General features: G+C 60.0%; 30 protein-coding genes and 1 pseudogene. 6 read left to right on the top strand and 25 right to left on the bottom strand.

The annotated features are described in order from the left end of the window. The 4 genes and pseudogenes from K9B32_RS27565 to K9B32_RS27550 all read right to left on the bottom strand — a co-directional run. Positions 1-270 (bottom strand): annotated as a pseudogene (locus tag K9B32_RS27565) (IS110 family transposase); the annotation flags it as partial. A 118-nt stretch (positions 271-388) separates the two neighbouring features. Further along, on the bottom strand, positions 389-1,318 hold the full coding sequence (locus tag K9B32_RS27560; RefSeq protein WP_224568288.1) for a helix-turn-helix domain-containing protein: 930 nt from the start codon (positions 1,316-1,318) through the stop codon (positions 389-391). Positions 1,319-1,514: 196 nt separating this feature from the next. Beyond that, the gene (locus tag K9B32_RS27555) at positions 1,515-1,769 is read right to left on the bottom strand and encodes an Atu4866 domain-containing protein (protein ID WP_224568286.1); all 255 of its coding nucleotides are present in this window, start codon (positions 1,767-1,769) and stop codon (positions 1,515-1,517) included. Further along, on the bottom strand, positions 1,766-2,332 hold the full coding sequence (locus K9B32_RS27550; RefSeq protein WP_224568284.1) for a hypothetical protein: 567 nt from the start codon (positions 2,330-2,332) through the stop codon (positions 1,766-1,768). The genes K9B32_RS27555 and K9B32_RS27550 overlap by 4 nt, the downstream gene beginning before the upstream one ends. 143 nt (positions 2,333-2,475) lie before the next feature. Here K9B32_RS27550 and K9B32_RS27545 point away from each other — a divergent pair, with 143 nt between their 5' ends. Then, positions 2,476-3,411, top strand: a complete 936-nt coding sequence (locus K9B32_RS27545) for a LysR family transcriptional regulator (protein ID WP_224568282.1) — start codon at positions 2,476-2,478, stop codon at positions 3,409-3,411. A gap of 281 nt (positions 3,412-3,692) precedes the next feature. Here K9B32_RS27545 and solA read toward each other — a convergent pair whose 3' ends face one another. The 6 genes from solA to K9B32_RS27515 all read right to left on the bottom strand — a co-directional run bounded on the left by solA (position 3,693) and on the right by K9B32_RS27515 (position 9,541). Next, complete coding sequence (solA, locus tag K9B32_RS27540; protein ID WP_224568279.1) at positions 3,693-4,853, bottom strand: N-methyl-L-tryptophan oxidase; 1,161 nt, start codon at positions 4,851-4,853, stop codon at positions 3,693-3,695. Positions 4,854-4,862: 9 nt separating this feature from the next. Beyond that, positions 4,863-6,356 (bottom strand): histidine ammonia-lyase, encoded by a 1,494-nt coding sequence (gene hutH, locus K9B32_RS27535; RefSeq protein WP_224568277.1) that lies wholly within the window; start codon positions 6,354-6,356, stop codon positions 4,863-4,865. Next, positions 6,353-7,129, bottom strand: coding sequence for an ABC transporter ATP-binding protein (locus K9B32_RS27530; RefSeq protein WP_224568275.1), 777 nt, complete (start codon positions 7,127-7,129; stop codon positions 6,353-6,355). Before K9B32_RS27530 ends, hutH begins: the two co-directional genes overlap by 4 nt. Positions 7,130-7,158: 29 nt before the next feature. Continuing rightward, positions 7,159-7,863 (bottom strand): ABC transporter permease, encoded by a 705-nt coding sequence (locus K9B32_RS27525; RefSeq protein ID WP_007795665.1) that lies wholly within the window; start codon positions 7,861-7,863, stop codon positions 7,159-7,161. A 9-nt stretch (positions 7,864-7,872) separates the two neighbouring features. Continuing rightward, positions 7,873-8,598: an ABC transporter permease gene (locus K9B32_RS27520; RefSeq protein ID WP_224568273.1), complete on the bottom strand. Its 726-nt coding sequence runs from the start codon at positions 8,596-8,598 to the stop codon at positions 7,873-7,875. A 100-nt stretch (positions 8,599-8,698) separates the two neighbouring features. Further along, positions 8,699-9,541: a transporter substrate-binding domain-containing protein gene (locus K9B32_RS27515; protein ID WP_007795659.1), complete on the bottom strand. Its 843-nt coding sequence runs from the start codon at positions 9,539-9,541 to the stop codon at positions 8,699-8,701. A gap of 190 nt (positions 9,542-9,731) precedes the next feature. Between K9B32_RS27515 and hutC the strand changes: the two genes are divergently transcribed. Then, complete coding sequence (gene hutC / locus K9B32_RS27510) at positions 9,732-10,478, top strand: histidine utilization repressor (RefSeq protein ID WP_224568272.1); 747 nt, start codon at positions 9,732-9,734, stop codon at positions 10,476-10,478. Between the two features lie 39 nt (positions 10,479-10,517). Here the strand turns inward: hutC and K9B32_RS27505 are convergent, their stop codons facing one another. The 5 genes from K9B32_RS27505 to K9B32_RS27485 all read right to left on the bottom strand — a co-directional run bounded on the left by K9B32_RS27505 (position 10,518) and on the right by K9B32_RS27485 (position 17,023). Further along, complete coding sequence (locus K9B32_RS27505; RefSeq protein ID WP_224568271.1) at positions 10,518-11,330, bottom strand: phosphate/phosphite/phosphonate ABC transporter substrate-binding protein; 813 nt, start codon at positions 11,328-11,330, stop codon at positions 10,518-10,520. 67 nt (positions 11,331-11,397) lie between these two features. Continuing rightward, the gene (nadC, locus tag K9B32_RS27500; RefSeq protein WP_224568270.1) at positions 11,398-12,249 is read right to left on the bottom strand and encodes a carboxylating nicotinate-nucleotide diphosphorylase; all 852 of its coding nucleotides are present in this window, start codon (positions 12,247-12,249) and stop codon (positions 11,398-11,400) included. 1 nt (position 12,250) lies between these two features. Further along, the gene (locus K9B32_RS27495; RefSeq protein WP_224568269.1) at positions 12,251-13,789 is read right to left on the bottom strand and encodes an L-aspartate oxidase; all 1,539 of its coding nucleotides are present in this window, start codon (positions 13,787-13,789) and stop codon (positions 12,251-12,253) included. Beyond that, a complete protein-coding gene (nadA, locus tag K9B32_RS27490) occupies positions 13,786-14,757 on the bottom strand; it encodes a quinolinate synthase NadA (protein WP_224568268.1) in 972 nt (323 codons plus the stop codon). The genes K9B32_RS27495 and nadA overlap by 4 nt, the downstream gene beginning before the upstream one ends. 586 nt (positions 14,758-15,343) lie before the next feature. Then, positions 15,344-17,023: a glycoside hydrolase family 3 protein gene (locus tag K9B32_RS27485; protein WP_224568267.1), complete on the bottom strand. Its 1,680-nt coding sequence runs from the start codon at positions 17,021-17,023 to the stop codon at positions 15,344-15,346. Positions 17,024-17,580: 557 nt separating this feature from the next. Between K9B32_RS27485 and K9B32_RS27480 the strand changes: the two genes are divergently transcribed. Then, positions 17,581-17,937: a hypothetical protein gene (locus tag K9B32_RS27480; RefSeq protein WP_224568266.1), complete on the top strand. Its 357-nt coding sequence runs from the start codon at positions 17,581-17,583 to the stop codon at positions 17,935-17,937. 160 nt (positions 17,938-18,097) lie between these two features. On the opposite strand, the gene K9B32_RS27475 is transcribed toward K9B32_RS27480, so the two are convergent. The 4 genes from K9B32_RS27475 to K9B32_RS27460 form a co-directional block, all read right to left on the bottom strand. Then, a complete protein-coding gene (locus K9B32_RS27475) occupies positions 18,098-18,973 on the bottom strand; it encodes an NUDIX hydrolase (RefSeq protein WP_224568265.1) in 876 nt (291 codons plus the stop codon). Positions 18,974-19,080: 107 nt separating this feature from the next. Next, complete coding sequence (locus tag K9B32_RS27470; RefSeq protein WP_224568263.1) at positions 19,081-20,193, bottom strand: ABC transporter permease; 1,113 nt, start codon at positions 20,191-20,193, stop codon at positions 19,081-19,083. Positions 20,194-20,195: 2 nt separating this feature from the next. Continuing rightward, complete coding sequence (gene rbbA / locus K9B32_RS27465) at positions 20,196-22,967, bottom strand: ribosome-associated ATPase/putative transporter RbbA (protein WP_224568292.1); 2,772 nt, start codon at positions 22,965-22,967, stop codon at positions 20,196-20,198. Next, a complete protein-coding gene (locus K9B32_RS27460) occupies positions 22,964-24,031 on the bottom strand; it encodes an HlyD family secretion protein (RefSeq protein WP_224568261.1) in 1,068 nt (355 codons plus the stop codon). Before K9B32_RS27460 ends, rbbA begins: the two co-directional genes overlap by 4 nt. Before the next feature lie 239 nt (positions 24,032-24,270). Between K9B32_RS27460 and K9B32_RS27455 the strand changes: the two genes are divergently transcribed. Next, the gene (locus K9B32_RS27455; RefSeq protein ID WP_224568259.1) at positions 24,271-24,663 is read left to right on the top strand and encodes a helix-turn-helix domain-containing protein; all 393 of its coding nucleotides are present in this window, start codon (positions 24,271-24,273) and stop codon (positions 24,661-24,663) included. A 30-nt stretch (positions 24,664-24,693) separates the two neighbouring features. Here the strand turns inward: K9B32_RS27455 and K9B32_RS27450 are convergent, their stop codons facing one another. From K9B32_RS27450 to K9B32_RS27430, 6 genes are all read right to left on the bottom strand, one after another. Beyond that, positions 24,694-24,963: a hypothetical protein gene (locus K9B32_RS27450; RefSeq protein WP_007795619.1), complete on the bottom strand. Its 270-nt coding sequence runs from the start codon at positions 24,961-24,963 to the stop codon at positions 24,694-24,696. Positions 24,964-25,034: 71 nt separating this feature from the next. Continuing rightward, a complete protein-coding gene (locus K9B32_RS27445; protein WP_224568257.1) occupies positions 25,035-25,781 on the bottom strand; it encodes a TfuA-like protein in 747 nt (248 codons plus the stop codon). Continuing rightward, complete coding sequence (locus K9B32_RS27440; protein ID WP_224568253.1) at positions 25,778-27,037, bottom strand: YcaO-like family protein; 1,260 nt, start codon at positions 27,035-27,037, stop codon at positions 25,778-25,780. Before K9B32_RS27440 ends, K9B32_RS27445 begins: the two co-directional genes overlap by 4 nt. 11 nt (positions 27,038-27,048) lie before the next feature. Next, positions 27,049-27,180 carry a hypothetical protein gene (locus K9B32_RS29005; RefSeq protein ID WP_007795609.1) on the bottom strand — a complete coding sequence of 44 codons (132 nt, stop codon included), beginning with the start codon at positions 27,178-27,180 and terminating at the stop codon, positions 27,049-27,051. A 125-nt stretch (positions 27,181-27,305) separates the two neighbouring features. Further along, positions 27,306-29,252, bottom strand: a complete 1,947-nt coding sequence (locus tag K9B32_RS27435; RefSeq protein WP_224568251.1) for a BTAD domain-containing putative transcriptional regulator — start codon at positions 29,250-29,252, stop codon at positions 27,306-27,308. 238 nt (positions 29,253-29,490) lie between these two features. Further along, a complete protein-coding gene (locus K9B32_RS27430; RefSeq protein ID WP_007795602.1) occupies positions 29,491-30,531 on the bottom strand; it encodes a glutamine synthetase beta-grasp domain-containing protein in 1,041 nt (346 codons plus the stop codon). A gap of 487 nt (positions 30,532-31,018) precedes the next feature. Between K9B32_RS27430 and K9B32_RS27425 the strand changes: the two genes are divergently transcribed. Together K9B32_RS27425 and K9B32_RS27415 are read left to right on the top strand one after the other, a co-directional pair. Beyond that, entirely contained in the window at positions 31,019-31,222 is a 204-nt protein-coding gene (locus tag K9B32_RS27425; protein WP_007795598.1) for a DUF2735 domain-containing protein, read from the top strand. A 721-nt stretch (positions 31,223-31,943) separates the two neighbouring features. Continuing rightward, positions 31,944-41,272 (top strand): peroxidase family protein (locus K9B32_RS27415; protein ID WP_318013376.1); only part of this gene is annotated, 9,329 nt, incomplete at its 3' end.

Below are 41,272 nucleotides of genomic sequence, written 5' to 3'. Positions count from 1 at the left end.
CGTGGCCTCGACAACCGCATGCGAGTTCTCCCGGTAGCGCTCCAGAAAGCCGCCAAGCGACTGGCGGTCGTTCTTCACCCGGCCGGAGCGTAGCGTCTTCCCGCCCGAATCCTGCACGACCAGATGGCTGTAGGATTTGTGGTAGTCGACGCCGATATGGTAATCATAAGAGGCAGTCATGCTTCCAACTCCCTTATTGAGATTTTCCGAACCCCAATAAGGTAAGCCGCAAGGCTGGAAGTGTGACTGTCCCTCGATCATCACCTGCATCTCAGTGATCCGTTCTCTCAGCGGCGCGGCCTCAGGAGGAGCGTTTGATCCTTCTCTCGGAGCCTTGCTAGACCTGTCGGGATCTTGCGCTAATCGACGACAGCCGGGCTGAAATCCTCTAGCTGCGGCGGTAATCACCAGGCGAGACACCAGCCTCTCGACGGAAAATCTGAGCAAAATGGCTGGGGCTCGAATATCCCACAGACATGCCAACCTCGATGATGCTGGTGTCGGTCTCCTGCAGAAGTTGCTGCGCTCTGGCGATGCGTTGGCGAATGAAGTAGCGGGAAGGAGAAAGGCCGGTCGCCCTCTTGAAGAGACGACTGAAATGGAACTCGCTGATGCCGGCGATTTGCGCCAAACGTGCCAGGTCGAACGGCTCCTCCAGGTGCGCCTCCATGAAGGCAATGGCCCGTCGTAGCTTTGCGCCAGGAAGCGCATTCGATGGCCGCATCTCTGCGTCATGGGTCGCGTATTGCCGGATAAGATGAACGGTCAGCGTCTGTGCCAATCCCTGAACGAACAGGCGGCTTCCCTGCCCTTCTGCCCTTAGTTCAGCATGGATCAGTTCCAGTATGCTGGAAAGCTGTTGGTCGCGGCCACCCGAGATGTCGCGCAGGCGCACGGCGCCGGCGGCCTTGCCGAGAATCTCTTCTGCCACCCGGTCAAAAAGCTGAACGGAGAGATAGAGATGCATTACCTGGAAAGGCTCGTCTCCGTCGGCACGCCAGCGCATTTCATAGGGAGTTGGCGAGCGCGTCAGAAAAAAGTCCCCAACTTTGACGGTGTTGGCTGTCCACTCCCCGCCCAGATCCCGTTCTTCCACACATGCCTGCCCGGATATCACCCAAACAACCAGGGGCTCGGCGACCGCCGGAACAAGAAAAGGTCGCTGCACCTTCAGGCGGGAAAACACCTGCACGAACATGTCCGTCCAGGCTGGTCCATCTCCGCTGACGAGTGCTCTGCCGGCAATGTATATCTCCAGCCCGGCAGGCGACGTGCGGAGCGGGATTGAAGATGCTTCCTCTTGGCTATCAACTGCCATGATGGCTCCAGGTGTGGCGACTGTGCATTGGCATGACTGATCGGCGCGCGCCACCTCTTCGTACTGATTTAGGGAAGAGCATACGTGCAACGCCGCCAACAGTCGCGGTTCGTTTGCAGGTACGGCCCTCATGTAAAGTAAGGCGGTATCCCTTCAGATTCCGCCCTCAGATCAGGATGGGCCCGACCGTCTAGCGCTATCGCTTGCGATAGAGAACCATTCCGGCATGATGCAGGACGCCATCGACAAAATCGCCGTCGGCCGTGAAGCCAGTATCGTCCCAATATTCGATGTGATTTCCGGACATTTCGTATCGCCCCTGATAGGCGCTTTGGCGCGTGCCGCGTGCCTCATCGTAGCGTCCGTTTGGCAGCAATTCGTGTCGGATGCGACCGTCCGCGGTCTCCCACATGCCGACATAGGAGTGGGACGAAGTGGCGTGGACGGTCATTGCGCCGTCCTCGTTTTGCCCAGGAACTTCTGGATGCTCTCGGGCTCGACGACCCACGCATAGTTCAGCTCATGGCGGATTTTCCATTTGCCGCCGGTGCATTCCCAGCCGAGCTGCGAGCGGCCGTCGAAGGCAATGACCTTGCCGTCAAGGCGATCGATGCGACCGACGAAGCCAAGCGTCGTCGAAGCGACGGTATCGCTCACGATCGCATCATGACCGCCCGTCAAGCCGTGCCGGACCGATCGCGCGGCGTTTTGCAGCGCCTCCCAGTTCGCACCATAGCGGGCGGAATCGCGGAAGAGCTGTGTGTCGCCGGGTGCGAAATTGTCGTAGAAAACCCCATTGGTGTTTTCCAAGTCGTAGAACCTTTTCAGCTTTTGAGAGAACACGAAACTAGCGTCGCCTCCATGGCGTTCCCAGCCTTTCATGATCCAGTCTGCATGAAGTGCGAGGGGAGCATCGGCTCCGTTCGATGGACATGAACTATCCTGCGCAGAAACTGGTCCGGCACAGACACCAATAGCCATGGCAGCGGCGAGTATGGTTTTGATGCGTGTCATTGGACTACCTTCCTTTGTTGATCAAGTTTCTTGTCTGTCGTGCCGCCAACTCGGGTTCGTCGTGGCACGAAGAATAGGTAGACAAGTCGGATTGTCGCTTGTATCTCCTTTCCGCTAACGTGATTGGTTAGCAAGCGTCGACAATGACTATCGATCTAAACCTTGTGCCTGTCTTTCTCGCAGTCGCCGAAGAGGGGAATTTCAGGGCGGCAGCTGACCGCCTCGGCGTCACACGCTCTGCCGTAAGCCAGGGAATCAGACGGCTAGAGGACGTCTGCGGCATCGCGCTCGTCAGCCGCACGACGCGCAGCGTGCGTCTTACCGAAGCGGGCGACCGGTTTCGTGAAGCATTGTCCCAGCCGATGAACGACGTAAGAACCGCGTTCGAGAACGTGACAGGCGACACCATGCCGAGTGGCTTGCTGCGGATCGCAGTCACGTCCATCGCGGAGCAGTTTCTCTCCGGGCCCCTGGTCGCTTCCTTCGCCGAGCGCCATCCCGGTATTTCGATCGACATCACGGTTACCGACGACATATTCGACATCGTTGCCGCGGGCTTCGATGCGGGAGTGCGGCTGGGTGAGGTCATTGAGCAGGATATGGTTGCGGTCCCGCTGACAAAAGAAGAGAGACAAGTGGTGGTCGCCACGCCGGGATATTTCGAGGCCCACGGGATCCCGCGCCATCCAAGGGAATTGGTGCATCACCGTTGCATCGGATGGCGCCCATCACCGAGCGCGGCTCCCTACCGATGGGAGTTCGAGCAGGATGGAATAGCCTTCGACGTCGCCGTTGAGCCCCAAATTACCACAAACGACTTACGTCTGATGATCCGGACAGCGCTCGCTGGCGGCGGCATCACCTTTGCATTGGAGGAGACTTTTCGCTCCTATATCGATCGCGGCGAGCTCACTACGGCACTGGACGACTTCCTGCCGCCTTTTCCCGGCTTCTTTCTATATTTCCCGAACCGGCGGAACATGGCGCCCAAACTGCGCGCGCTTATTGACCATGTTCGAGGGCACAGGCGAGCCGTTCCAGGCACAACGCAAGGCGCCAGGTGGCCCATTCGTGAGTGAGGATGATCCGCAAACAACAGCGACAACCCCGACAGGTTCAGGGTCAAACTGGCGAAGTAGCGGGTTTGCAAGCTGAATATGTCGATAAAAGCCAATTTCATCGACATGTTCTCGCAACAGGTCGTCGCCATCGACACATCAGCATGACGTGTCGACAAATCTGCGGACGCCGACATGTCATTCGATCCCAAACGGCCTCACAACGACCTGCCTTCCCTCCCCCGGAGCAATCGCTTAGGGCGTCGTTCCGCCCTCACCGGAATCGACCCCTTATAGCGAGATCAGACGGGCTTTCGAGCCGCGACGAAGCGGTTCATGGCATCGAAAGAGAAGGCCGCAATCGGCAGGCTGGTCCCACCCTCCAGTGCCAGGTCGGCGAGAATTTCGCCGACGACGCTTGTGAACTTGAAGCCATGCCCGGAACAGGGTGAGGCGATGACCACATTCGGATTGCCAGGCACGAGGTCAAGCAGGAAATCCTCGCTCGGCAGCATCGTATAGCGGCATGTCACCGCGTTGACGCGCAGCCCGGCGGCGGCAGGCACGCGCTTGGCGATAAAGCCATCGAGCAGTGCCGTGTCCGCATCATTGACCGGCGGATTGGGCTGGTTCGGGTCGATCGGCTCACGAAAATGCGCATGCCGGCCGACCTTCACGCCATCGACGCCGATTGCCGGGAAGCCAAAATACGAACCCTTTATCCCCTCGTCCCTCAGGAAACAGGGCATGCGCTGCGGCTCGGTCGCGAATCCGTCGCGCGGCTGATACCAGGCAACGACCTGGCGGATCGGGACAGCATGCTCTCTCAGTTGCGGAACGAGCTCGCCAATCCAGGAGCCGGTGGCGACCACGACTTTCCTGGCGCGATACTGGCCGACAGCAGAACGGATCGTCACACCACCATCCCCCGGCTCGATAGCGTTGGCCCGCTCGCCAAAGTGAAGGACCGCACCGTCCTCGGCCGCCAGTTTGAGATAACCCATCACGGCAGCCTCGGGTCTGAGATAGCCGCCCTGGGGATCAAGGACGGCGATTTCCTCATCGTCCAGCTGAAAGGCAGGAAACCGACGCGCCATATCCGCCTTGTCGAGAACCTCGTGCGGTAACCCATGCATCCTGCAGGACGCGCGCGTTCCCGCGACGATCTTGCTATCCTCAGCGCCAATTTGAAGGACGCCCGTGATCGTCAATATGTCTGCGCGAAGCTTGGCCTCTAAAGCGCGCCAGTTTCGATAGGCACGCTGCAGCAGCGGTACATAGGAAGGATCCTCGAAATAGCCGAGCCGAATGAGGCGGCTATCTCCATGTGAGGAACTGAGCGCATGGGCCGGAAAATAGGCATCGATCCCGATCGTCCTGGCGCCCCGCGCTGCAAGCAAGGAAAGGGCCGCACTCCCCATGGCGCCAAGCCCGATCACGGCGACGTCATATTCAGCTGTCATGGCTCATACTCACATCAGTTCGGGCGGCACTTCGTGACGGATAAGGGTTCGAAGCGCCTCTATGTCGCCGGCAAGAGGACGATCGTCGCCATAGTGCGCAACGACATGGCGTACGGCACGGTGGATTGCGTCCGTCCCCTTGGCGCGCGCAGCCTTTGGTGCAAGGAAGTCGTGCGTCTGGGCTGCAGCCATCAGCTCGATTGCGAGAATATATTCGGCGTTGCCGATCACAGACAAAAGCTTGTTTGCCGCCGCTGTCGGATGCGCAAGAAAGTCCTCCTGCAGGCCGGAGGTCAGGCCACCATCGGTGGAGGCTGGAGCAGCCAGCCTGCGGTTCTCGTTGGACAGCGCCGCTGCGGTGTATTGCGCGATCATGAAGCCGGAGTTGCTGCCGGCATCGCTCGCCAGAAACGGCGGCAGGCCGCTGACCAGCGGATTGACGAGCCGGTCCATACGGCGCTCGCTCATGGCCGATATCTGCGCAAGCGCGATCGCCAGGCTGTCTGAGGCTTGCGCAAGGGCCGGCGCCACAGCGTGAGCCTCCGACGAGACAACCGGATTTTCGGGCGTTCCTGAAACCGCCGGGTTGTCGGTCACCGAGGCAAGTTCGCGATCGACAACCTCAGACGCAACGTCAAAAACGTCGCGTGCAGCGCCGTGCGCATGCGGGACCGAGCGCAGGCTCAGTGCATCCTGTGTTCGCTTTCCGAGCGCTGCCGCGATCAGGTCGCTACCATCCAAAAGTCGTCGCAACGTAGCGCCGACTTTCGCAATTCCGCGCGATGGGCGCAGCGCCAAGACGGCTTCGTCAAAAGCCGCCATCTGGCACCCCGCCGCCTCCAGCGTCAGGGCCGCGACCGCATCGGCCCAATCGAGTAGATGGTCAGCGCGTGCCAGGGCGACACTGGCCAGACCTGTTGCACAGGCCGTACCATTGACAAGGCTCAATCCTTCCTTCGCACCGAGCACGAGCGGCGGAAGGCCGATCGCATTCAGGGCCTCGCGACCATTCATCCGCTTGCCCGCGACCGATGCACGTCCCTCGCCGATCAGGACGAGTGCCGTATGCGCATTGTGTGTCAGGTAACCGGCCGAGCCCTTTGATGGGATATCCGGCACGCAGTCCCGTTCCAGAAATGCCGCAAGGTGACGGATGATATCCGCACGCACGCCGGAATGCCCGTGCGAAAAATTGGCGATTTGCGCAGCGATGATCGCTCGAACCTCGCGCGGCGCCAACAGCTCGCCGACCCCGCAGGCATGGCTCAGGATAATGTTGCGCGATAGCCGGCTCTGGGAGGCGCGATCGACCACCGTATCGGAGAGCGCGCCGACGCCGGTATTGATGCCGTAGGCGCGCACGCCGGTTTCGACGATCCGTTCGACGATGCGGCTGGCATTGTCCACGCGAGCCCAGGCAGCAGGCGAAAGCGCAAGCGTCTCGCCTGCTGCGACGCGTGCCACGTCGCGCCAGCCGATCCGCGTCTCGATGGTGACGGTCATTGTCCGCTTCCGAAATGGCCGATGAACTGGCGAAAGGCGGGCGAAGCGCCGCCACCGAACATTTCGTCCGGCGCGCCGCTGCTTTCGACCAGGCCTTGCTTCATGAAGACAACCCGGTTGGAGACGTTGCGGGCAAAGCTCATCTCGTGGGTGACCACCAACATGGTCATCCCCTCCTCGGCAAGTGCGCGCATGACACGCAACACCTCACCGACGAGTTCGGGGTCGAGCGCGGAGGTCGGCTCATCGAAAAGCATGACCTTCGGCTTCATCGCGAGCGCGCGGGCAATTGCGGCACGCTGCTGCTGGCCGCCGGAGAGATGCGCGGGATAGGCATGTCGCTTGTCGGCAATGCCGACTTTTTCCAAGAGCGCCTCGGCTTCGGCGATGCATTCGGCGCGCGGACGCTTAAGGACATGAACCGGTCCCTCGATCACATTCTGCAGGATCGTCATGTGCGACCAAAGGTTGAATGACTGGAAAACCATTCCGAGTTCCGAGCGGATGTGGTCGACCTGTTTCTGGCTTGCAGGGCGGCTCACGCCGCCCTTGTGGATCATGCGGATCTGCTCGCCATCCACCCAGATCTCGCCGTCGGTTGCTATCTCCAGCAGGTTGATGCAACGCAGGAAGGTCGATTTTCCGGAGCCGGAGGCCCCGAGCAGGGAGATGACGTCGCCATCCTGAGCATCGAGCGAGATGCCACGCAGGACCTCATGCGTGCCGAAGCTCTTGCGGATGTTGCGGACGGAAAGTCGGGTAACGCCTGGCATTGAAAGCTCCAATCGTGTCCGTTCCGCTCTTAGGCTTTCAACGCCGGCGGGATCGCACGGCGGTGTCGCGAGAGCGAATACTCGAGCAGGGACATCGCCTGCAGAATGATGAAGTTGAGAACGAGGTAGATGATGGCCGCACAGAGGAATACTTCCATCGTCCGGTAGGTCTGCGAGATCAGGCGCTGCGCCACGCCGGTCACTTCCCATACGGTGACCAGGCTTGCGAGCGCGGTCGATTTCATCATCAGGACGATCTCGGTGGAATAGGCCGGCAACGCGTGACGGAAGGCGATCGGCGCTAGAATGCGGCGCACGAGCAGCGCGCCGGACATGCCGATCGAGCGAGCGGCCTCGATCTCACGTGGCGAGACGGCGCGAATGCCACCGCGGAAAATTTCAGCGGAGTAGCCTGCGGTGCAGAGCGCCAGAGAAAGCACTGCGCAAACGAACGGTTCGCGCAAGAACGGCCAGAGGAAGGAATAGCGGATGAAACCGAACTGGCCAAGGCCGTAGAAGACGAGGAACATCTGGATCAGCAGCGGCGAGCCGCGAAAGACGAAGATGTATCCCTTGGCAATCGCCGACAGCACCGGATTGCCGCCGACGCGCATCCAGACGATCAGGAGCGCTAGAAGGCCACCGAAGAAGACCGATAGGGAGAACAGAGCCAAGGTCATCGGGACGGCCTTGAGCAGGGTGGTCATCGTTTGAGCGAGAAAAGCGAAATCCATCGTGCTACCTCATGCCTTTCCCATGGCCGCCGTCGGCATGCTGCGATTGGCGCGTCGCTCGGCGCCATTAAAGACCCGGTCAGATAGGCTTGTCAGGATCAGATAGAGGATCCCTCCGACGATGAAGAACAGGAAATATTGTCGCGTGGAACCGGCAGCGACCTGACTGGTGCGCATCAGTTCCGCCAGGCCAGTCACCGAGATCAATGCCGAGTCCTTCAGGCTGAGCTGCCAGACATTGCCGAGACCAGGGATCGCCAAACGCAGCACCTGTGGGATGATGATCCGGCGAAACCGCAGGCCACGATGCATGCCAATGGCAGATGCCGCCTCCAACTCGCCCTTGGAAATGGCAAGGTAGGCTCCGCGGAAAACTTCCGCCTGATAGGCGCCGGAGATGATACCCACAGCCAGCGCACCCGCGAGGAAGGAGGGCAGCCCGAGGAAGCCCTCGTAGCCCATCGCCTTGCCGATCGAGGTGACCGCGGAGGAACCCCCGAAATAGATGAGATAGATGATGAGCAGTTCGGGCACGCCGCGAAAGACGGTCGTGTAGACGTTGCCGAGCGCGACGAGCGACGCCCTGCCGGATAGCTTGGCCGCAGAGATTGTCGCACCAAGCACGGCTCCGATCGCAAGCGCGCTTGCAGTCACGGCGAGTGTCATCAACGTGGCGAGCAGAAGCAGCGCGCCCCATCCGGTCGAACCGAATCCAATCAGTTCCAGTGTTGCCATATCATGTTCCCCGCGCCCGCCGCTGTCTCGGCGGTGTCAGAATAGCATGCGGTCCCCGGCGTTGAAGCCGGAGACCGGGACGTCCGGCCTCCGCCGGAAATCAGTTCTGCGGGCTGACGTCGACCTTGAACCACTTCATCGACAGGTTCTTGACGGTGCCGTCGGCGAGCGCCGACTTGATCGCTTCGTTGAACTTGTCGCGAAGGTCGGTATCTGCCTGACGGATACCGAGGCCTTCACCTTCGCCCCAGATCGAGCCAACGATTTCAGGGCCTGTAAAGGCCAGCGTATCGTTTGCGGACTGGAAGGCATTGGCGAAGTAGACGGCATCGTCGAAGCCGAGATCGATACGGCCGTTCTGCAGATCGAGATCGCGGTCGGCGCCAGTCTTGTATTCGCGGATTTCTGCGATGTCGCCGAAATTGTCGTAAACGAACTTGGCATAGACGGTGGCGGCCTGAATGCCGATCGTCTTGCCCTTGAAGGCTTCCTTCAGCGCATCCACTTCCTTAACGCCGGTCTGGCCGGGCGTCATCTTGATCGTTGCTCCGGTGCCGGCTGCGTTGGCAAGCGGGCTATCCTTGGCCGTTGCAAAGGCTGCCGGCGTCGCAGCGTAGGGGATCGTGAAGCCAATGACCTTCTTGCGGTCCTCGGTGATCGACAGTGCATCCATGATGACATCGAACTTGCCGGCATTGAGCGCAGGGATCATGCCGTCCCAGTCGGAAGCAACGAGCTTGCATTCGATCTTGGCCCGTTCGCACAGAACTTTGGCAAGCTCTGGTTCGAAGCCGCCGAGTGTGCCGTCGGCATTGGTCATGTTCCAAGGCGCGTAGGCGCCCTCAAGTGTAATGGTGGCAGTCTTCCAGTCCTTGGCGGCGACAGGAGCGGCGAAGGCCGAAAGCGCAAAGGCGCTGGAAAGAAGAAGCGCGCTGAATTTCATTGGTTCTATCTCCTCTGAAGTGACGATTGACCTTGCGGTCCGACACCGGTCTTCGCCGGCTTGCCCGATGCCGACCTTTGCTGGCCGAGCTTTCGAGAGGTTGTATAGGGTACCATATGAGATATTTTGTGTTATGCAAGAGGAAAGTCGATTTATCGAGCGGATTCCGCCGTTGCAAAAGGAATAGGCAATGAAGCGTCCAAGCGAGATGAAGAGGGATAACGATACCGCACCGCTCTACGCCGGTGTCAAGCAAATGATACTCGACCGCATCCATAGCGGCGAGTGGCCTCCGAAGCATCGCGTGCCTTCCGAAAACGAACTGGTCACGGAGCTCGGCGTAAGCAAGATGACCGCCAACCGGGCGCTGCGTGAACTCGCAAGCGAGGGCGAGCTGGTTCGTATTCAGGGCGTTGGCTCCTTTGTGGCGGAGCGCAAGGGCTACTCGGCCTTGTTCGAGGTGCGCAACATCGCCGAAGAGATTGCTGAGCGCGGCAACGTGCATGAGGCCTCGGTGGTGATTTTAGCCCAGGAAGCAGCCTCTCCAGAGACGGCGGACGCGCTGGAGCTCGATATCGGCGCGCCTGTCTTTCACTCCTTGATCGTGCATAGCGAAAACGGCGTGCCGGTGCAGATCGAAGACCGTTTCGTCAATCCGGCAGCAGCCCCCGACTACCTGGCGCAGGATTTTGCCTCACTGACACCGAACGCCTATCTGACGGCAGCCGCCCCGCTCAGCGGATCCGAACACATTGTCGAGGCCGCGATGCCGCAGTCCTGGGAGTGCAAGCTCTTGACCATCCTCAAGAACGAACCATGCCTGGCGATCCGCCGCCGGACCTGGTCAGGGCGGCACGTCGTCTCGACGGCTCGCCTCATCTATCCCGGAAACCGCTACCGGCTGGAGGCCCGCACTGGAAAGGTGTTTGAGGAATAGCCGAGGTTGTATATGGAACGCGTGTGTTTCCACACTTACCTAGCCAATCCGCGGATAGCCAAGTGCGACGGCCTTGCGTTCCAAATCCAGAAGAGGCTCATAGTCTGCTTCGGAAAGGGTGACAAAATCCGAAAGCGAAAGCGTTTCGCGGACGCGCGCCAAGGAGGGCTCGGCGATCGCCGATTGAAGCGCATCGCGCAGTTGCTCGACCTCACGATCCGAGGCGCCGCTGGAGGTAATGAAGGGCAGTCCGGGACCGCTGGCCGTCTCGGCAAGGATGCGCAGACTGGTAAGTCTCTCCGGCGCAAAACGCCCTATGTTGCCGTAGGTCACACAATCGATTGCGGCAACGTCGGCCCTGCCGGCCGCAACTGCAGCGATGCTCGCCCCATGGGCGCCGGTCTCGATCACCTCGGAAAAGAAACATCCACCTTCAGCGAGCGGGGCTATCTCGGCACGGAAGAGATTGCTGCCCGAGTTGCTCTCATGGTTGTTGACTGCGGCACGCAAACCGCGGAGATCGGCAAGCGATCGAGCTGTCGCGTCCTTATGAACGACAATGAAACTGCGCATTAAGGGGCCGTCGCAACTGGGCAGATCGTAGATTGGCGTTGCGACGAGACGAACGGAGCTGCGCAGTCGCCTCGCATAGGGATAACCGCAGGTCTGCGCGAGGATGAGATCTGGATAGAGCCAGGCTTGGTCGTAGGACAACGAACGATCGAGTTCCGTTGGCAGGTCGGACAACCCAGCCTCTTCTCGAAGGTAGCCGCTGATGTAGCGCCATAGCGCAGCGGTCGCCTCCATCAACGGCGGTGGATCGACATACATCGACAGGCTGGCGAGGCGCATTTTCCAAGTCTCTTCGTTGGCGCGCCGCGAACATAGTCACGCGCCGACGAATTGCCAATGATATCAGTCAGCGTTGCACATCGAGCCCGATATCCAGCGTTGGGGCGCTGTGCGTGCACCAGCCAACCGACACGAGATCAACACCGGAGGCGGCGATTGCAGCGACCGTCGCGGGTGTTACCCGACCCGAGGCCTCGGTGATCGCACGGCCGTTGACGATTGCGACCGCTTCGCGCAGTTGCGTCGGCGTCATATTATCGAGCAGGACTGCATCGACGCCCTGTTCCATAGCCTCCCGCAGCTGCTCAAGCGTGTCCACCTCGACCTCGATCTTGACCATGTGCCCGACGCCAGCGCGGGCGCGGGCGATCGCCGCGGCAACGCCGCCAGCAATCGCCACGTGATTATCCTTGATCAGGACAGCATCATGAAGTGCGAACCGATGGTTCATGCCGCCACCTGCGCGAACTGCATATTTTTCCAGGGCCCGCAGCCCCGGCGTCGTCTTGCGGGTGCAGGCAATCGATGCCTTCGTGCCGCTGACAGCTTCGACCAGGCTTGCCGTCACCGTCGCAATGCCGGACAGGTGTCCAAGAAAATTGAGCGCGGTGCGCTCCCCCGTCAGCAAGCCGCGCGAAGGCCCGGTGATCGTGGCAATGGTGTCGCCTGGTTCGACGCGCGACCCGTCCTCCATGTGGCGGGTCATCGTGATTGCGGCCTCGACGAGCTGGAAGGCGAGCTCGGCGGCGTCGAGACCGGCAATGACACCAGGCTGCCGCGCGACCATGATCAAAGACGAGCGGTGATCCGCCGGGATGACGGCGGCCGAAGTGATGTCGCCGGCTAGGCCTAGATCTTCGACGAGGGCCGCGCGCACCAACGGTTCGATAACAAGGCGCGGCAAAGGGGCAAGAGACATGTCAGGCACTCCGGGCAAAAGAATGGGCGTCGGCACGCGCGACATCGAGCACATCGGCGAGCGTCATGAAACGGCGTTCGGCAAGCGGCAGCTGCAGTGGAAAATCGGTGCGCGCGTGCGCGCCGCGGCTCTCCTTGCGCAGCATAGCAAAGACGGCAATCGTCAACGCAACAATCGCCGGATCGGCGGCAGGTCCGTCGGCTTCGGCGAGCGGCAACAGGGCCGCGATTGCTCCCTGGAGAGCCCCGGCATTCCGCAGCACGCCGAGGTGGCGCGACACGATCGCGCGCACGGACGAGGCATCTGCCGCGGACACAGGCGACACTGCCGGCGCCGCCCGAACCCGACCCGTGGACGTCCCGCCAAGATCACGGGCAGCCCGCATGCCTAGCACGGCCGCCTCGAGCAACGAGTTGCTGGCCAGACGATTGGCGCCATGCAGCCCGGTCGAGGCCGCCTCGCCGACCACCCAAAGGCCTGGAACCGAGCTGCGTCCCGTCAAATCGGTCGCAACTCCGCCCATGTGGTAGTGAACTGCAGGGCGCACCGGTATGAGATCGATTGCCGGATCGATGCCGGCCTCGTGGCATAACGCCTGGATTGTCGGAAATCGGAGTGCAAAGCGATCGCCGAGCGCGCAACGGGCATCCAAGAAGACATGCCGCCCCAGTGAAAGTTCTGCGCTGATGGCGCGCGCAACAACGTCGCGCGGCGCCAGTTCTCGTCCGTCGATGCCCGACATAAAGCGTTCGCCCCTGTCGTTGACGAGGACGGCGCCCTCGCCGCGCACCGCCTCGCTGACGAGCGCCAGCGGCCGGCGCGCAGAATCAAGACCCGTCGGGTGAAATTGCACGAATTCCATGTCGGCAAGGCGGGCCCCCGCCCTGGCCGCTAGCGCAAGTCCCTGGCCGAAATTGCACATGGGATTGGTCGTCGCGTCATAGAGCCCGCCGATACCACCCGTCGCCAGCACCACCCTGTTGGTCATGATGGCGGCAATCTGCGCGCGTCTAGAAACAATCAGACCGGTGACTGAGCCGTCATGGACCATGAGCGAGCGCAACTCGGTTGCTTGAAGTACCGTGATCGAAGGCGTGTTGGCGACCGCTCGTACGAAAGCGGCAACAATCGCAGCACCAGATCCGTCGCCTGACGCATGCACGATGCGTCGACGCGAATGCGCGGCCTCCAGACCAAGTACCAGCCTCCCCAGGCCGTCCCTGTCAAAAGAGACGCCGGCACGCTCGAGGGCCGCAATGGCGGCCGGGCCCTCAGCGATAATCTCGGATGCAGCTTGCAGATCACACAGCCCGCAGCCGGCAGCAAGCGTATCGGAAAGGTGTAGCTCAGCGCTGTCGTCCTCACCAAGACTGGCCGCGATTCCGCCTTGCGCCCAGGCGCTTGATGTCTGCGTCCCAATGGCGCCGCGGGTGATGAGAACGACGGGCTGCGGCGCTAGCGTCAATGCCGTTATCAGACCGGCGAGCCCGCTTCCAACGACGACAACCTGTCCGCTCAACGCGTCGAGAAGCTCGGTCATATCGCAAGCATCCGCTCGACGGCACGCCGGGCGGCGACGGCAATGTCGGGGTCGACCCTGACCTCGTGGCGATTTTCCTCCAGTGCGGTACGGATGTTGGCGAGCGTGATCCGCTTCATGTGCGGACAAAGATTGCAGGGGCGGATGAACTCGACATCGGGATGATGCACCGCGACGTTGTCGCTCATCGAGCACTCGGTCAAGAGAACGACGCGGGCCGGACGCTGCTGCCCGACGAAATCGGACATCACCGCGGTCGATCCAGCGAAGTCCGCCTCGGCGACGACATCCGGCGGACATTCGGGATGCGCCAACACGGTTACACCAGGATAATTCTCGCGCAACTGCCTGACGTCATCTGCCGTAAACAGCTCATGGACCTCACAGTGTCCATGCCAGGCAAGCACCTCGACCGTCGTTTCGCGTGCAACGTTGCGGGCGAGATACTCGTCCGGGATCATCAGCACCCGTGATACACCGAGAGACTCGACGACCTGCTTGGCGTTCCCGGATGTGCAGCAGATATCGGACGCTGCCTTCACGGCCGCGGAGGTATTCACATAGGTGATAATAGGCACTCCGGGGTGCGCTTCGCGTAGCAGCGCCACGTCCTCAGGCGTGATCGAATCCGCCAGTGAGCAGCCCGCCCCCATATCCGGGATAAGCACTGTCTTGTTAGGATTGAGGAGCTTGGCCGTTTCGGCCATGAAATGCACCCCGGCAAGCACGATGACGTCTGCCTCGACGTCGATCGCCTTGCGCGCCAGCGCCAGGCTGTCGCCGACGATATCGGCGACGCCGTGGAAAATCTCCGGCGTCTGGTAATTGTGTGCGAGAATGACGGCGTTGCGCTGCCGCTTCAGCTCGAGGATCGCCTCGACGTCATCTTCGAACGACATCCACTCCGCCTTGGGAATGACGCGGCGAACGCGCTCATAGAGGGAGGACGCGGAAACGCGGTGGTTCATGGCCGACTCCTGCTTATGCTCTATCTGAGTATATTATGCGCCGATTGATATTCTCATATTGAGCATATGTCAATTGCGGGAGAGCGGCAGTTTTCCGCGACGGCGCGTTCTTCCCGGAAGATGCGACTGAGATTGCTCCTGAACAGGTGGCATTCCGGATGTAGTCCGCGGCACGCTGGCCGTGGTGCGATAGGTCCTGGCACGGCCAGGAAGGACGTCTTCAAGATTCGGTGTCTTGTGGATTGGCAACCAAATATCGCGCGCTCTGGCTGAAAAGCCAAAGGCGGACGATGGTGAGCACCATGAAGACGAACGACACAAACTCGACGCGGAAGCAGGGGCGGCCAAAGGACGTGACGCCGCTGGCCAAGAAGCCTGAAGCGCCGACAGCGCAGCCGCCTGGGGCGAAGGAGGAAGCGAGCCTCCGATCATTAACCCGATTTCGGGCGTCGCACAGTAGACAAACCGGTGCCGCACCTGTGCAACACCGTGCGAGCCTTGTGTCGCTGGCAGGTCTAAATTCGCTTCACCGCGTAGGAGAGCCATGCGGCCCGACCGTGAGCGTGACCGGGCCTGGCCTTACGCTTCAATAGCGCGCATCCTCAAGGCCGCAAAATGGATCGACCGGGTTTGTGCCAAGGAAAGGCTTGCGCCCGAGCATGCACTCCACAACGGCCTCCTGCACGGTATCCATGGTCGAGTACGCGTTTATGTAGGCTGGTATGCGCGGCGCGTCGTAGAGGTGATATGGATGACCGAAGGAGATCATCACGGAGGGAATATTCGTCCAGGGTCGGTACATGGCCTTGAACAGGCCCCCGCCCCCCATCCGATGCCAGTCGACGAATATCCGGCCCCGTACGAGCAGCGACTCGTCGCCCAAGGCGTAAATCACCAGATCGAAGTCGTCTGGGCTTGGCACGATGTCCGGCCGGTCGATCGTGACTTCAAATCCCTCTTTGGCCAAGAGCTCCGGCAGCAGGAATTCCAGTGGCTGCTGCATAAGCGGATGGATGATGCCGCCATCGACCAACAGGATGCGTTTTGTCTTCGCAGGATCAAGCGGAAAGATGCTGTGGACATCCTTCACAAGCGTGGGTGAGCGAGCGATGTACTTCTTGGAAGCGGCAACGCTGTCGGGATGCGCAAGCAGGTTGCGCGCTTCCGCAGCGTCGGGCAGGACATCCGACGGCTGAAAGAGTTTGAGGTGCGCTTTGAGCGCCAACACGCGAAGAACCGCTTCCTCGAGCCGCTCAGGCGTTATTCGCCCATCTTCGACAGCGGACTTGACCGCTGCCATATCCTCCTCCGGTGCGTCGCTGAAGAGGATCATGTCACAGCCATTGGCGATAATGTCAGGCATGGTCTTCGTGTGGTGGCCCCAGGCCGACAGGCCACCCATCGGCGTAGCGTCAGAGACAATGATGCCATTGAAGCCGAGCTGACCACGGAGAAGATCGATGTTCAGTAACCGGGAAACAGAGGCAGGCCGGAAGGCTTCAAGCCCAGCATCGTGCATCTTAGACCGGACATAGGCCGGCAGGGAAATATGCGCGCTCATCACGGCGAGCACGCCCTCGCCGATCAGCCTTTTGTAAAGTCGTCCGAAAGTTTCTTCCCACTGATCCATCGAGAGTGGATTGACGGTCGTAACGAGGTGCTGATCGCGGTCGTCGTATCCCTCCCCCGGCCAGTGTTTCGCGGTGGCGGCAATTCCATTCTGCTGGAGGCCGCGAACATGGGCGACGGCGTGGCGCTCAATTCTATCGACATCGGAACCGTAGGAGCGCGTGCCGACGATCGGTGATCGGAAGGCAGCATTGATGTCCATGACCGGAGTGAAGGACCACCGTACACCCATGGCTCTACCCTCGCGGGCCAAGATTTCGGAACTCTTCTCGGTCGCCTCGACATCGTCGACGGCGGCGAGACCAAGTTGCCCTAGCACCGGTGTGCCGAAAGCGAAGGAATGGCGGCTTCCTTCCAGATCTGCGCTGATGACCGGTGGCACTTTGCTTCTGGCGACAAGGTCTGAGATGACACGCCGCTCGAAGTCGAGGTCCGGCGTGAAAAATCGGGTCACCCCACCCGGCCTCAATGCACCAATGCGCGCGAACTCCTCTTCATCCGTCCCAATCATGATCAAGGTGAAGAGCTGGCCGACTTTGTCGTCGAGATCGAGCGACTCATAAACATCGCGGACCCAGGCGATCGCGGCCTCATCAAGGTTGAACGGCGGTTTGCGAAGTCCATCGTATATCGTCACAAGTCCCTCCGTGATCAACGCTCTGTGGCGATCGTTGCGTATGCACGCCATGATGGGGAAGCTCTAAGGCGAGCGACTATCCACTCTCTTAGAGCAGAAGGCAACAAGGTCCCAAACGGCTAAAGCGCGCTCAGGTGTTCTCACCGAAGGTATGGGTAACGCCTCCGACGGTTCCCATCATTCAGATCGGGAATTCGCATTGGCAGGATGAGGAAAGCCGCCAGCATTTTATGTCAAGACTCCGAACTTTCTGACCTCTAACTCATTATAAAGCCAACGTAAATCAGGACACGACAACGTGGATGCCCAACGGCCCTTCGAGCCGCGTTGGGCGTCGCGCGATGAACACATGCTTGACGAATTCCAGCAGAAATCATCCGTGCAAGCGACCGCGGATAGCTAGACATAGGTCGAGTGGAGCCTCGCCTGTTGTCTGGTGCCAAAGCGTCTCGCGGCTACGTACACTTCCTTGGTCTTCGCCGAGTGGAGTATTGAAAAAGATTGATCCTCGCCTCTGGCGAAACGAATGTCTGAAAACCCACCGAAAGGTTAAGAACATGTATCGCATTCTCAGCCTCACTGCAGTCGCAGTCATCTCTTCGATTGCCTTCGCGAATGTTACACTTGCCGACAGTCTCGACATGAATACGGCGCACGCGCTCGAAACGACCCTTCGTTCCTACAACGCCACTTTCGACGTCCGCCAGGTCAATAACTGGGACCTGTCTCCGGAGCACCTCACTCGGGGCGAATCCGCGTCAGATCGCACGACCGGTGCCATCGAAGGGATCAGGTCAGCGATTCAGTCGAACAAACCACTTTCCGGAAAGCTTCAACAGGCCGGCGTAAAGGTATCCAACATCGTCGATGTCGAGCAAGCTGCGGACGGTAGCATGACGTTCTATTCCCGCTGAAACAAACTCGACGTTGGTGGTCCGCGCTGGAGGGGACCACCAACCGATGCCAGTCTCTCAGCCGATAGCTTTTGTAGGTCCAGTTCCTGAATATTATTCAGACCTGAGGAGCGAGAAATGACGCGACAAGGTAAAAAACGCGGTCGTCACCGGGGGCCGTTTAGATTTGTGACTCGTATTCGCGGCTTTCACAGCGGTAGCGAAACAGCTTTGCGGGGCGACCACCCGTTTCGCTCGTCGTATCGCCAGTTTCCTCGACCAGTTCCTGCTGCTCGATCAACCGTCGGAAATTCTGCTTGTGGAGCGTTAACCCAGCCAGAGCTTCAACGCTACGTTGCAGTTGCAGCAAGGTGAAGCTCTCCGGCATCAACTCGAAGACAACGGGCCGGTATTTGATCTTTGCCCGCAACCGCGCAATGCCGGTCGCAAGAATGCGCCGATGGTCGGCAAACATCGGCCGACCCGGATTTGCGTCCGACAGGCAGCCAGCCTCCTTCACAAGGCCCGCCTCGTAGAGGATCTCATAGCGCTGCAGTACCAGGTCTTCGTTCCACGCGACCTCGCCCAATCCAAAAGCGAAGTTCGTTCGACGCATCCGCTCCTCCTGACGGATGGGGTCGCGCTTTACCCAAGCAACGAGATGCGCGACGATATCGTTAAGGACCGCCGGGCGTCCGGCACGCCAGTCCTCCCAGGGAAAATAGCTGTACCAGCCATGCCAGGCGGGCCCACCAGCGCCTGTTGCGGCCTGCTCCCGGACCAGACCGAGATAGCTGATCGAGATCGTCCGACCGCCCAGGATCTCGTTGTTTCGGTCGCGATCAGCGAAGGTATAGAGCTGCTCCAGATAGCCAACCGGATGGCCTGTCTGCTCCTGAACCCATTCACGCAAACCACTCTGCAGGGTACGATGCCCCATCTCGAATGGGCCAGACGGTAGAGCCTCCCCGGACCGGATCGTCATCACACGCGGCTCGCCGCCTGTCACCGCAACGAGCACGGCTATCAATTCGGCATGTGCAAACCCGATCGTCAAGAAAAGTACGCCTCCTGTTGTCAGACCAGCAATCTCTGGCACAACGAACAAACTTGAGGAAGCATATCCGGGCGTGAATATACTTGAATCTGTCGGTCGATCGCCGCTTAGCGCAGGAACTGCCTGAAGCGGCGCAGCGCGAGATAGAAAAAGATGGCGCCAATCGCCACGAGCGCCGCAAGCTGCGGCCACACCACGGCAAGGCCAGCCCCGCGAAATAGAACGGCCTGCGATAAGATCACGAAGTGCGTGTTTGGCGCTGCGAGCATGATGTTCTGGATAATCTCGGGCATGCTTTCGCGCGGGGTCGTGCCGCCGGATAGCAACTGAAGGGGGATCAGCACCAACATCAGGAGCAAGCCGAACTGCGGCATCGAGCCTGCGACGGTCGCAAGGAAAATGCCCAGGCAGGTGGTGGCGAATACGACAAGCGTAGTGCCAATCACAAACAGTACAAAGGAGCCTTCAATCGGCACCTTGAGCAGCCCCTGGACGATAAAGATCAGGGAGAATGTGGAGGCGGCAACGACAATCAGACCCATCGACCATATCTTGCTCAGCATAATCTCCAGCGGCGTGATGGGCATGACGAGCAGATGCTCGATCGTGCCGTGTTCCCGCTCGCGGATCAGTGCCGCACCGGTCAGGATGATCGAAAGCATCGTAATTGAAGAAATGACATTGTTGATCGAGCCGAACCAACTCTTATCTAACTCCGGATTGAACCGGGATCGCAGCGTCAGCGCGACGGATACCTGGTCGCCACCGCGATATCGATTGACGAACTCGTTAACCTCGCCCGAGACGATCGACTGAACATAGCCGCTGCCAGTGAACGCCTGTGATATACGCGTCGCATCGACATTCAGCTGGATGCTCGGCGATCGACCCGCAAGCACGTCCCTCTGGAAATTCGGTGGAATGACGAGTGCAAACGTGTCCAGCCCGGCATCCATGCGGCGATCGACCTCCTGGAGCGCAATGACGCGCGGAACAACGAAATAGGGTGGATAGAATGCTGTTGTGATCCGCGCGGAGAGCGGCGACTGGTCCTCATCCACAATAGCGATCGCAGCCCGATTTAGCGTTTCCGGCAGAGAGTTCGACGCCGTGTATATCGACACCGTGAAGGAATATATAATCAGAACGAGTAGCATCGGATCGCGTGCGACACCCCAGAGCTCCTTAATTCCCAGCCGATAGACACTGGCCACACGCATGGTCAGTTCGCCTGTTTCTTCAGAAGCGCTGCCCCTAAGCACATCACAATCGGAGCGGCAATCAGCAATGGTATGAAGGAATCGACCAAGTCGCTAAAGCCCAGAGCCTTGGAGAAGGTCCCGCGCGAGATCGTGACAAAGTGGGCGGCGGGATAAATCTTGCCGATGAAGGCGCCGGCCCCTTGTAGTGATGATACGGGGTCGATCATACCCGAATACTGAACTGCCGGAATGAGGGTTATCAGGGCGGTGCCGAAAATCGCGGCGATCTGACTGCTCATGAAGGCTGAGATAAGCAGCCCCATGCCTGTTGTGATCGTGACGTAGATCAGCGCTGCGAACGCAAACGTCAGGAAGCTGCCGGTAAAAGGGACACGAAAGATGAAGACCGCGAATGCGCTCAACATGAAAAAGTTGAGCATCGCGAGAGCGATATAGGGCAATTGCTTGCCAAACAAGAACTCGATGCGAGTAACCGGTGTTACGTAAAAATTGATGATGGAGCCGAGCTCCTTTTCGCGCACCACGCTGAGGCCGGCAAGCATTGCGGGGATCATCATCAGCAGGAGCGGAATGACACCGGGGACCATAGCAACAAGGCTTTGTACGTCCGGATTGTAGCGGTAGCGGATGTCCAGCTGGAAATTTGCGGTGGCAGCCGCGGCTCCAGCGCGCTGTTGCGCTTTTCGCGCGAGCCATTCTGCATGCATTCCCTCCACGTAGCCCCGGACCGTTTCGGCTCGGCTCGGCATGGCGCCATCGATCCAGGCCCCTATCTCCACGCTTCGTCCACGCGAGATATCCCTGCCGAAACCGGGCGGGATTTCGATCGCAAGGCTGAGCTCCCCTGATCTCATTCGACGGTCCATATCCGCATAGTCGACGATTGGCGGCCTTTCATCGAAGTACCGGGAACCGGAAATCTGCAGGACATAGTCCTGGCTGATCGTGGTGTCATCACGGTCGAGTACAGCGAAGGAAAGGTTTTCGACATCCATGTTGATGCCATAGCCAATGACGAACATCAAAATGACACTGCCGACCACCGCCAGCGTCGCACGAATGGGATCGCGTCTGAGTTCAAGCGCTTCGCGGCGCGTGTAGGCAAACATCCTTCGAAAATCGAAAATCCGCCCCAGCCCACCGGCCCCTGCTTGCCTCGCGGCATCGCCTGCCTGCACATTCGCAGACGCAAAGCTTGCCGGCGCTACTTCCTTGTCCCCGGTTGCGCCTTCGAGATAGGCTATGAAAGCCTCCTCGAGACTGGTCGCGGAACGCGCTTTCACAATGGCCTCAGGTGTGTCGCTCACAAGCACCTTTCCGGCATGCATCAACGATATCCGATCACACAGGGCCGCCTCGTTCATGAAATGCGTCGAGACGAAGATCGTAACATTGTCCTTTCGCGACAGATCCGACAGGATCTGCCAGAAATTGTCGCGGGCGACCGGGTCGACGCCGGACGTCGGCTCGTCAAGGATCAGAATATCCGGTGAATGGATCATCGCCACCGCAAGCGACAGACGCTGTCGTATGCCGAGCGGCAGGGCATCCGGCAAGACATCCATCACATCGGCCAGATCGAACCGCTGCATCGTCTCCTGTATGCGAGCCGGAATCAATTGCGGGGCAATGCTGAACAGCTGCGCATGAAGGTCGAGGTTCTGGCGAACCGTCAACTCCGTATAAAGGGAGAAGGCTTGCGACATATAGCCGACACGACGGCGGATCTCGATATCGTTTGAATCGACCTCGCGACCATAGAGATGCGCCGTTCCTTCGCTTGCCGGCAAAAGCCCCGTCAGCATTTTCATCGTTGTCGTCTTGCCGCAGCCATTCGAGCCAAGGAACCCGAATATCTCGCCCCGAGCGATGCGGAAGCTTACGTCATCGACGGCGGTAAAGTTGCCAAACCGCATGGTCAAGTGGCTTGCCTCTATCGCGATCTCCTGCTCGGCGGCTGGCATCCTTGGCGGCATATCGACACCGCTATGTCCGGCGCGCTTCTCCTCGGGAAGAAGTGCGATGAAGGCCGTATCGAGATCGTCCGTTCCGGTGGCCTTCATGAGCTCGACCGGCGTTCCGGTCGCCAGGACCCTGCCGCCATCCATCGCGACCAACCAGTCGAAACGCGCCGCTTCCTCCATGTAGGCGGTTGCGACGATAACGCTCATGCCCGCACGACTTTGCCGGATGCGATCGATCAACTCCCAGAACTGGCGGCGAGACAAGGGATCAACGCCGGTTGTCGGCTCGTCAAGGATAAGTAGATCGGGGTCATGGATCAGGGCGCAGCAAAGGCTGAGCTTTTGCTTCATACCGCCGGAGAGCTTGCCGGCCGGTCGATCTGCAAAGGAGCTGAGCCCGGTTCCCCTCAGTAGCCCGGCAATGCGCGCCTCCCGCTCCTCTCTTGCCTGACCAAAGAGCCTAGCAAAGAAGTCCACGTTCTCGAAAACCGAAAGCGTGGGATAAAGATTCTTACCAAGCCCCTGTGGCATGTAGGCGATCTTCGGGGAGGTTATGCTGCGATGTGTCGCATCGGCGATACTGCCACCAAGCACGTCCACCCGCCCTTTTTGGATGACACGTGCGCCGGCAATGAGCGACAGAAGACTCGACTTGCCCACGCCATCCGGACCTATCAAGCCGATCATACGGTTCGCCGGCAGGTCGAGCGTTATGTTGTCCAGCGCCTTTGTCTCGCCGTAGGCGAGGCTAACGCCCTCAAGGCGAGCGACCTGGCGATCTGGCTCGCCGGGTGGCTGGCCGTTCATTGCAGCACCGGCCCGGAAATATGGGTGGGCCATTCCGCTTCGCGGTCGAGCTGTACATAGGCCATGCCTGGGAGGCCCGTCTTGACGAACTGAACATATTTGCGCAGCAGCTCCGGCGGGATCCTGGCCCTGATCCTGAACATCAGCTTCGTCCGTTCTTCCTGCGTCTCGACGGTCTTTGGCGTGAACTGGGCGACGTCTGCGACGAACGTCACGTTGGCCGGTATGATGTATTTCGGTGCTGCATCGAGCACGAGCCGTACCTCTGCTCCCATCGGAACGCGTCCCGCCTGGTCGGTCGGCAAGAAAAAGGTCATGTAGACATCACTCAAGTCGACGATATTGAGCACGCGTCCACCCGCGGCAAGGACCTCGCCCGGTTGCGCTACCTTATATTGCACGCGACCCTCACGCGGTGACTTCAGGACGCTGTCGGTGATGTCGGCGTCGATGCTCTCGATCTCTGCTCTCGCCGCATCGACCGCAGCTTCCGCATCCACGACCTGCGCCTTCGAAGAGGTAATGGCGGCCTCCGCGGCTGCGAGCTGCGCCTGCGCTGCCGCAACCGCGGCCTTTGCTCCTTGGGCAGCCGCGCGGTCGTCATCCAGAATCTGTTGCGAAATCGTGTTGCTTTTCCGTAATTGCTCCGACCGTGTAAGCTTCGTTTGCGCCGCGTCGGCTTCCGCCTCACGCTGGGCAACGACGGCAACGGCAGCGGCGTGCTCGGCTTCACGTTGTTTGACTAGGCTATTTGCCGTATCAACGCCGATAACGGCCCGGCGCAACTGCGCCTCGGCCTGACGGCGTCTCGCCTCGAGCTGCTCGGTGTCCATTCTGGCAAGCATCTGACCCGCCTCGACAAAATCGCCCTCATTGACGAGAATGTCCTGAATGCGGCCCGCAGTCTTTGTCGAGATATCGATCTCGGTCGCTTCGATGCGCCCATTGCCGCTGGCAATATTATCAGGGAGGCCGCCGTTCGAGAATTTCTGCCACGCGTAATAGCCACCGACCACTAAAACGGCGAGCAACGCAATGAAAAGCCAATTCTTCTTTGCCGGCATGCCGACCTCTCAGACTTAAGCGAATACCCGATCACGATCTATGGTTGATCACAACAATAACAGTAATTTGACGTTTCAATAATCACGAATCTGCCGGATGGCCGCATCTTCAATGCGTTGTGCCACGCGTAAGACGCCAAATAAAAACGAATCAACACAATTGATCCGATCAATTATCTCCGTTAGGTTGATTGCTAGCATAATAGTCGCGCAACAACCGGCGTTGGAAGGAGAGAACCATGAAAGATGGACCCCATGCAGTAGATGTTCACGTCGGGAAGACGATCCGCATAAAGCGTCTGATGCGTAAGGTATCGCAGACCGAGCTTGGCGATCGGGTCGGCGTCACGTTTCAACAGATTCAAAAATACGAAAAGGGATCCAACCGCGTTTCCGCGAGCATGCTGGTTGAGATTGCCGGCGCGCTCGATGTCGACGTCCGATCTTTCTTCGAAGACGTCAACCCCGGCACCGCCAACGACAATCCGTCGCCCAGCGAGGAATTCGTCGTCTCCCGCGACGGCGTATTGCTTAACGCCGCGTTTTTGTCGATCAAGAACGAACAGGTTCGCAAGAAGATCGTAAAGCTCGTGCAGGCAATTGCCGGCATGGAATTGGACGACGCTGAATAGCTTTCTGGTCGGCGTTGGACGGTCCGAACGTCAGTGGCAGTCGAGAAGCACGAGGTTCTCGCTGGCATCTTTCATTGCGACCTGCGTCTTCTTGCCGATCAGCTTTTCGAGATTGACGTCGAGCTCGCGTTCGGGGTCAATGCCGTCCCAATCGATCACGACCTGAAGAAGAGCCATGTTGGTCAAGTGCATCAAATTATGCAGCTTGAGTTTCTGGGCTTCATCTTTCGCGGCCGAGAGCAACCGGAATATTCTGGCATACTCGCTACCCGTTCCCTCGTCCCTCGTCAGAATGTTCATTGCCACCGCCTTCACCTTCTCTGCTGATGAGCCTTCCGGGCTTCAACGAGATCCATCATTGTGCTCAGGCGTTACTCGGGCGTTACAGGCGTGACGCCCCCCGTGATTTCCGCCCGCAAGTGCTCCCAGTGCGAGGTGGCGGCAAAACCCCAGTCACGCTCCTGAACGGCAAACTCCACTTCTTGCAGATACTGCAGGACGAGTTCGGCATCCTGACGCTTGCGCTCAATTTTGGCTGCTCGGATCATCCGCAGGATCGACTTGGCGCGGTCCCCACTGGCGAAAGTGCAGCCCTCGACGACCTTGGGATAGGTACGCTGCGAAAAATGAAGCGCGCGGCCGGCAAGCAACAGCATCTTGTGTTCGGCAAGCGATAGAGCGCCCCGCCGGTACAGACCGTCGATCGTCGGCTGAAAATCGACCCACGGGATCGAGAGCGGCAGCCAGCCGAGTTCTTCCGGCGCGTGCACGAGCGCCACAGCCTCGTCGTCAATCAGGCGACCTTCCGCGTAATCCTCGTAGATCGAACCCAGACCGACCATGCCGAACGCTGCGCATTCGGCCGCGCGCAGAGCCCCCATGCTGGCGCCGCCGGCAACGACGACATTGTGCTGCAATGCGTAGAGGATCTCCTTGTGCCAGACCGAAGGCACTTCCCCGAAGTAGCCATCGACAATCCCAATTGCCCGTGCGCCATCCTGCACGGCCTGCAATATGTCACCGCGTGCGGCCGGCCCGCGAAAGGCGATCGAAGGGTTCTCGTCTCGGAGACTGCCAATATCGGCGCCAAAGCTCGGGCCGGCGAAGATCACCTTCATTGCATTGCTCCCTGCATAGCGTTGACGGCGCGCAACCCGAGTTGAATGAATTCGCCGCTGACATCCACCTCGAGGCCAGGAACGATCATGCGGACGACTGAAACCGGCAGGCGCGGATGGGGAAGCGGCACGGCCACCACCTGATCGATACCTTTCGCCTTCAGGCGATCGAGAATGTGGCTGATATTTTCCTGGATGCTGCGCGGCGTCGTTTCGAAAGAAAATTTGGGAGCGACGGGTGCTTCGTCGCAAAGATTGATGAGTTCCTGCATCGGGCCGCCGTTGTCGAGCCTCTGGTAGAGACGCGGGGAAAAGTCGTCGCGGCTACCAGCAATCGCGGTCAAACGGCTCTGTGCCGCCTCGGTGATTGCGCGCAGCGCTGCGCGAATAGGATCGGGGTGGCAGCCGCATCCCCCGCACACATGGGTCCAGCGCGTATCCACACGCTCACCAAGATTGCCGGGTATGATAACTGCCAGAAAACTGGGGACGCCAATGTCGGTCGTCATGTCGAGCAGCAGGAGACGCATTCCTGCGCGCCTGATGCGATCTACGACAATATCCAGGACAGGATCACCGAAGGCCGCCGGATCGATCCGCGCGCCGCACAGTTGCTCGTGCGGGCGCAACTGCGTCAGTGCCCAGGCGTCACGTTCGACCAGCTCGCAAAGCCCGTGAAGCACAGCTTCCGCCGGCCGATTTCCGGATGCGAGACCATCACTCGACTGCTCGAACCCGCAGGGGCGGACGCCCCGATGATCGAGACCGACGAGCGGCCAAGGCACGAAGACAGGGCGGCCGGACATGATGTCCAGACCTTCGCTCCAGGCGATCGGCTGCGAACCGATCTCGGAGGGAACGCAGCGGGCGACCGAATCGAGGTCGATCATCGGCGCATGTTCGGCCTTCATTCCGTGCAGCGTCGCCATTACCAGGTCGCGCGGCTGCATCTCAGCAATGCGCGTCTCGACAGCTTCCATCGCGGCCGAAGTCATAGCGGCTTCTTCGTCGATGCCTTTTCCCTGAAAAACTGAAAGCGTGTAGCTGTTCGGCCGCGTCGCGAAAGCAACGGGGATCTCGACGAGGTCAAGCGCGGTGAGCAAACCCACCCGCGTAATGCCAAGTTCCTTGAAGTGCGGTTTGATGGCCGCGAATGTCTGCCCAGGCGTCAGTGAGCGGTCGTGATAGCTATTGATGCCGGCCGATGAAAGACTGAGATCATGCGCCAGGCGCTCGAGTGCGGTCTGAACAGACATTCGCATCGACCTCAACGGAACTTCAGGGCGTGAACAATGTTTGCCGTGGCGTTTGTGTCAAGCTGGACGGCTTCCTGTTTCAGGACGGCTTGAGCGGCGGCGGAAAGGCGTACTGCAACTGGCTTGATCTGGGTGGTCGTCATTGTGTCATCTCCTGCTAGAAGCAGCATCGTGCTGCGGACAGGAGGAACATGCCCCGACTGGCGTTATTTCGGCGTGACCAGGATTCGCGCTAGAACGGCGCCCAAAGCACCGCAGGTGTAACGCTTCAAGACAACCCGGCCATCCGAAGGCCGTCAATCAGCTGACGGGTGTCATCCGGATTGCGGTCCGGCACGAATTGCCAGACATCATCGGTGCGGAAATCGGGAAAATTCTCGAGGACGATAGAGGCATAGCGCGACGCAGTTCGCAGGTCACCGTTCTTGGCGTGGGATGCAGCCAGAAGGCGCGAGGTCGCAGGGCGATCCTTGACGCGATCCAAGACCTCGATCGCCTTTGCATAGTTTTCCTGCACGAAATGGATACCGCCGAGATTCCAGTAGTAATAGTCCGGTGGCAACGGATTGAGCTTCAGCGCTGCCAGGCTCAACTCCAGCGCCCGGTCACTTTGACCATCATGCAGCAGGGCATCAGCATGATCGGCGAGAATGTCGGCGTCATTGGGGTTCAGCATCTGCGCTTCGGCGAAAAATTCGAGACTATCGTCGAAGCGGCGGCGATAAAGAGCGACGAAGCCCAATTCGCGCATCGCCCTGCCACTATTCGGGTCGCTGTCACGAGCAAGCCAGGCGGAGCGGTCCGCCTCCTCCAGCAATTGCGTATCCTTCATTCCGCGCACAAGCCACTCCATACCGAGCACGCGGGCCATTCCAGCGTGAGCCGATGAAAACCTGTCGTGGCGGGAGAGCGCTGATTTGAACCATTTGCGCGCCTGGCGCAGGTGCTGAAGATCGGTCTTCGAAACGAGCCGCTTTCCTTCGAGGTACAGGCGGTAGGCCGACGGATTGACGTCATGCGTCATATCCAGAAGCTCGCGGCGTTCGATGGTGTCGGCGAGCGTCATCACAATTCGTCGGGCAAGCTGAGCGAAGGATTGGTTGACCTTCTGCATGGCAAGCGGCAGGTCGATCGCCCAGAGCACTTCGGCCGTCGAGTTCTTCGTCAGTCGGCACGTGGAATAGATGTCATCCTCGCGACCATGGATCGTAACATAGACGGTATAATCAAACCGCAGCTCGGGTGGCGTCGGCACAAAGGGATCGCCAGCGAGACTGCGATTGACGATTTCCAGGCTCGTGTGCGCGGCAATCACCTTGAAGCCGCGCTGCTGGCTTAGTCCGATCGTGACCTCTTCCAAAAGCGCGCGCCCCACACGCTGCAGCACCGGGTCAGACAAGATGGTATCCGGCGGCAGAATGAGGACCCGCGGCTGACCCACTGGGTCAGAAGGGACGTTGCCGGGTATTTCTTTCAAGGGGCCTGCAAGTGAGGCCGGCGTGATGATGCCGAGCTCCTGCGCCACGGCCAGGGTCCGGCCATCCGGCTCTGCACCGTATTCAGCCTTCAGCTCATTGCGACAGCGCAAATACACCTGACGTGCGGCTGCGAGATCACCGGCGTCCACGTGCCGTTGCATCAGCGCTCGGCAAGCGACTTCGTTCGCAGGGTCCGCATCAAGCAGCGAGCCTGCAAGCATCAGGATGTCGTCGGATGTGCGTTTCTCCGGCGTTTCGAGAAGCGCAATTATATGAGCCTCGCGGCGTTGCTCAATGCGCTGACGCTCGACGACAACCCTCTCTTCGGCCTCGATCGTCGGCGCCTTGAATCCCTCGAGAAGATCACCGCGAAGCAGATCCCACGCTGATCGCGGCAAGGGCACCGCCGTATCGCTGAGGACCAGTACGTCTGCGTCCCAATCATCACGGTTGAAGGAAACATGGGTATTCGTCGCCTTGAGCAAGCGCGGCAGGCTGTCGGGAATGCTGCGATCAATCCGCGCCAGAAGCTGGCGCAGGCTGCCGGCTCGCTGTTTGGATTGATCCGACTGCCACAGGATCGCTCGCAGGATTTCCCGTTCCATCGCGTATTGCGGCGCAGTCACCAGAAAAGCGAGCAACGCGTAGGCCTTCTCGGGCAAGACGATCTCGCTGCCCTCCGCGAAAAGCGCGGGCGTTCCAAGTAAACGGAGAAGACGGTTCTGTTTGCCTGTCACGAGCAACTCGCGATTGGAGAATCCGAACGCGAGTATAGGGACAAACAATGGCAACGCAAAAGGATTATGCTTGTCCGGTTGAATTTATCAACCGGTAGATGATTTCGGCACGCAACTTACTGGAAAAGTGCCCCGCCTGAAATGCTATTGCGCCATCCTTTCGGTCCACTGACGCCACCAATAAACAAATGGCGCCGACCTTTCGATCGACGCCATTTGCAGTGAATAACGCGCTAGCTTAGGCCGCGGCCGAAGCAAAACCAGCCGTCGGTACTTCCGAGATCGTCTTCAGAACCTGCGAAGCGATCTGGTAAGGGCAACCCTGAGAGTTCGGGCGACGATCTTCCAGGTAACCGCGATAATCATTTTTAACGAAGGAGTGCGGAACACGGATCGAGGCACCACGATCGGCAACACCATAGGAGAACTTGTTCCACGGAGCCGTTTCATGCTTGCCGGTCAGGCGCTTGTCGTTGTCCGGGCCGTAAACGTTGATGTGGTCCATCAGGTTCTTGTCGAACTGCGCCATCAGAGCTTCGAAATAAGCCTTGCCGCCGACTTCGCGCATGAACTTGGTCGAGAAGTTGCAGTGCATGCCCGAGCCGTTCCAGTCGGTATCGCCGAGCGGCTTGCAGTGATACTCGATGTCGATGCCGTACTTTTCCGTGAGGCGCTGCAGCAGGTAGCGTGCCATCCAGATCTGGTCGGCGGCCTTCTTTGAGCCCTTGCCGAAGATCTGGAACTCCCATTGACCCTTGGCCACTTCGGCGTTGATGCCCTCGTGGTTGATGCCGGCTGCGAGGCACAGGTCGAGGTGCTCTTCAACGATCTCGCGGGCGATCGAGCCGACGTTCGAGTAGCCGACGCCGGTGTAGTAGGGGCCCTGCGGAGCCGGGTAGCCGGTTTCCGGGAAACCGAGCGGACGGCCGTTCTCGTAGAAGAAGTATTCCTGCTCGAAACCGAACCAGGCGTCCTCGTCGTCGAGGATGGTGGCGCGGCTGTTGGACGGATGCGGGGTGACACCATCCGGCATCATGACTTCGCACATGACGAGAACGCCGTTCGTGCGGGCCGGGTCCGGATAAATCGCGACAGGCTTCAGCACGCAGTCAGAGCTGCGGCCTTCTGCCTGCATCGTCGACGAACCATCGAAGCCCCAGAGCGGGAGCTGCTCGAGTGTCGGAAAAGCGTCGAATTCCTTGATCTGCGTCTTGCCGCGGAGATTTGGTACCGGGGTGTACCCATCGAGCCAGATGTACTCGAGCTTATACTTGGTCATTTGCGAGTCTCTCAAACATAAATCGTGAGCAAATCCTCACGCGAACCGACCGTTGAAGCGACCAGGCCGCGAAGGGATACCAAATTACATGCACGTGGCGTGCCAGTTTGTGTGCGATGATGTCGCTAGCCAATCGATTGCGCCCGACAAAGCCGACCGACCGAGTTTGCTCCACGGAGATGACCGAGCGAGGAACCGACAGCGGACTCAAGCAGTTAGCTGCCGAAGGTAGTTGCGGAGCGTGCGTTCGGCCGCCGCGACCGGAGAAGGCTGCAACATTTTTTTCGCAGTTCAACTCAGTCGATCATTTTTTGTGCATATGATTATATTTTATACCCAATGAGATTCCGATATAAAAGCCAGCAGATTCGAATGCCCATAATCCCAACATATGTCGCATGTTTTTCAATCAGATCGCGCAATTACTGTGCAGTTCTGTTATGGTCGTGTTATTGTCCTCGGGCGTCGATGAGCAAGGAGGCACTTTATGGCCATTGGTGTGCATCACGAGACGGCAACAATTTACGCGTTTCCAGCGAAGCGTTTTGCTGCGGCGGAGCGTCGCCCGGCAGTTGATATTGAACGGGATATGATCCCTTCGGTCTATGAAAGCTGCTGGTATCACGACGAAGCCATCAAAGAAACGGCAGAGCCGGCACAGCCAAAGTTCACGCCCCGCATCGTGGATTGACCTTTTCTTGATCGTGAACCTGCGCCCGACGGCATAGCACTGTGACGCGGTTTAGCCGGGGTCCCGCAAGTCGCCCCGCTGCCAACGCGGCGCTCTAGATGAGTCTAATTACAAGTACCTTCGCGTGACGTCCAAGGGCGAAGCGTCGGTTGCCCGCCGATGCTGCTCCTCGGCTTTGCAGGGACCTGCTCCGGTCGGAAATCGCTGGACTCGACCTTGGCCACCTGGGCACACCTAGAACCCTTTCGCCTCCCAGCACGTCGCCCTTGTTTTGCCGCAGTCAGTTGACCCTGCCGTGCGAAATCCCGATCCCGAACCGCGACCCAACGGATCGCGCCGACATCCCGCCTGCCGACGCCGCCAGAACACGACTGCGAAGATCATCGCTCAATGCACGTGCCATCACTGCCTCCTGATTGGGAAGACGCAGGGAATCACGGCAAAGAGCGACTGTCATCCAAATGCCGATTCCGCGTTCAGGGGACTGTCCTAGGTGCCAAGCGACACTTGGACCTTGGTCTCGGCAATGGCGAGACCAAGGCCCCTCGCATACAGATGCTCAAGCTTACATAATCCTTGCATAATCATCGACGATTGGTCGGTCGAGAGCCTAACAACTGTCGCGGCCATGGCTCCGGCGGCGTGTTCAGCCGGCAGCGCACTTCGTTTGGTGCGAGGGCGAAGCTGTGTCCAAGGCGAAGGCAATCATTGGGAGGGTGGCATGGTACAATTTATTCGCTCGGACCTGGACTTCATCCTGCAGCAAATTCTCCTCGCGGAGGCCCACGCGGCCGGATCTGATCCGAAAACCCTGGTCCCGAACTCGTTCGTCCCCTTCGGTCTGCGCACGGTTGATGGATCATTCAACAATCTTTTTGCGGATCAGAGCGAGTTCGGCGCGTCCGACAACATCTTCCCGCGCCTGACGGACCCGGTGTTTCGTGATGCCCAAGCTGGAACCTCATATGCGCAGACAAGTGGCACGGTCATCGACTCGCAGCCGCGAACGATCAGCAATTTGATCGTCGACCAGTCGTTGAACAATCCGGCGGCGATTGCGGCCGCTCTCCAGAATGCCGGATCTGTGGACATTGCCGGAGACAGCGCTTCCTTCCTCGCTGCCCTCCAGGCTTTGGAGACGGCCAAGGCCAATGCCGGCGGCAATACGTCAGACCCGGCTGTGATAGCCGCTCAGCAGGCGTTCGATCAAACGGTAACGGATCTTGGCCTGAATATCGCTACCAGCCCTGGGCTGGATGGCCAGTTTGGCACGGCCGACGACAAGCCCGTCTTCTTCATTCCCAATACCACCCCGGATGAAGGTCTGTCTGCGCCATTCAATTCCTGGTTCACCTTTTTCGGCCAGTTCTTCGACCATGGTCTCGACCTCGTGACCAAGGGCGGGAATGATGTCGTGTTCATCCCGCTGCAGCCGGATGATCCGCTCTTTGTCGAGGGCAGCCCGACCAACTTCATGGTGCTGACGCGGGCGACCCAGTTTGCCGGGCCGGGCGCCAACGGCATTCTTAACGATGACCCGACGACGGCCGTTGACGAGTCCGCCGACAACACAACCCACGAGGCGATGAACACGACATCGCCGTTTGTCGACCAGAACCAGACCTATTCCTCGCATCCCTCGCATCAGGTTTTCCTGCGCGCCTATGAATTGGATGCCAATGGCAGGCCGGTGCCTACCGGCAAGCTGATCACCAATCGCGACCTCGGAGCCGACGGCATATATGGCACGGCCGATGACGAAGAAATCGGCGGCATGGCCACCTGGGCCGTCGTGAAGGCGCAGGCGCGCGACATCCTTGGCATCAACCTGACCGACGCCGACGCGCTTCGCGTGCCGCTGCTTGCCACGGATGCTTATGGCAACTTCATCGGCGGCCAGAACGGCTTTCCACAACTCGTCGTCGCCGCCGGGCCTCCCCCGGTTCTTGTCGAAGGCAATCCGGCATTGCCAGTCAACGCGTCCCAGGCGATCAGCACCGGACACGGCTTCCTCGATGACATCGCGCATGCCGCCAACCCCTTCGGCGACCATGACGGCAATCCGGCAACACCACCCCAGGCATTGACCCCGGACGTCGACACTGTCGCAGGTGGCACACCTCCGGGACAGGGATTTTACGACAACGAGCTGCTCGACGCGCACTACATCGCCGGCGACGGCCGCGTGAACGAGAATATCGGCCTCACCGCCGTCCATTCGATCTTCCATGCCGAACACAACCGGTTGGCCGATCATACCAAGGAAGTCCTTGTCAGCGATGCCCAGACGCTGCTGGCCGGTGGCGCGACGCAGGCTGAGGCGGTTGCCTTCCTCAATCAATGGCTGGTGGTCGACGTGCTGACGGTCCCGGCGCTGACGGACATCGCCACGCTCCAGTGGGATGGCGAACGCCTGTTCCAGGTGGCGAAATTCGGCACCGAAATGCAGTACCAGCACCTGGTGTTCGAGGAGTTCGCGCGCAAGGTCCAGCCGCAGGTCGATGCGTTTCTTGCGCCTGAAGGTTTCGACACCACGATCGATCCCGCGATCGTTGCCGAGTTTGCACATACGGTCTACCGCTTCGGGCACTCGATGCTGACCGAGACAATCGACCGCCTCGATCCCAATTTCGTATCAAACGAAGTTGGCCTGATCGCGGCCTTCCTCAACCCGCTCGCCTTTGCCGCAAGCGGTCCAACGCCGGAAGAGGCGACCGGCGCCATCGTGCGCGGCGTAACGCGCCAGGCCGGCAACGAGATCGACGAGTTCGTCACGGAAGCGTTGCGCAACAACCTTCTTGGCCTGCCGCTTGATCTGCCGACCATCAACCTTGCGCGTGGCCGTGATACCGGCGTGCCATCGTTGAATGCCGCGCGTCGTGAATTTTACGAAATGACTTCCGACAGCCAACTCAAGCCTTATACGAGCTGGGTCGACCTGGTGCAGAACCTGAAGCATCCCGAGTCGGTTATCAATTTCATCGCCGCCTACGGCACGCACACCGCCCTGACGGCGGCCGACGTCGACACGCTTGCGGAAAAACGCGCCGTTGCCTCAGCTCTGGTTCTGGGCGGAAGCGCGGTGATCAACGCCGGTGGCATTGCCGAAAGGACATTCATTGCGGACGAGGCCGACCGGCTTGCGTTCCTCAACAGCACCGGCATCTACGCCAACTCCCCGACCGGCGTGACGACCACCGGTGTCGATGCAATCGACCTGTGGGTTGGCGGCCTCGCCGAGCGGCAGATGCCGTTCGGTGGCCTGCTGGGCTCGACCTTCAACTTCGTCTTCGAGACGCAGTTGGAGGCGCTGCAGAATGGCGATCGCTTCTACTACCTTGCCCGCACCGCCGGCATGAATTTCCTCACCGAGTTGGAGAACAACTCGTTCGCCAAATTGATTATGGCCAACAGCGATGCCACGCATCTACCTGCCGACGTGTTCTCGACGCCGGGCCTCATCCTCGAAGTCGATCAGACCCGGCAGTTCAATGCGAACGTGGTCAATGATCCTGGCCCGGACGGCATACTGGGTGATGATCCCCTTACGCCGCTTGTTGATGAGAGCGCAGATGACATTGCCACCCCCAACCAGGATCCTCTCGGTGGCTCTGCCCTCATTCCGCTCGTCATTCGCGACAACCCGGCGACTGCGGTCGTCGATACGAATTTCCTCCACTACACCGGCGAGGATCACGTGGTTCTCGGCGGCACCGAGAACGATGACATTATCATTTCGAGCATCGGCGATGACACGCTCATGGGCGACGGTGGCAACGACCGGCTCGAAGGTGGCGACGGCGTCGACAATATCGAAGGCGGCGCCGGCGACGACATCATTACCGACCTAGGCGGCGATGACGTCCTCAAGGGCAATGACGGCGATGACGTCATTCACGGCGGCAATGGCTTCAATCTGATCCTCGGCGGAGGTGGCAGCGACTTCATCATCACCGGTGAGGACGTTTCCGAGACCTTCGGCGGCACCGGCAACGACTTCATCCTGGGCGCCCAGATGAACTTGCCGACATTCGGCAATGAGGGCGATGACTGGATCGAGATCGGCACATCCGATGGCGCGGGCGGCGACAATTTCGACCCGCAGGAGGCGAGCACCGTCATCGGCCACGATGTTTTCATCACCGGCGGCGGCTTCGACGAAGTCGACGGCGAAGGCGGCGACGACATCATGGTCATGTCCGACGGCGAAGACCATTTTGGCGGCGGCGGCGGCTTCGACTGGGCCAGCTACAAGAACGATGCGTTCGGCGTGACCGTCGACCTCAATGTCAACGACTTCATTGAGCCGCCGGCAACGCCCTCCAACCAGGGTATTCTTGACCGGTTCGCCCAGGTGGAGGGCCTGACTGGATCGGCCTTTGGCGACATCCTGCGCGGCGACGATGCCGACGCGGCCGAGATCAACGTTGCCGGGCCGCAGAACAGTTCGCTCACCAATATCAGCCTGATTAACGATCTGCAGGCGTTTCTCGACCAGATTCTATCGACGACGGGCGTCACTTCGTTCAGCGCCGGCAATATCATCCTCGGCGGCAGCGGTAGCGACATTATCGAAGGCCGCGGCGGTGACGACCTCATCGACGGCGACCGCTGGTTGAACGTGCGGATTTCGGTGACCGGCCACACGCCGCAGCCGGGCCAGCCCGTCATCACCAGTGTGGACAGCCTGACAGAGCTTGTGCCCTATGTGCTTTCGGGTGAAATCAAGCCAGGCCAGCTCAGTATCGTTCGCGAGATCAACACCGGCGACGCCGACTTCGATACCGCCGTATTCTCCGACAATCGAGCCAACTACACTGTCGTGACCAGCCTGGACGGTGTTACGACTGTCACGCACAACCTGCTTGATGGAAATGGAGTAGTCATCGGTGTCGACGCTGATGGCGCCGACCGCCTCCTGAACGTCGAGCGGCTGCAATTTGCGGACCAGTCCGTGACACTCGTGGCCGGTCTCAACAATGATCCGGTTGGCCTGTTGGTGCTTGACGACCTCACGCCGGCCGTCAATCAGGTATTGACGGCTTCGACGGCGGGCGTCACCGACGCCGACAATCCGGGCACGGGAGAAATTACCGGTCCGATCAGCATCATCTGGCAATCGGAAGCCATCGCCGGCTCGGGCATCTTCCAGGATATCGTCGACTTTGGCGGCGGCAACCCCGGCACGGCGCTCGGCAGTACGTTCCGCATCACGCCCGATCTTGATGGGCTGAGATTGCGCGCCAAGGCGGTCTATCAGGATGCCAATGGCGTGCTGGAGACGGTTTTCTCCGCGCCGACAGTGGCCGTCGCTGCCGGTGCACCGGCGGCGGCGCCTGCGCCGATTCCGGCCGAAACACCGGTCACCAGTGCCGGCATCCATCTGATCCGCAGCGATCTGCAGTTCATGCTTGAACAGATTCTGATCGCTGAAGCGCATTCGGGGGCTTATGGAACCCCGGCACAGGACCTGCGCTCGCTGCTGCCGAACACCAGGCTGCCTTTTGGCCTGCGCACGGTGGACGGTTCGTTCAACAACCTGGTTCAGGGCCAGACCGACTTCGGCGCTGCCGACCAGAATTTCCCGTCTCTGCTGGATCAGCAGTTCCGCAATGACCAGGACGGCGACACGTTCGGCCCGATTACCAATACCAACTACGCCTCCACAACCAACGTCGTCGACGCCGATCCGCGCATCATCTCCAATCTGATCGTCGACCAGACGATCACCAACCCGGTGGCCGTCGAGGCCTTCGTCGCGGCGGGCCTCGGAACGCTCGATGTCAATGGCGTCCTGCTCGATTTGAATGGTGTCCCCATTCCCGCCGGCCAACCGCTATTTGTCCCCAACACGGCGCCTGACGAAGGCCTGTCGGCGGGGTTCAATGGCTGGTTCACCTTCTTTGGCCAGTTCTTCGACCATGGCCTCGACCTCGTCAACAAGGGCGGAAACGGCACGATATTTGTCCCGTTGCAGCCTGACGATCCCCTTTATGTGGAGGGTAGCCCGACCAATTTCATGGTGCTGAGCCGGGCCACCAATACGCTCGTCCAGGCAGGCGCCGACGGCGTCCTCGGGACGGCCGACGACATCCACAGGCATAACAACCAGACCACTCCCTTCGTCGATCAGAACCAGACCTATACTTCACATCCCTCGCATCAGGTGTTCCTGCGCGAGTACGCGCTCGATGCGAACAATCACCCGGTTGCGACAGGGCAGTTGCTCGACGGCGCTGACGGCGGCCTGCCGACCTGGGCCAACGTCAAAGCGCAAGCGTTGATGCTTGGCATCACCCTCACGGACGCGGACGTTACCAACCTGCCGATGGTTGCCACTGATCCCTACGGCAAGTTCATTCCGGGCGCGAACGGCTTGGCGCAATTTGTAACCGCAGGCGGACTTGTCGAAGGGGTCGCCGGTGGCCTCGCTGTCCCCGTCGATGTCGTCCGGACCAACCATGCCTTCCTCGACGACATCGCGCACAGCGCCAATCCACGCAATTCGGCCGGCGCGCTCCTGACGGCCGACGCCGACACCGGCATTGGCGATGACAACAATCCGGGCACCTACGACAACGAGTTGCTCGATCGCCACTTCATCACTGGCGATGGTCGCGGCAACGAGAACATCGGCCTGACCACCGTGCACCACATCTTCCATTCGGAACACAACCGGATGGTTCAGCACACCAAGGATGTCGTTCTCGCCTCTAACGATCCCGCCTTCATCGCCCAGTGGCAGTTGCCCGATGGCTCGTGGAACGGCGAGCGCTTGTTCCAGGCGGCGCGCTTTGCCACCGAGATGCAGTACCAGCACCTGGTGTTCGAGGAATTCGCGCGCAAGGTCCAGCCGCAGGTCGACGTGTTCCTCGCCGAAGGCCAAGGCTACGACGCCACGATCAATCCCGCAATCGTTGCCGAGTTCGCCCATGTGGTCTATCGCTTCGGCCACTCGATGCTGACGGAAACCGTGAATCGCCTCGACCCCAACTTCCAGTCGAGTGAGATCGGCCTGATCGAGGCCTTCCTCAATCCGGTCGCGTTCAACAATGACGGTGCCTTGACCGCCGACCAGGCGGCCGGCGCCATCGTGCGCGGCATGACCCGCCAGGCCGGCAACGAGATCGACGAGTTCGTTACCGAAGCGTTGCGCAACAACCTTCTTGGCCTGCCGCTTGATCTGCCGAGCATCAACCTGATGCGCGGGCGCGATACCGGCGTGCCGTCGCTGAATGCGGCGCGCCGTGAATTCTACGACGCCACCGGCGACGGCCAGCTCAAGCCATATGCGAGTTGGGTCGAGCTTGCGGCCAACCTGAAGCACGAATCCTCGGTGGTCAATTTCATCGCGGCGTATGGCACGCATGCCGCCCTGACGGCGGCCGACGTCGACACGCTTGCGGAAAAACGCGCCGTTGCCGCCGCTCTGGTTCTGGGCGGAAGCGCGGTGATCAACGCGGGAGGCGCAGGCGGCGTTGAGAGGACGTTCACCGCGGACGAGGCCGACCGCCTTGCCTTCCTCAACAGCACCGGCATCTACGCCAACTCCCCGACCGGGGTGACGACCACCGGTGTCGATGCAATCGACCTGTGGGTTGGCGGCCTCGCCGAGCGGCAGATGCCGTTCGGTGGCCTGCTGGGCTCGACCTTCAACTTCGTCTTCGAGAACCAGATGGAGAAGCTGCAGAATGGCGATCGTTTCTACTACCTGGAGCGTACGGCCGGACTGAACTTCCTCACCGAGCTGGAGAACAACTCCTTCGCCAAATTGATTATGGCCAACACCGACGCCACGCATCTGCCTGGCGACGTATTCTCGACGCCTGGCTTTACTCTTGAGGTCGACCAGACCAAGCAGTTCACCGAACTGAACGAAGCCGGGGCCGACGGAATTCAGGGGACGGCTGACGATGTCGCTGGCCTGGACGGGATTTCCGGCAATTCTGATCCGCTTGGTGGCATCCTTCTGACGCCGCTGGTTATTCGAGACAACCCGGCAACGCCAGGTGCCGATACCGACTACCTGCGGTATACTGGCGAGGATCATGTTGTCCTCGGCGGTACGGCCGGTGACGACACGATCATCGCGAGCATCGGCGACGACACGCTCTATGGCGACGCCGGCAACGACCGGCTCGAAGGCGGCGACGGCGTCGATATGATCCTCGGCGGCGCTGGCGACGATATCATCACCGATCTTGGCGGCGACGACAACCTTCAGGGCGGCGATGGTAACGATGCCATCCATGCCGGCAATGGCATCAACCTGATGCTTGGCGGTTTCGGCAACGATTTCATCGTTACCGGTGAGGACAGCAATGAAGCCTTCGGCGGCCCTGGTAACGACTTCATCTTCGGTACCCGAGCGGACGAAATGGTGTTCGGCAATGAAGGCGACGACTGGATCGAGCATGGAATGGCCGATGGCAGCGCCGGCGAAAATTTCGACACGCGCGGACTGGATTCAATCATCGGCAACGACGTCTTCATCGGCGACAGTGTCGCAGACCGAATGCTGGGTGAGGGCGGCGATGACATCATGGTCGGCAATGGCGGCCAGGTGGACCGCTACATCGGCGGGTCCGGTTTCGACTGGGCCGTTTTCAAGCACGACTCGTTGGCCGCAAATGTCGACCTGAACCTCCGCGCCTTCGACGAAACGCCCGTGCCGCTGACGGCGGCATCGGCTCTTGCGCGGTTTGAATCGGCTGAAGGCCTGTCGGGATCCTCCCTAAGCGACATTCTGCGCGGCGATGATGCCGACGCAGGCGTGATTGCTTCGTCTGGTTTTACCGGCAGCGTGCTTACCAATTTCGGCCTTGTCACTGGCCTGCAGCAATTCGTCGGCGCTGCTGCTGCCGGATCGGATGGCATTGTCGGCACCGCCGACGATCAGTTCGGCTCGGGTAACATCATTCTCGGCGGCGACGGCAGCGATCTCATTGAAGGCAGGGGCGGCGACGATCTTATCGACGGCGACCTCTCGCTCAATGTGCGCATCAGCGTGCGCGCGAATGCAAACGGCACCGGCGAGGAACTCTTCAGCGCTGACAGCATGAGTGAACTGACCGATCGTGTGTTCTCCGGTGAAATCAATCCCGGACAACTCACAATCGTCCGTGAGATCTTGACGGCGGATGGCCCTGGTTTCGACACGGCGGTGTTCTCGGATGTCCTGGCTAACTATCGCTTCAATGGACAGGTCTTTGACCCGGCCAACCTGCCGACGCCTGACATCAACGGCTTCATCACGGTATCGCACATTGTCGGGGGCGTTGCTGGCCCGGACGGAACCGATCGTTTGTCAAACATCGAGCGGCTGCGGTTTTCTGACCAATCGATCGTACTTGGAGGTATCAACAGCGAGCCGGTTGGCCTGCTCTCGATCCGCGACGCGGCAACGGGCACTGCGGACAATACACCGTCGGAGGGTCAACTTCTGGAGGTATCGATCGCGGGTGTGAGCGATGCCGACAACCCTGACGGCCTGATCACCGGGCCAGTCACATACTTCTGGCAGTTCGAACCGCGCCCGGGTACCGGCATCTTCGAAGACATCATCATTGCCACAGGTCTGGGGGATGTGCATGCGACCGGCCCAACCTTCACGCCTGGCGCGGATTTAGCCGGACTCGCATTGCGCGTGCGTGCTATCTACCAGGACGCCAATGGGGTTTTGGAAGAGGTGTTCTCGGCGCCCACAGTGGGTGTCGGGCTTGAGCCTCCCCCACCCAACACGGTCGTGGGAACGCGGGGCGACGAGACGCTCAACGGCGGTGCAGGCGATGACATCATCAACGCCGACCGCGGCAACGATATAGTCAACGGCGGCGGCGGCAACGACACCATCGACGCCGGTCGCGGCGACGATACCGTCAATGCCGGCGACGGCAACGACGCGATCCTCGGCGATCGTGGCAACGACATTATCAATGGCGGTCTGGGTGACGATACGATCGACGCCGGTCGCGATAACGACACCATCAATGGCGGTCCGGGCAATGACACGATCCTTGGCGATCGCGGCAACGATCTTATCATCGTCGG

Source organism: Rhizobium sp. 3T7, from assembly GCF_020166565.1.
Lineage (GTDB): Bacteria > Pseudomonadota > Alphaproteobacteria > Rhizobiales > Rhizobiaceae > Rhizobium.
Note: the sequence above shows the minus strand (reverse complement) of the source record. Positions and strands in the feature narration are given on the sequence as shown.

Excerpts from the sequence above, each read along its gene's own strand:
- K9B32_RS27560 (WP_224568288.1), bottom strand. The coding sequence starts at position 1,318 with ATGGCAGTTGATAGCCAAGAGGAAGCATCTTCAATCCCGCTCCGCACG.
- K9B32_RS27555 (WP_224568286.1), bottom strand. The coding sequence starts at position 1,769 with ATGACCGTCCACGCCACTTCGTCCCACTCCTATGTCGGCATGTGGGAG.
- K9B32_RS27550 (WP_224568284.1), bottom strand. The coding sequence starts at position 2,332 with ATGACACGCATCAAAACCATACTCGCCGCTGCCATGGCTATTGGTGTC.
- K9B32_RS27545 (WP_224568282.1), top strand. The coding sequence starts at position 2,476 with ATGACTATCGATCTAAACCTTGTGCCTGTCTTTCTCGCAGTCGCCGAA.
- solA (WP_224568279.1), bottom strand. The coding sequence starts at position 4,853 with ATGACAGCTGAATATGACGTCGCCGTGATCGGGCTTGGCGCCATGGGG.
- hutH (WP_224568277.1), bottom strand. The coding sequence starts at position 6,356 with ATGACCGTCACCATCGAGACGCGGATCGGCTGGCGCGACGTGGCACGC.
- K9B32_RS27530 (WP_224568275.1), bottom strand. The coding sequence starts at position 7,129 with ATGCCAGGCGTTACCCGACTTTCCGTCCGCAACATCCGCAAGAGCTTC.
- K9B32_RS27525 (WP_007795665.1), bottom strand. The coding sequence starts at position 7,863 with ATGGATTTCGCTTTTCTCGCTCAAACGATGACCACCCTGCTCAAGGCC.
- K9B32_RS27520 (WP_224568273.1), bottom strand. The coding sequence starts at position 8,598 with ATGGCAACACTGGAACTGATTGGATTCGGTTCGACCGGATGGGGCGCG.
- K9B32_RS27515 (WP_007795659.1), bottom strand. The coding sequence starts at position 9,541 with ATGAAATTCAGCGCGCTTCTTCTTTCCAGCGCCTTTGCGCTTTCGGCC.
- hutC (WP_224568272.1), top strand. The coding sequence starts at position 9,732 with ATGAAGCGTCCAAGCGAGATGAAGAGGGATAACGATACCGCACCGCTC.
- K9B32_RS27505 (WP_224568271.1), bottom strand. The coding sequence starts at position 11,330 with ATGCGCCTCGCCAGCCTGTCGATGTATGTCGATCCACCGCCGTTGATG.
- nadC (WP_224568270.1), bottom strand. The coding sequence starts at position 12,249 with ATGTCTCTTGCCCCTTTGCCGCGCCTTGTTATCGAACCGTTGGTGCGC.
- K9B32_RS27495 (WP_224568269.1), bottom strand. The coding sequence starts at position 13,789 with ATGACCGAGCTTCTCGACGCGTTGAGCGGACAGGTTGTCGTCGTTGGA.
- nadA (WP_224568268.1), bottom strand. The coding sequence starts at position 14,757 with ATGAACCACCGCGTTTCCGCGTCCTCCCTCTATGAGCGCGTTCGCCGC.
- K9B32_RS27480 (WP_224568266.1), top strand. The coding sequence starts at position 17,581 with ATGTATCGCATTCTCAGCCTCACTGCAGTCGCAGTCATCTCTTCGATT.
- K9B32_RS27470 (WP_224568263.1), bottom strand. The coding sequence starts at position 20,193 with ATGCGTGTGGCCAGTGTCTATCGGCTGGGAATTAAGGAGCTCTGGGGT.
- rbbA (WP_224568292.1), bottom strand. The coding sequence starts at position 22,967 with ATGAACGGCCAGCCACCCGGCGAGCCAGATCGCCAGGTCGCTCGCCTT.
- K9B32_RS27460 (WP_224568261.1), bottom strand. The coding sequence starts at position 24,031 with ATGCCGGCAAAGAAGAATTGGCTTTTCATTGCGTTGCTCGCCGTTTTA.
- K9B32_RS27455 (WP_224568259.1), top strand. The coding sequence starts at position 24,271 with ATGAAAGATGGACCCCATGCAGTAGATGTTCACGTCGGGAAGACGATC.
- K9B32_RS27450 (WP_007795619.1), bottom strand. The coding sequence starts at position 24,963 with ATGAACATTCTGACGAGGGACGAGGGAACGGGTAGCGAGTATGCCAGA.
- K9B32_RS27445 (WP_224568257.1), bottom strand. The coding sequence starts at position 25,781 with ATGAAGGTGATCTTCGCCGGCCCGAGCTTTGGCGCCGATATTGGCAGT.
- K9B32_RS27440 (WP_224568253.1), bottom strand. The coding sequence starts at position 27,037 with ATGTCTGTTCAGACCGCACTCGAGCGCCTGGCGCATGATCTCAGTCTT.
- K9B32_RS29005 (WP_007795609.1), bottom strand. The coding sequence starts at position 27,180 with ATGACGACCACCCAGATCAAGCCAGTTGCAGTACGCCTTTCCGCCGCC.
- K9B32_RS27430 (WP_007795602.1), bottom strand. The coding sequence starts at position 30,531 with ATGACCAAGTATAAGCTCGAGTACATCTGGCTCGATGGGTACACCCCG.
- K9B32_RS27425 (WP_007795598.1), top strand. The coding sequence starts at position 31,019 with ATGGCCATTGGTGTGCATCACGAGACGGCAACAATTTACGCGTTTCCA.